We start from the raw sequence: 57,671 nt of genomic DNA, 5'->3' as shown, positions 1-57,671 counted from the left end.
AATTTGCTTTTGGTTGCATGACGCGTTCGAAAAAAGTGACTTTTGAAAACTTAATGATGCGCGACAAATCGTTTACCGATAAGGTTTTGGCCGAATTTAATGGCAATCAGGAAGCCAAACCCGCTGCTTTTCACGACTTCAAACTCCGTGATTTAGTACTCCCAAATCGAATTGTCATGGCGCCCATGGGACAATATCGCGCTGAAAATGGTGAAGTTAATGATTGGCATTTTCAACATTATACCTCGCGCGCTGTAGGCGGAGTCGGACTTCTATTAACCGAAATGACAGCGGTTTCAGAAACAGGTCGTATCACTTTAGGTTGTGCAGGATTATATTCTCAAAATCATATAGATAAATGGAAACGAATTACAGCTTTTATCCATCAAAATACCGCTGCCAAAATTGGAATTCAATTGGGGCACTCTGGACCCAAAGGCGCGACCAAACGACCAAATGAAGGAGCAAACCAACCGCTTGAAAATCCCTGGGAATTGATCGCGGCTTCTGCTATTCCTTTTGCAGAAGGAATGCCTACCCCAAAAATCATGACTATCGCTGACATGGATACCGTTACTGCACAATTTGTGCAGGCTACCCAAAATGCTGAGGCGGCCGGATTTGATCTTGTCGAACTCCAAGCCCATCATGGATTTTTGTTAGCTTCTTTCCTTTCACCCTTAACCAATCAACGAACCGATGAGTTTGGTGGCAGTATAGAAAACCGCTTAAAATTCCCACTTCACGTATTTAAAGCCATGCGTGCTGTTTTTCCAAATGAAAAACCCATGTCGGTTCGCATCTCCGCTTGCGATTGGGCCAAAGGTGGAATCACCGAAAATGAGGTGCTTACTATCGCTAATGCCTTTAAAGAAGCAGGCGCCGATTGCATCAATGTTTCTACCGGAAATACCGTAAGTCATCAAAAACCACTGGTCGGACGCATGTGGCAAACTCCATTTTCGGATGCCATTCGCAATACCGTTCACATTCCGACCATCACCGCAGGATACATCCAAAATATTGACCAAATCAATACCATTTTATTGAATGGGCGTGCTGACATGGTGGCGTTGGGCCGACCTTTATTGTTGGATCCGTATTTTGTGCGTAATGCACAAGCGTATGAAAATTATCGTCCCACCGATATTCCCGATTCCTATTTTGCTGGAACCTCGCATTTGTATCCGTATCTAGCGGCCGAACGCAAACAAATGGAATCGATGAAGAAAGTTTTAAAACCGAAGAGTAATAAAAAATAAACTGTCATGAAACATTACACCGATACGTTTGCTCATGATCATTTGCCCGAACTCTCGGCACAACCGGGCTATTCCTTTTTGGATTTACCCCAGTTTCAACGTCCCGAAATGCTCAACTGTGTCGATCGATTGCTGGACCAACACATTCGAGAAGGACGCGGAGAACAACCGTGTTTGCATACGTTTGAAACCACTTGGACTTATCAAGAATTGTTCGAAAAGAGCAATCAAATTGCGCAAGTGTTGGTGCATGATCTCAAACTCCAGTCTGGAAATCGGGTGTTGATTCGTTCCGCCAATTCGCCCATGATGGTCGCTTGTTGGTTCGCTATTCTCAAAGCCGGCGGAATTGTAGTAGCCACAATGCCTTTGCTACGCTCCAAAGAACTCACCACGATTATCGATTGTGCCGAAATTTCCCATGCCTTTTGTGCCGCCGATCTGGAAGAAGAAATGCATTTGGTGAAAAGTGATAACCTACAGTCGGTGTGCTATTTTGGAAACGGCCAATTGGAAGCCTTAATGGCAAAATACGAACCCGTTTTTGACAATTACCACACGCATTCTGAAAGTGTAGCATTAATCGGGTTTACCTCAGGAACCACAGGTTTGCCCAAAATGACGGCGCATTATCACAGAGATATCCTCAATATCTGTGAGGCTTTTCCCGCCTATTCGCTCCAACCCACTGCTGATGATATTTTCATTGGTAGTCCGCCAATCGGATTTACCTTCGGTCTCGGCGGATTGGTGCTGTTCCCACTTTATTACGGCGCTTCCACTTTTTTAATCGAAAAACCAAGTCCGGACCTGCTTCTGCAAGCGATTCAAGACCATAAAATCACCATTTGTTTTACAGCACCTACCGCTTGGCGGGTCATTACAACCAAAGTAAACGATTACGATATTTCCAGTTTGCGCAAATGCGTATCTGCTGGAGAAACGCTTCCGTTGAAAGTTTGGCAAGACTGGTTTGACGTGACCGGACTTAAAATTATAGACGGTATTGGAGCCACTGAAATGTTGCACATTTTCATTTCTTCTAACGAAACAAACATGAAACCTGGCGCAACAGGATTACCCATAACCGGTTATGAAGCCAAGATTGTGGATGCATCGGGTACCGAAATCACGGATGGAACTCCCGGCCGTTTGGCTGTTCGCGGTATCACAGGCTGCAAATACCTTAACCGTCCCGAAAAACAAGCGGAATATGTGCAATACGGTTGGAATCTTACGGGCGATGTTTTCCGAAAAGACGAAGACGGCTACTATTGGTTTGTGGCGCGTGGCGACGACATGATTATTTCCTCGGGCTACAATATTGCGGCCATTGAGGTTGAAAGTGTGTTGATTGGCCATGAAGATGTGGCGGAATGTGCGGTGGTGGGACTCCCCGACGACGAACGTGGAATGTTGGTTTGTGCCTATATTGTATTGAATGATACAACTAAAGCATCGGATGTATTGAAAAACCGTATTCAGCACTGGTTCAAAGAAGTAGCGGCTCCCTATAAATACCCACGTGTGATTCATTTTGTGGAAGCGCTGCCCAAAACCGAAACGGGAAAAATTCAACGTTTCAAACTTAAAAATCAAGATTAATGTATATTTGAATAGCTTTTATTTTTGGAGCTATTTCCTGCTTTCCGCTGTATCTCTCCGCTACGCTACGAGGATGCCGCTTCAATCAGGGCTAAAACAAGTACTACCAATGAACTATTTTACTAAAGAAGAAAAAATTCGTTTCCAACATATTGACTACGCCGGGATTGTTTTTTATCCCCGTTTTCTCGAAATGCTCAATGCCCTTGTCGAAGACTGGTTTGAAGAAGCGCTCGATCGCCCCTTTCATTTGATGCATGAAACCAATGGCATCCCCACGGTCGATTTAAAAGTTCAATTCAAGAGTCCGGCCCGCCTCGGAGAAACCATTACCAAGCATTTATGGGTCAAAGAATTGCGTAATTCGTCTATGCTTTGTGGTTTTAAATTTGAAAACGCCCAACAAAAAACGGTACTCGAAGGTGAAGTCACCTTAGTGAATGTGAAAATCGCCCACGACCGAAACAGTATCAGTTCGGAAGCTTTTAATGAAACAATGAAGTTAAAAATCCAACCCTTTTTGCAATAAAACTATGGAATTTAAAAAATTTAAAGCCGCCACCGTACAAACGTCGCCTGTTTTTCTCAATGTTCCTGCAACAGTAGAAAAAGCCATTCGTTTTATCAAAGAAGCGCATGACAACGGTGCTACATTGATTGCATTTCCCGAAGTTTTTATTGCAGGCTATCCCTATTGGAATTGGGTAATGACGCCGGTGCAAGGCAGCGCATGGTACGAAAAGTTGTACCGAAATTCGGTAGCTGTTAACGATGCCGAAATGCAGCCGTTGTACCAAGCAGCTCGCGACTACAACATGCATATCGTCATCGGTATCAATGAACGCGGTACAAGTTTTGGCGAAATTTACAATACCAACTTAATTATCAACAACCAAGGGGAAATCATTGGAAAACACCGAAAATTAGTCCCTACTTGGGCTGAAAAATTAACGTGGACCTCAGGTGACGGTTCATCGTTAAAAGTATATGACACCGAAGTGGGTCCGCTAGGAACCCTCGCCTGTGGTGAAAACACCAATACTTTGGCGCGTTTCACTTTATTATCACAAGGCGAATTGGTGCATATTGCCAATTACATTTCACTTCCCGTTGCTCCACCCGATTACGATATGGCTGAAGCGATTAAAATTCGGGCGGCTGCCCATTCTTTCGAAGGGAAATTGTTCACCATCGTTTCCTGTTCGACCATATCTCAAGAAATTAAAGAGGCTTTACGAGCGGATGTGCCTACTATCGATGCTTTATTGGATCGTAAAAGTTCGGCCTTCTCGGGATTCATCGGACCCAATGGTGCAGTAATCGGCACCCCCTTAATTGACGATGAAGGCATTGTATATGCCGAAATCGATTTGGCAAAATGCATCCAACCCAAGCAAATGCACGATATTTTAGGGCATTACAACCGCTTTGATATTTTTGATTTGCGGGTGAATGTGGCGCCTACAAGAAAGATAACTTTTGTGGAGGGGGAGGATGATAAATAATATTATTAATTATTAATATAGACCTAACAGGTTTTAAAAACCTGTTAGGTCTCCGAAATAAAAAACCATGGAAGAGCAACACTATTCCGATGATGTATACGGTAGAGCGCGCGTGAATGATACGCCCGAACTCGAAGCGTATTACAAAGAATTAGAAACCTTAGGCGCCGGTGCTTTATGGACCGTTGCCAATGATATCGAACCTTGGGAGCCGCGACCCAATTCCGTTCCCATGTTATGGAAATACGACGATTTACGAGCGCTGGTGCTCAAATCGAGCGAACTCGTCACGCCCGAACAAGCTGGGCGACGTGTAGTCTATCTGGTCAATGACAAACGCAAAGACGTTTCGGCCGCTGTGGGTTGGTTGTATACCGGAATTCAGGTTACCCGCCCGGGTGAATCGACATCGGCACACCGTCATCGCGCTTCTGCGTTGCGTTTTATCATGGAGGGTAGTAAAGGATATACGGTAGTCGACGGTAATAAAATCATGTTGGAAGTCAACGATTTTGTGATCACACCCAACTCCACTTGGCACGAACACGGCGTAGAAGCCGACGGTCAAACCTGTATTTGGCAAGACGGTTTGGATATTCCGCTTGTGAATGCTTTAGAAGCCAATGATTATGCGGTATTTGATGGCAAGCAACCCTTGGACGTGCCGCTGAATTATTCGCCGAAAACCTATAGTGGTGTCGGACTCATTCCTGCCGATGTGCAGTGGGATAAGCCCTATTCTCCCCTATTTAAATATTCCTGGAGCAAAGTCTATCCTGCTTTGTTAGAAGCATTGGAAGTAAATCCAATCGATCCTTTTGATGGCATTCACCTGCGCTACAGCAATCCGCTAACGGGCGGACATGTGATGCAAACCATGAGTGCTTCCATGCAATTATTACCCAAAGGATTCAAAGGAAAAGCCCACAAACATACGGGGTCGTTTGTGTACCAATGCGCCAAAGGAAGCGGCTATTCTATTATTAATGGGAAACGCTTCGATTGGAAAGAACGCGATATTTTCTGTGTGCCCTCATGGGCATGGCACGAACATCACAATGCCTCTGAAACGGAAGATGCCTGTTTATTCCACTTCAATGATTTACCTGTAATTGAAGGCTTAGGCTTATATCAAGACCGCATTTTAACCGAAAATAACGGACATCAAATCATTAGTTAAAAAGTAGCTATGAAAAAGTGGATTGTTGTATGTTGGATGTTTCTGGGAATAGGATATATTTGGGCTCAAGATTTTAAACTTGATGCTGGAAAAATATCCCAAAAAGAGTTTCTGGAGGAAGTCGATTTTGAGTTAGAGCACGGTAAAATTATCATTCCAGTGAGTTTGGCAGGGCAAACCTATCGGTTTCTACTAGATACAGGCGCACCCAATATCATTTCGAAGCGAGTGGCCAACATCCTTAATCCTGCCTCCAAAAGAGACGTCAATGTGGTGGACGCCAATAATACAACGCAAAACATGGAAATGGTTCCCTTACCTGAAATGCGTTTGGGTTCCTTGCAATTTGAGAATGGTGTTGCCATAGTGGTCGATTTAGACAATCATCCGGTATTAAAATGTTACCGTTTGGATGGCTTTGTGGGTAGTAACTTCTTTAAAAATGCGGTTTTACAGGTAGATTATGCAGCCAAAAAAATAAAAATATCACATACGATTAAGTCGTTTTCTCCACAAACTAAAGGTTTTCCAATGCAATTAGTTGGCCAACAATTGGCTCCCTATGTCGCATTAGAACATCAAAGTGAAGGTTGTAAAGAAGGCAGCGAATTTGCTTTACTCGATACAGGAATGGATGGTTTTTACGATTTGTCAAATCGAGTGTATGCAGATTTCAAAAAGGGAGAAGTCGTAAAAACACTTGGAGAATCAACTGGCGTAGTTTCATTGGGACTTTTTGAAAAGTTGGAACCAAGCCCCCACCGTTTGGTTCAAATTCAAAAAATGAAAATCAACGGGATAACGTTTTCCAATATTATTACAGAAACCACAGATGATGATAACTCACGTATGGGACTCGATGTATTCAAATTGGGAAAAGTAACGTTGGATTTTCAGAAGAAAAAGTGGTATTTTGAAGCACCCTCCCAAAATGATTTATCCCAAAAAACACCCCAATTTACGCCAACCCTAATCGATCAAAAATTGGTCGTAGGCATTGTATGGGATGAAGCACTCAAGGCAAAAATTCAATTTGGAAACCCGATTGTTCGAATTGACCAACTTAGTTTAGAAAAACTATCTGTTTGTGATATTGTTCGTCTCAAAGAACGTATCACAACACAATCTGCGGAAATAGAAATAATAAACAACAACGGTGAAACGGTCACCATTAAAAAATAAAAAAATGAAATTAGTTACGTATACCTATCAAAATGAAGAAGCCCGGTTAGGATTTTTATTTAACGATTTAGTGATAGATATGGAAGATTTTGGCGAAGTGGCCAATTTTCCTTTGCCCGATGATATGCTCGATTTGATTGATATGGGAATTGAAATCATCGATGAAATCAACGATTTGATTGCAGATACGCCCGAAGAATATATTACAAAAATCGGGGTGCCATTTGATAAAGTCACCTTACTCGCTCCCATTCCGAGGCCTCGAAAAAATATTATTGGCATTGGGTTAAATTATACCGAACATGTAGCGGAGAGCGCAAGAACGTTGGACACTACAGGTAAACTTCCACAAAAACCCATCATCTTTTCGAAACCACCCACGACAGTGACAGCAACAAACACCGAGGTGATTAAAAATACAAAACTCACTTCACAGTTGGACTGGGAAGTCGAGTTAGCCGTAGTTATCGGAAAAACAGGGAAATATGTACCGAAGTCGGAAGCAATGGATTATGTATTTGGGTATACTGTGATCAACGATATTTCCGCCCGGGATTGCCGTCGTGAAGGACAGTGGATTGTATCCAAAGGACAAGATACTTTTGCTCCGATGGGCCCCTATTTGGTGACCAAAGATGAAATCGAGAATCCGCATCACTTAAGCCTGAGTTTGAAAGTCAATGGAATAGAAAAACAACATTCTAACACAAAATTTATGTTGTTCAACATCAATGACTTAATCGAAGACTTAAGTACCGTTTTTACCATTGAGCCCGGCGACATTATTGCAACGGGAACCCCAGCAGGTGTGGGTGCTGGTCGCGATCCGCAAGAATGGTTGTATGATGGCGATGTAATGGAAGCCACCGTGGAAGGCATTGGAACAATCGTTAATACGGTGAAAGAAATTTAATTTTAAGAAAATAGGTGTTGTGCATGGCTTAATTTTTCAATCCGTTATATCGGTTTTATTATTAGGAGTCATCCTACTCGCTTTTGTATACCACATAGTTCTCTATTATTACAATCGGGACAGGTTGTTTTTACATTATCTTGTTTATCTAACCTTTACTGGACTATTTGTTTTTCAACGTTCAGGTTTTTTGTTTTATTGGTTAGAACCCGAAATCGAATTAAAACTATATGATTTTCTTAATGAACCAATACAAATTCTATATTTAGCTACTTATTTTAATTTCATTCTCCAGTCGCTAGATATTACAAAATCCACGCATCGTTTTTTGTACTGGTCCAAAGCATTTATTAGGATAATACTTGTGGGGTATGCTTTGGGATTTATCTTGATCAAAACGTTCTTTCCATTTGAAGATTATGCCCTTGCATTTACGCTTATTCGTATCTTCATTTTTTTACTCACATTTATAATGTTGTGGGAATGCTTTAAATTACGCCACATTACTTTTCAACTATTTATTTTGATTGGAAGCGCCTGTTATTTTGTTTTTGGAATTGTAAGTTTTATATCCAATTTAAATGCGTCTGATACACAATGGATTTATCCTCCCGAATGGTTAATGATTGGAAGCTTCACGGATATCGTTTTCTTTTCAATTGCCTTAAGCCATCGAAACAAACAACAATGGGAGAAAATGAATTTAGCGCTCCTTGAAGATGCTAATGAAATTATCGCCATGCAAAAATTAGTTCTCGAAAAACAAGCTGCCCTTGAGAATGAGCGAAATCGCATCGCTTTAGATATGCATGATGATTTGGGTAGTGGACTCACAAAAATAAATTACTTAAGTCAAATGGCCTTAATGAAGATGGACTATGAAGAATCCTTGAAAAAAATTCACCAAACGTCTTCCGACTTGGTCAAAAATATGAGCGAGATTATTTGGGCATTGAATGAAGATAATGATCGTCTTGAGGACTTGTGCTCCTTTATCAAAAACTATTCAAATGACTATCTCGAAAATAATTCAATCGATTTGACAATCCAAATTGACATTAATAATCCAACATTAAATGTAATTGGCAATCATCGAAGAAGCATTTTTTTGCTTGTTAAAGAAGCCCTCCACAATGTCGTTAAACATGCCCAAGCGTCATCCGTTATAATTTATATCCATCAATCCGAAAGTCTTTTACTAACTATTCATGATAATGGAATTGGATTTCAAGTTCCCAAATCTTCCATTTTGAATAATGGATTGCGAAATATGGAAAAAAGAGTTCAAAAATTGAATGGAACTTTCCAAATTGAAAATGATCAAGGCACAAAAATTACCCTCTGCATTCCCGTTGCGCATTTAAATTAATATCAACCGAAAGGTTTATTGTTTTTTGACCAAAATCCGTTTCCTTTGTATAAAATGTTGAATAATGATCACCATTTGTATAATTGAAGATATTATAGAAATTCAAAAAGGACTTCAAAATATTATTGAAAGTGATCCGCAATTACGCCTTTTAGCCAGCTTTACCAATGCAGAAGAAGCTATTGAAACCATCCCTAAATTACTTCCTGATGTAGTAATAACTGACATTAATTTACCCCAAAAATCAGGAATTGACTGTGTCAGTGAGTTAAAATTACAACATCCTGATATTCAGTTCATCATGTTTACCATTTATGAAGACAATGATCAAGTATTTGATGCACTAAAAGCAGGGGCTAGCGGTTATATTTTGAAAAATACACCTCCCGAAAAAATACTTTCCTCGATCATCGAACTCTATGATGGAGGTAGTCCGATGTCACCCAAAATTGCACGAAAAGTTTTATCAACATTTAATGCCGTTTCAGAATCTCATGTTCAAAATCTTCTTTCAAAACGTGAATATGAAGTACTTGAACTTTTAAGCAAAGGGCATTTATATAAAGAAATAGCCGATCAACTTTTTATCTCATTAAGTACTGTCAAACGCCACTTGAATCATATTTATATGAAGTTACAAGTTCAAAATAAAACCGAAGCCGTAAATAAATTATATGGAAAGCAGTAAAATGATACAAAAGGTTGATTGATTCGCTTTAAAGCACATTGTAGCTTTACTCAAAAAAAGTGATGAAAAAAATTCTCACATTCTTCCTTCTAGTCTTTGTTTTTGAAACAATTGAAGCTCAAATTGGTATTGGTACTACTAACCCTGATCCCTCCGCTAGCCTAGATATTACTGCCACCAATTCAGGACTATTAATTCCTCGTTTGGATTTATGGGATGTGTATGATGGTACAACACCCATTGCCTCCCCCGCAATAAGTTTGTTGGTTTACAACACGAATCCTTTTGTGGTAGGTGGAGAAGGAACGGGATATTATTACTGGAATGGTAGTCAATATGTAAAACTCATGGTGGCTTCAGATGATAAATGGACACGAACCATTTTTGGCCAATTACACCCCACTAATCTTTTTGAAAATGTGGGTATTGGAACAAATAATCCAGTTACTACGCTTCATGTTCGCTCCTCTAACAGCAATCCCATGATTATCGATGGAGGTGATAATCTCTTTATTTCTTTTGCCGAAAATGGGAATTATCGGGGCTATTTTGGAAGCTACTCAGGGAATTCAAATGATATAGAGTTGGGTACCTATGCAGGAAACCTAGGTGCTGTTCATTTAACGACAAACAATTCACCAAAACTAACCGTCTTAAACGGGGGTAATGTCGGAATTGGTACGACAACCCCAGCGCAGCGATTGGACGTAAATGGAAAAATACGAATCAATGATGGGACGCAAGCTGCAGGTCGTATTCTAGCCTCTGATGCAAACGGAGTGGGGACTTGGGTGAATACTAGCGCAATAACTCCCGCAGTCATTGGTGTATTTGCTGGTGGTGGCGCAAGTTTTGGTAACGGTACCCCTGTAGGTGTTCAATCGGCTATGAACTATTGCAATGTGTATATCGATTTACCTCCAGGGAAATGGATTGTATTTGGTACCTACCTTTTGGCGGGTGCTACGACCTTAACCACAGGACAAAGCATCTTTGTGCGAACTACGCTCTCAACAAGTAATACAGTTGTTGTTAACACGGACATTATCTCAGGTGGATTGGTCTCGGGAATATTAGCGGGTCCCAGTGATTTTGGATTAGCCAATGGACAAACCGTTATTAACAACACAAGTGGCGCCGTAAAACGCTATTACTTATGGGCCAATATTCAAAAATATGGTACAACACCTACCAATTATAACATGGCAGGAATTGGAAGCAATTTTTGGTCAGAAAATCAGCTTTCAGCAATACCTACGAACTGAGTTTTAACTTGTTTATGTGTCGCCGCTTCAAATAATTTTCGTTATTTTTGAGATTTATTTTTGAAGAAAAAACGCATGAAAAAATTCCGTATTGGGCAAATTGTCCCCTCCTCCAATGTAACCATGGAAACCGAAATTCCGGCGATTTTTAGAGCACGCGAGACCGTTTTACCCGAACGCTTCACTTTTCACAGCAGTCGGATGCGCATGAAAAAAGTCACTCAAGAAGAACTCGCGGCTATGGATGCCATGAGTTTGAAATGTGCCATCGAACTTTCGGATGCACACGTGGATGTGATGGGCTATGCGTGTTTAGTGGCGATTATGAGTATGGGACGTGGCTATCATTGTGTATCGGAAGTCAATTTGCACCAAGAAACCATCGCCAACGGCTTCCCTACTCCTATTGTGACTTCGGCGGGTGCGTTGATTAACGGACTAAAGGTTTTGGGAGCCAAACAAATATCAATCATCACGCCTTATATGCGACCACTGACCGATAAAGTGGTGGATTATATTGAACACCAAGGGATTAAAGTAAAAGAAAGTATTGCTTTGGAAATTCCCGATAATTTGGAAGTTGCCGCACAAAATCCGTTGAATTTGCTAGAAATCTACAAGCAATTGGATTTGACCGATGTCGATGTTTTAGTAGCATCGGCTTGTGTGCAAATGCCCTCGTTGGAAGCGATTGATTTAATTCAAGCCGAATGTGGCATTCCGGTAACCTCCGCTGCGGTTTGTACAACCTATGAAATGATGAAGAAATTAGGTATCGAAGCGAAATCGACGATTGGTGGGGAATTGTTGAATGGCAGTTATTAATAGTTATGAATTATAAATTATAAATGAAAGCCTGAAGAGATTCAGGCTTTTACTTTTAAGGCTATTTGCTTTTTGCATTCCCCACACAAAAACAACGATTCCTGATCAATGGTACTTATTTTCTCATTGGCGGCCGTCATCACACAATGGGAATTCGGACAATGTGGGATACCGAGGTTGTGTCCAAATTCATGAATAGCTACTTTTTTGGCTCTTTCGATCACAACATTTGAAGACGAATGGTGTAAACGAAAAGTGGAAACAATGGCTGATTTGCCGGGTCGATACGCCAATCCCATAATACCAAAATCAGTATACTTCCATTCCGGTTTTAAAACACGACCTTTTTCATCGCGTTTTGTGATACAAATGTCTTTCGTGGTCAAGCCGAGAATGTAATCTATAGTGTCTGGGCGATGTGTAAGCTGAAATTTGATCACATCTTGCGCTTTATACCGAGGCGATTTTTTTAAACTTAAGGCCGAAGAAGGCAATTCAATCGCGGGGAGCACAACCGTTTTGATGCCATAATACTCTTCCAGTGCACTCCGGATTGTATCCCGTAAATACGCAGGGAAATCATCATAGCATTGAACGCCCATGCGTTTTGGTTTTGGATCAGAAGTACAAGCCAAACATAATAAAATGCATACTACAAGCGTTACTCCTTTTTTCATGAACAAAATCTAGCAAAAGTCGCGCCAGAAAAAAGGTTCAATTTTGTTCAATAAATTCCCCCTATCAATTAAAGTGCTTGTTGTGCTTGTCCTGCAAGATTGCGGTAAACGGCCGCTGAAATTTGTTTTAAAACCTCAGGCAACGTTTTAAAATCATTACCTTTAGTCATAATAGTGAGTAGATAAGCCCTGTTTTGGGTGTAAACGACCACGGTTTCATGCAGCTGTTTTTCCACGGCATCACCCGCTTCTCCAAATTTGTGAAAAAAATCATTGTTGGAAGGAATCCCTGCCAAAACCCCTTGCTTGAAATTGGATTTACTCAATAAAGAAGCCGCGTATTCAGAGTCTTTTACCGTGAGATAGGAGGCATTATACAAAGCTCGCATGAACAAAGAAATCTCGTAGGAAGTGATAAAATAATCAGTAGCATTCCAATCAGGGGCAGCCAACCCTAAATCGGTAAAAACATTTTTAAATACTTCAACATCGATATTTTCATTCAAAAGATACGTGGCATTGTTATCAGAATAAACAATCATGTAGTACAACAATTCCCGAATCGAATAGGATTGACCAAACGCAATCGATTTGGAGGTAAATAAAGGTTTTTTGTCAGCTTTATATATTTTGTTGAAAAGTATTTTTTTGTCCAATAGTCCCGGATTTTTTTCATTCATCTTCAAAAAAGCTATCAACTCAGGAACTTTCAAAAGCGAACCAGGTTTGAACTTTTCCTCCAAATTGATGCCCATCCAATCATTGGTATTGTAATCTTTGAGATATACGGAAGCGGACTTAATTACATTCTTTTGTTGAAATGCCTGAATAATATTTTGAACCTCCGCCTTCATAGAAGTCAGGTCCGATGATTCATCTTGATCAACATACAACAAGGGCTTCACATAACGATAACCCTCTAATCGCTTTACTTGTAAGGTATTCGCTACACTGGTTGAAGTTTCACTGGTTTTGTCGACAAAAAAATGCTGTGTAATAAAGTAAGTGGCTATAACAGAGATAAATACTAAAACAGAAACGTATTTAAAGTTGATTTTAAAGTTTAAGATTCGAGTCATTCTTACTATTTGAATTCTAATAACGCAAAAATAGTGTATTAATTATGAAGAAAACAACACAATTCTCAGTCAAAATTGTTAATTTCTCAATGTAACGAATGAATCTAGTTTTAAAGGAGTTAGGCCAATACCCTTCAAATTCACTCTTTTTTTTATACAATTTTTACGAGATTTATCGTTTAAGGAATAGTAACTTGCACCAAAATACGACCAGATGAATTCGATTAAAATACTTTGGGTTGACGACGAAATCGATTTGCTTAAACCCCATATCCTTTTTCTTGAACAAAAAAACTACCATGTAACGACCTGCAACAACGGTCGTGATGCCTTGGATATTTTTCAAGATGAAAATTTTGACGTGGTTTTTCTGGATGAAAACATGCCTGGATTATCGGGATTGGAAGTGCTTTCTGAAATGAAAGAGAAAAAATCATCCACTCCAATCATCATGATCACCAAGAGCGAAGAGGAATTTATCATGGAAGAAGCCATTGGATCCAAAATCGCCGATTATCTTATTAAACCCGTCAATCCCAATCAGATTCTTTTGAGTTTGAAGAAAAACTTGGACCATTCACGTCTTATTTCTGAGAAAACAACCCTTGACTATCAAAAAGAATTTCGCAAAATCGCGATGGATATGGGAATGGCGCGTTCCTATACCGATTGGGTTGAAGTCTATAAAAAGTTATTGTTTTGGGAATTGGAATTGGAACATACCGAAGATTCCAATTTAATCAATATCCTTGAATCGCAAAAGCAAGAGGCTAATTTCCAATTTGGAAAATTCATCGAACGGAATTACGAAGATTGGTTTGATCCCAAAGCCGAAAAACCAATACTCTCGCATACGGTGTTTAGAGAATGGGTGGTTCCCGAACTGGTAAAAAAGGAGAAGCCGATTCTGTTTATAGTGGTCGATAATATGCGCTATGACCAGTGGAAAGCAATGGAGTCTTCGGTAAATACCTATTATAAAGTCGAAAAAGAACTCCCCTATTTTGCCATGTTACCCACAGCTACACAGTATGCGCGTAATGCTCTATTTTCGGGACTATTACCCGCTGACATGGAAAAACAGTTTCCTCAGTATTGGAAAAACGACACCTATGAAGGGGGGAAAAATAATTTTGAAGCCGAATTTTTAACCGCCCATTTGAAACGCTTGGGGTTAAACATAAAACACGATTATTTTAAGATTACAAATTTTCAAACGGGAAAAAAATTAGCCGAAAATTTCCGTGGCTTAAAAGACAATCAATTGGTCGCAGTTGTTTACAATTTTGTGGACATGTTGTCGCATGCCAAAACTGAAATGGAAGTAGTCAAAGAACTCGCCTCCGACGATAAAGCATACCGTTCACTCACCTTGAGCTGGTTTAAAAATTCCCCCCTTTTGGAAATCATTCAACAAGCCCAAAAGTTAGGTTTCAAACTAATCATTACCACCGATCACGGCACCATCAATGTGAAAAATCCTTCGAAAGTGATTGGCGATAAAAACACGAGTCTCAACTTACGCTATAAAACCGGAAGAAGTCTCACTTACGAAGATAAAGATGTCTACGTTGTTAAAGACCCCAAAAAAGTAGGATTACCCGCGATTAATATGAGTAGCTCCTTTATTTTTGCAAAAAACGACTTATTTTTGGCCTATGTTAATAACTATAATCATTATGTAAGTTATTACCGAAATACGTACCAACACGGTGGTATTTCGTTGGAAGAGATGATTATTCCCTTTATTGTTTTAAATCCGAGATAACCTATGGAAATTCTTTTTTCATTGGATGAAATTACTCAAGTGGCCCAAAAAATTCTCCACGAAAACCCAGCAAAGGTTATGGTGTTTAATGGCCCAATGGGAGCCGGTAAAACCACACTTATCAAGGTTTTGTCACAAACGTTGGGTGTCAATGAGGCCACAAGCAGTCCCACTTTTTCCCTAGTCAATGAATACGAAAATCAACAAGGCGAAAAGATTTATCATTTTGATATGTATCGCTTAAAATCGGAAATGGAAGCGCTCGACTTTGGGATTGAAGATTACTTGTATTCGGGACATTGGTGTTTTATCGAATGGGCTGAAAAAATCCCCAACCTTTTGCCCGATCAGTATGCTCGAGTTGACTTGAGCGTACTCCCCGATGGAAAAAGAAAATTGGCATTGCAGGTCTCATAGATTTTTTATACTTTAGAAGAAAATATAGTACGGTATGCCACTGACCCCTTTCAGTCCGGAACAATTAATTCCTCAAGAAGAAAAATTAGAAATTGCCCGCCATAAATCGGAATTGTTTATTGGAATTCCTAAAGAGACGAGTTATCAAGAACGTCGTATCTGTCTCACCCCTGACGCCGTTAATTCTCTTACTTCCCACGGACATCGAGTGATGATGGAGGCTGGCGCGGGTTTAAGTTCAAGTTACACCGACAACGAATACCGTGATGCCGGCGCAGAAATCACCAACGACACCCAAAAAGTGTTCAGTTGTCCCATGCTCTTAAAAGTGGAACCGCCCACCATGGCTGAGATTGAAATGATGCAAGCAGGAACAATTCTAATTTCTGCCTTGCAAATTAAAACGCGAAAAAAAGAGTACTTCGAGGCTTTGTCCAAGAAAAAAATAACGGCCCTAGCGTTTGAATACATCAAAGATGAAGACGGTTCATATCCTGCCGTAAAATCGCTGAGTGAAATAGCAGGCACGGCTTCGATACTTATTGCAGCCGAATTAATGATCAACAACAGCTTTGGGAAAGGACTTTTGTTTGGAAATATCAATGGTGTCCCCCCTACCGATGTTGTAATTATTGGCGCGGGAACGGTAGGCGAATTTGCGGCTCGAACCGCAATTGGATTGGGTGCCAATGTCAAAGTGTTTGATAATTCTATCACCAAATTACGCCGATTACAAAACAACCTTAGTCAGCGGGTTTTTACCTCCACTATCGAACCCAAAGCATTGCAAAAAGCGCTACGCCGCTGTGATGTAGCGATAGGTGCAATGCGAGGTAAAGATCGTTGCCCAGTTGTGGTTACCGAAGGGATGGTCGATTTGATGAAAAAAGGAGCTGTTATCGTGGATGTGAGTATCGATACTGGAGGCTGTTTTGAAACCTCAGAGATAACGACCCATGAAAAGCCAACCTTTATTAAAAATGACGTTATCCATTATTGCGTTCCCAATATACCATCGCGCTATTCCAAAACGGCTTCGCTCTCCATCAGCAATATTATCATGCCTTATTTGTTGCAAATCGCCGAAGATGGCGGTATGGAAAATGCATTGCGATTGAGCAAAGGATTGAAAAATGGGGTTTATTATTACCATGGAATTTTAACCAATAAATCAATTGGCGATTGGTTCCATTTGCCCGATAGCGACATTAATTTAATTGTATTTTAATACCGAAACGGCACGAGATTCTTTACTTTTGCAAAAAATATGCTATGAAATTTTATCAACGCCTCGCCTACTACAGCTTTGGAGTTTTACTGGGAGCCTTATTTGTTGCTTTTGTCTTGACCGGAAAAGACACCCGTTGCAGTTACTTTCCCAATGAACGGGTACTCAATAACATTCGAACAAAACCCCTAAAATATAGTTTAGAAGCGTCACGAAAACTCGCCGAAGACTGGATTGATACCATTGACATCAAAAATACGTTAACCTACGGCGATGTCGATTTTGATAAAAGCAATGTAAAATACGAGGATGGTAAATTGTATTGGATTGAAGGCTACACGACACTAAAGGATACCATTCAATTGAAAATTGTCAATTATGAAACCCGAGCGGTTTTGGAAGATATTGTTCGAGTAAAAACGAAAAAGAATGTACCATAAAAAAATCCGGCTTACCACCGGATTTTTATTTACTTTATAAATTCAATTTTTTGAACTTCTTCTGCATTGACACTGTCAAAGAATCCTTGTTCACTCATCCACTCGTCACTGAATACCTTACTCATGTAGCGTGAACCGTGATCGGGGAATACAATTACCACATTGCTTTCGGCTGTAAATTCACCTTCTTCAGCAAATTGTTTTACCGCTTGAAAGGCAGCACCACTTGTGTACCCCACAAATAAACCTTCTTTCTTTGCAATTTCTCGTGCAGTATGCGCACTTTCTTCATCGCTTACTTTCATGAATTTATCAATTACATCAAAGTCTGTAGCGGTAGGAATCAAATTTTTACCCAAACCTTCTATGCGATATGGATAAATCTCTGCCGTATCGAATTCCTTGGTTTCGTGGTATTTTTTTAATACGGAACCAAAAGCATCAACGCCTAAAATTCGAATCGCAGGATTTTTCTCTTTTAAGAAACGTGCAGTACCTGATATCGTACCTCCTGTTCCACTACAAGCAACTAAGTGGGTTATTTGTCCCCCCGTTTGCTCCCATATCTCAGGTCCTGTTGTGTTATAATGTGCATCAACATTTAAATCGTTGAAATACTGATTGATATAGACAGATCCCTTTGTCTCTTCGTGTAATCGTTTGGCAACAGAATAATACGATCGCTCATCGTCAGCAGAAACGTGTGCGGGACAAACATATACTTTAGCGCCCATTGAACGCAACATATCAATCTTATCCTTTGAGGATTTGGAACTTACCGCCAAGATGCAATCATACCCTTTGATGATGCTCACCATGGCTAAACTGAAGCCCGTATTTCCCGAAGTAGTTTCAATAATGGTATCGCCTGGTTTAAGTATTCCACGACGTTCGGCTTCTTCAATAATGTATAAGGCAATTCGGTCTTTGGTGGAATGGCCTGGATTGAATGCTTCAACCTTAGCAAAGAAATTTCCTGAAAGATGCTCCGCAATCCTATTGAGTCGAATAATCGGTGTATTCCCTATTAATTCGAGTACATTATTGTAGGCTTTTATTGTTTCTTTCATAAAAAACAGATTAGCGTCAGGGGGATCGATTAACGAACTTGGAATGCCCCCAAACCTTGCAAATTTAGTAAATTATTTTAAACTAACTTTTAATTTTTTCTAAATCCAATAAAAAGGCAAACTCTTTAGCCACCTCTTTTAGCGCCTCAAATCGGCCCGAAGCACCTCCGTGTCCCGTCTCCATATTGGTATCCAAAAACAATAGATTGGTATCGGTTTTGAGCTCCCTTAATTTTGCGACCCATTTGGCGGGTTCCCAGTATTGTACTTGTGAATCGTGCAACCCAGTCGAAATGTACATATGCGGGTAATCCTGTGCACGAACATTGTCATAGGGGGAATATGACAACATGTAATCGTAATAAACTTTGTCGTTGGGATTACCCCATTCGTCATATTCACCGGTTGTCAATGGAATCGTGTCGTCCAACATCGTAGTAACTACATCCACAAAAGGTACTTGAGCAATAATCCCATGAAATAAATCGGGCCGCATGTTGGCCACAGCTCCAACCAACAAGCCACCCGCCGATCCGCCTTCAGCGTACAAATGCGAGGCGCTGGTATACCCTTCTTGGATTAAAAATTCTGCACAATTGATGAAATCGGTAAACGTATTTTGTTTCTCCAATAACTTCCCAGTTTCATACCAACGCCGGCCTAAATCCTCCCCTCCTCGTACATGCGCCATAGCATAGACAAACCCGCGGTCTAAAAGACTTAACCGAGTGGTAGAAAAATAGGGCTCAAGCGTAACACCATACGAACCATAACCGTAGAGTAAGAGTGGATTGGATTGGTTTTTTTGAAGTCCTTTTCTATACACCAAAGAAATGGGCACTTGAACACCATCGGCAGCAGTGGCCCAAATACGCTCTTCAATATAGTTATTCTTGTCAAAATTTCCACCCAACACTTCTTGTTCCTTCAAAATACGTTGTTCACGAGTAACCATGTTAAATTCAATCACCGATGCAGGAGTCGCCAACGATTGATAGGCATAGCGAAGCCAAGGTGTATCAAAATCAACATTAGTCGTTGTGTAGGCCGTGTAGGTCTCTGAGGCAAACGGAAGGTATTCATCCATGGTACCATCCCAACGTATTATTCGCAGGGCATTTAATCCGTTGTAACGCTCAGACACCACCAAAAATTCTCTAAAAATATCAATGCCTTCCAACAAAACATCTTCCCGATGCGGCACTACTTCCGTCCAATGCGGCATTGCAGTGTGGGCGACATCGGTTTTCATCAATTTAAAATTGGTCGCTTCGTCTTTATTCGTAAGAATATAAAAATGGGAACCGTAATGCGATACCGAGTACTCTAATCCCCGAACGCGCGGTTGAAAAAGTTGGAAATCTGCTGAGGGTTGTGATGCCTTTATAAATCTATACTCTGAAGTAAGCGTGCTCTCGGAGGCAATCATGATGTATTCGCGTGACTTGGACTTGAATACCGAAACGTCAAACGTGGCATCGGCTTCAAAATACACCTTAATATCTTGGCTTGGATCTGTGCCTAAAGCATGTCGATAAATACTGTCTGAACGCAATGTTTTTGGGTCTTTTCGACTGTAAAATAAGTACTTTCCATCCGCCGACCAAACCGCGCCACCGGTAGTATTTTGAATTGTATACGGTAAAATTTCACCGGTTTCAAGATTTTTTATTTGAATACTGTACTGACGTCGGGAAACCGTATCAACGCCAAACGACACCCAACCATTATCATCACTGATCGATAATCCCGTTAAATGAAAATAGGAATGCCCTTTTGCCATTTCGTTACCATCAAAAAGGAGGCACTCTGGAGCTTCCATGCTTCCCTTTCGTCGTGTGTAAATTGGATAATCACCCCCTTTTTCAAAACGTGTGATGTAGTAATATCCATTGTAAAAATAAGGGACCGAACTGTCGTCTTCTTTAATGCGACTTTTCATTTCCACAAACAAAGCCTCTTGCAATTCTTTAGTGGGCGCCGTTACCGCTTGATAATACGCATTTTCTTGTTCCAAATAGGCAATAACTTCCGGATTTTCGCGGTCATTCAACCAAAAATAATCATCAATACGTTCATGATTGTGGTGAATCAAACGATGGGGATTTTTTTTCGCTTTGGGCGTTTGAGGAGTAGACATATATACTAAACTTATTTTTGCAAAGATACACCGCGATTACGGGCGGTGTTGCATGAAAAACTTAAATTTTCAACCAATTCTTTAACAAGATTATTATGTACATTTGTGTAAAATAAAGTAAAAAAATATGTTTGGCGATTTAATGGGAATGATGGGTAAATTACAAGAAACCCAGCAAAAAATAGAAGAAACAAAACAACGATTAGACACTGTTTTGGTCGATGAAAAAAGTACGGATGGTTTATTAGCCGTTACAATTACGGCCAACCGTACTATTCGTTCTATTCAGATTGATGATTCGTTATTGAACGATAAAGAAATGTTGGAAGATTACTTAGTTAACGTTCTTAACAAAGCTATTGCCAAAGCTACGCAAGTAAATGAAACAGAATTAGGCGCTGTAGCCAAAGAAGGACTTCCGAATATTCCCGGTATGAATTTATTCCGATAGTATGCGTTGGGACATTGGTTTTTTGTTTCTCACCTTACTGGCTGAAATTGTGGGTACTGTGGGAGGCTTCGGCTCTTCGGTGTTCTTTGTCCCTATTGCTAATTTTTACTTTGACTTTCACCATGTGTTGGGACTCACCGCTGTTCTACACCTAGCGAGTAACGTGACCAAAATTGCACTCTTCAGAAAAGGGTTCCATCGGCAACTTTTACTCACCATGGGGATTCCTTCAGTGGTATTTGTTTTACTCGGAGGCCTCCTTACGCCTTACCTGTCGTCTCAACTTTTGGAACTATTTCTAGGAATATTCTTGACTATTTTCAGTTTGTTTTTCATTCGTAATCCCCAAAGAGCGCTGTTGCCAACAACCAAAAATGCTGTGCTAGGGGGAGTGCTTTCGGGATTTTCAGCGGGATTAATGGGAACTGGTGGTGCCATTCGCGGATTGACGATGGCAGCATTTAATCTTGAAAAAAATGTATTTATTGCTACTTCTGCCGCTATTGATTTACTCATTGATGCCTCACGCACAGTAATTTATGCAAAAAATGGGTTTGTAACCCAAGATATTATCTATGCGATTCCCGTTTTAATTGGGATTAGCCTTATCGGTTCGGGTATTGGCAAATGGATATTGCGCTATGTAGACCAAAATCGCTTTAAACAAATTACGTTGTTTTTGATTTTAGGTATTGGACTACTGACTTTAGGAAAAATAATATTTGCTAAAATATGAGTTTCCCCAAATGCTCCATTACATAGCTATGCATCACTTGTTTATAGTCCAAATGGGTCACTATTCGCAGTTTTCCTGGCCCCATTGAACTGATATGGATATTTTTCTGTTTGAGTTTATCAATTACCCATTGCTCATCCAATGTGGGACGAACGGAAAAGATAATTATATTGGTTTCAATAGGTTCCACTTTGGCTACCCAAGGTAATGTGGCCAACAAAGCACCCAGTTCTTGCGCGCGTTTGTGGTCTTCTTCCAATCGCAAAATATGATTTTGTAGGGCATACATGCCGGCGGCAGCTAAGTATCCTGCTTGACGCATTCCACCCCCAAAAATTTTACGAATACGAAGCGCTCTTTTCATATCGGCCTTGGTTCCCAACAATAGGGATCCTACCGGTGCACCTAACCCTTTTGACAAACAGACCGAGATAGTATCAAATAACTCCCCAAACTGTTTGGGATGTTGTTTCTTGGCCACCAACGCATTCCAAAGACGTGCCCCATCCAAATGGTATTTCAAGTTATACTCAACACAAACTTGTTTAATACGCTTTAATTCAAGTACTTCATAACAAGCTCCACCGCCTTTATTGGTCGTGTTTTCGATACTTACTAGAGCCGTTTTTGGGGCGTGATAAAACTCGGGGTCATTGATTGAAGCGCGAACTTGCTCGGCGGTAATCATTCCGCGGGTTCCGTCGACAAGACAGCAAGAAACCCCACTATTAAAGGAAGCTCCTCCGCCCTCGTAATGATAAATGTGTGAATACTTATCGCAAATGACTTGCTCACCCGGTTGGGTATGCAATTTAATTGCAGTTTGATTGGCCATGGTGCCACTCGGAAAAAACAAAGCCGCTTCCATACCAAACAGATGGGCTACCGCTTCCTCCAATTCATTAACTGAAGGGTCTTGTTTATAGACATCATCCCCTACTTTGGCCCGAAACATAAATTGCAACATTTCTTGGGTGGGTTTGGTAACGGTATCGCTGACTAAATTAATTTCCATATCCGACAACAATGCTTTACTTTTGCGGCTACAAAACTACATTAATTTATGACAAATACCGAACAAATCAAAGGTATTGTAGAACGCCTAGGTGCGTTGAGGAGGTATCTTTGACATTGATGCCAAATTGATCGAAATCTCCAACGAGGAAGAGAAAACCTTTGCACCCGACTTTTGGAATAATGCCAAACAAGCCGAACTAATCGTTCGCAATTTGCGCTCCAAGAAAAAGTGGGTAGAAGATTTTACCAAAGCAGAAAATTATGCGGAGGAACTTCAAATCACCTATGAATTCTTTAAAGAGGGCGATGCTAGCGAGGAAGAATTAGATACGCAGTATGCGTTGACGTTACATCAGATTGAGGACTTAGAATTCCGAAACATGCTTTCGGATGAAGGGGATTCAATGAGTGCCGTGTTGCAAATTACCGCGGGCGCTGGTGGTACAGAAAGTTGTGATTGGGCTTCATTGTTGATGCGTATGTACCTGATGTGGGGCGAAAAGCAAGGCTATAAAATCAAAGAATTGAATTTTCAAGAAGGCGACGTTGCAGGAATAAAAACAGTGACCCTTGAATTTGAAGGCGATTTTGCTTTTGGTTATTTAAAAGGTGAAAATGGAGTGCATCGATTGGTGCGGATTTCTCCTTTTGATAGTAATGCCAAACGCCATACCTCGTTTGCCTCAGTGTATGTGTACCCTTTGGTTGACGATACCATTGAGATCGCCATTAGTCCTGCCGATATAGAAATTACTACCGCACGATCAAGTGGAGCCGGAGGACAAAATGTCAATAAAGTGGAAACCAAAGTTCAATTACTTCACAAACCTACAGGAATTCAAATTCAGTGTTCTGAGACGCGTTCACAACACGACAACCGGGAACGTGCCATGCAAATGTTACGCTCGCAATTGTATGAAATCGAGTTGAAAAAACGCATGGAACAACGGGCCGATATTGAAGCAGGAAAAATGAAAATCGAGTGGGGTTCACAAATTCGTAATTATGTGATGCATCCCTACAAATTGGTGAAAGACGTGCGCACTGGGCAAGAAACAAGTGATGTCGATGCCGTCATGAATGGAGAAATCGATGCGTTCTTAAAAGCGTATTTGATGATGATGGGACAAAAAGAAACGTAAGGAAATAACGGTCTAGCGATAGGCCGTTTTTTTATTCAAAAACTTCCCGGAGAAATTGTACCATCCGATTCCAAGAGCGTATGGCAGCCTTTTCGTTATAGGCCGCTCCCCTTTTGTTATCAGTTCCTGCTCCTTTATCCGTAAACGAGTGCACTGCGTTGGCATAATAAATCATTTCCCAGTCAGCTTTGGCGATGCGCATTTCCTCCTGAAAAGTTTTGATTTCTTCTTGCGAAACGTAAGGATCATCAGCGCCATGCAGGACTAAAACACGAGTATTAATGTTTTCAGTGGGACGTGTGGCATCGTGTCCTAACCCGCCATGAAAACTAACAACGCCTCTAACGGGTAAATTCATTCGAGCGGCTTCCAAAGCCCCAGTTCCTCCAAAACAATACCCCATTACCACAATATTTTTCGAAGGCACACCCAATTGTACCAATTGATTGTAAGCGAGTTGAATTCGTTTTTGATAAGCCAAAAAATTCTTCTTATAGTACCCTGCCTTTTCTGAGGCTTCTTTAAAATTTTTAGGGCGTTGGTCGACCCCATAAATATCGGCAACGAAGGTATAAAATCCCATTTTCTGGAGTTTCTCAGCACTTTCTTGTGCATGTGAATCAATTCCCATCCATGCGGGAAGAATCAAGACTCCGCGTTTTTCAGCGACCTCTTTTTGAGGAATTCCCGCCAAACCCTCTAATGCTTGCGCTTCATCAACATAAGAGACCGACTTGAGTTGGGCGTTACTTACAAGAGTAAAAAAGCAGAAAAGAGAAAGCCATTTTTGAATCATAGTGGCGTATTTTAAATAAAACTATATCCCCATTTCGATTTGAAATCGAACATACCAGTTGTTTTGCTCACTGCCTTGTGAAAACTGAAGGCGGTCATAGGTAACTTCAGCCTGAATTTTGAAGGCATGTTCCCAAACATACTTTGTGAGACCTAAGGTGTATTCTTGCGTATCGGGTGCTAAATTGACGATATCAGCACCGACTTTTTGGGTTGAATAACGGGCTATAAACTCGTAATTTGACGGTGTTAAATAACTGCATTGATAATCAAATCCACTGCCCACATAGACAAAACGCGTTTGGGTAGGATCGAGCGGATTGACGGTTATAGCATTTCGCGTTGTAGTTCGCGACATGTACGTTGCCATCGCTGCAAATCCTTTGTATTTAAACATACCGTCTAGCAAAACCGACTTTAACGTTCGCGCTTGAAACAAATCGTCACCGAGTTGCCCTTGCGTACGTTGGGCATTGTTATTTTGCTGAAAGGCAGCAGAGAAAAAAAGTTTGGGTTTGGCTTCCCGAATTAAATCTCCTTCAAAATAGACGCCATCTTTGGTAAATGCACCCAGCGGCATCAATTCGACTTTACCGGTTAACGCCAGTCCACTATCGGGGCCGTTGGTAGTATTTCGCCCTTCTCCTGTCGACAAAGCTCCCTTTATATTATAAGAAAACTGATTACTTCGTTGTTTTAAATGATGGACTTGAAATCCGAAATCACGGTCAATATTAAAACGCGCATTATTGATCGATCGATCGGTAAGTTGCAAGGCCCCCGAGGAATTAATACGTTGCCGATTCCCAGGTAATTTGGTTTGTCCGAAACTAAAATTCCATTGCGGATTGGGACGATAGGTAATCACCGCATCCCGAATGATATTATAATTATCCCCTTCACGAATTTCGCCGGTATCACCTGGGGCAAACGACAATTGAATGACGTATAAAAATTTTGGACTACCTACAAAACCATCAAAACGAAGACGTAATCGACGAATTTGCCAATCATAGCCCCCGTCTTCAAACTCATTTTTAACATAGGACGCCCGATTTTGAATCCGGAAACGCAAATTCATTTGAAATAAACTATCGGGTGCTGTTAGTCCCAATCCTTTACCAAAACTATAATACGGCAACGTGGATAATTTCAGGTCGTTATCACTCTTATTTTTTTCCAAAACGGGTTGGGCCCAACTCTTGGTAAAAATCAAAATAAAAAGAAGAAAAAAATACGGTCTGAATTGCATTCCCATAAAACAATCTATTGGCGTACAAGTTAGAAAGAAAATTAAACATAAAGCAAAAAAAAGTCACCGCATTGGGTGACTTATTTATTTACAAAATCAAATTAACTAAATAATAGAAAAGCGCAGCCATAAGGGCCGATACAGGTATGGTTAATATCCAGGCCCAGAGTAAATTAACCGTAACACCCCAGCGAACAGCTGAGATACGTTTGGTTACTCCTACCCCAATAATCGAACCGGTGATGGTGTGCGTTGTAGAAACTGGTATTTTAAAATGCTCCGTAGAAAATAAGGTCAACGCCCCTGCAGATTCTGCCACTACGCCTTCAAATGCATTTACTTTGGTGATTTTGGATCCCATGGTTTTCACAATTTTCCACCCCCCACTTAAAGTTCCTAACGCAATTACGGTATAACAGGTAAGTGGAATCCATTCGGGCATCTGACTTTTGATTCCCTCTTCTTCATTGGGTAAAACTACACGCAACCACTCGGGCATCGTCATTACTTCTTGGTGGGTGGTATTTAAATAAACCGCCACCGCAGCAGCAATAATTCCCATCACTTTTTGTGAGTCATTCCCGCCGTGCCCCAAACTAAAAGCAGCCGAGGACAACAACTGCATTTTTTTCAATACGGACTCCGCTTTGGCCGCAGAATACGAGCTAAAAATAAGGTTGAAAATGGCTAAACTATAAAAAATAACAGCTACCAATAACCATTTGATGTTGTGTGGTTCGGTTACCACCGACCAAAAATGACTTTCAAAACGAGGCTTTTCAATCGACTCATACCCAATCATTACCGTTGATAAAAACCAAAAAACCAAAAGCATTAAGGCTACCGTAAATACTTTAGGACCAATGGCTTTGCGCGAAGAGTACATCATCCACAACGACAGGCAGTAGGAAATAAACATTCCGACGAGGGGTGCTAAGACAATAAAACAAATAACAATCAAAACACCACTGGGCAACAGATCTCCTTCTTTGTATTTATACCAAGAAACAATATTCCAACCGGCATGTTCTAAATCAGTTACTTTGCCCGAAAACCCATGGGCAATGGCAGCGCCTGCAAACCCACCAATTAAGGTATGTGATGATGAGGAAGGAATTCCCTTCCACCAGGTTAATAAGTTCCAAACGATAGCGGCTAAAATTCCGGCTAATAGTACCGTTAAGTCTAAACTACTGGTTTTAGCGGTTTTGGCCACCGTATCGGCCACTCCAAAACCAAAGACCCAGTAGGCTAAAAAATTAAAAAACGCTGCCCAGAGTACTGCTTGAAAGGGAGTCAACACTTTCGTAGCAACAATGGTAGCTATCGAATTGGCGGCATCGTGGAATCCATTGATATAATCGAAGGCAAGCGCCAAAAAGATAATGAGAATTAATAAGGTAAATTCCATGAATCCTATTGATTAAGAGTGTTTCACAGAAATTTGTTCCATCACATTGGAAACGCTTTTGCACTTGTCAGAAGCCATTTCTAGAGAGGATAATACTTCTTTGTATTTGATGATGTTTTTGGCATCGGTTTCATTTTCAAAAATATCAGCCACCGCTTTATCAAAAACTGCATCTGCTTTGCTTTCCAAACGATTGATTTTTTTACAGGTATCTTTAATGGCTTTTGGGTTTTTTAGGTCTTTTAATTCTTTAATCCCGACTTCAATTAACTGACAAGCTTCCAAATTGATTTCGGTTAACTTCCGAATGGATTTGGTGATTTTATCTACTTGATACAAACGAATACGACTGGCGCCACCGTGCATATTATCGGCTACGTTGTCGATGGATTTAATTAACGAATGGATATCTTCACGGTCAAATGGCGTGATAAAATTGCGACTTAACTCTAAGTGTGTTTTATGAGCAATATCTTCAATTATAGCTTCCAATTCCTCAACCTTGCGAAATAATTCTTCACGCTCCGCCTTTGGAGCATTGACGGCATCATGCAATGTACTTGCCATCAATGTCAAGTTTTTTGAGGCTTGTTCGAATAATGGAAAGAATTTTTTATCTTTAGGAACTAAGAATTGAAATATGCTGTTAAGTGTCATGTTTTGTTGATTTTTATGTCGCAAAATTAGAGCCGTAATGTTAAATTAACATTAACAAAAAAACAAGTCCCCGTTATTTTTTTACAATAAGTTAATATAGAACATTTTTGGTGATTAGTCCAATTTCAATCGTTTTCGTACTTTAGCGACGCAAAAAAATAACCCCATGGACCTGAATTTTAATAAAAACGAAGACCACAATAAATTACTGCTTTCCGAACTTAAACAGCGCTTTGCAAAAGTTAGATTGGGCGGTGGCGAAAAACGCATTGAAAAATTGCATGCAGAAGGCAAAATGACCGCGCGTGAACGTATCGATTACCTGTTAGATAAAGATGCGCAAAGCATTGAAATTGGTGCTTTTGCAGGGGACGGTATGTATGCCGAACATGGCGGATGTCCCTCGGGAGGTGTCGTGGTCAAAATTGGATACATACACGGAAAACAATGCATGGTTGTAGCCAATGATGCTACCGTAAAAGCGGGTGCTTGGTTTCCCATTACCGGAAAGAAAAACTTACGTGCCCAAGAAATTGCGATAGAAAATCGATTACCCATCATTTATCTAGTAGATTCGGCCGGTGTTTATTTACCCATGCAGGATGAAATCTTTCCCGATAAAGAACATTTTGGTCGTATTTTCCGTAACAATGCCATCATGAGCAGCATGGGAATTACCCAAATTGCAGCCGTTATGGGAAGTTGTGTGGCGGGAGGAGCCTACCTTCCGATCATGAGTGATGAAGCGCTTATTGTAGATAAAACAGGAAGTATCTTCTTGGCAGGAAGCTATTTGGTCAAAGCTGCCATTGGGGAAAATATTGATAATGAAACTTTAGGCGGCGCCACAACGCACTGTGAAATATCGGGGGTAACCGATTATAAAGCCAAAGACGACAAAGATGCTTTGGACCGAATTCGACGTGTGGTTCAAAAAATAGGCGCTTACGAAAAAGCCGGTTTCGATCGTATTAAAGCGGAGAAACCAGCTTTGGAACCGAGTGATATTTATGGGATTTTACCCAGATCACGCGCTGATCAGTACAACATGATGGAAATCATTAAGCGTTTGGTCGATCAATCGGAGTTTGATGAATATAAAGCGGGGTACGGTCAATCCATCATTACGGGGTATGCGCGTATTGACGGCTGGGCTGTGGGCATTGTAGCCAATCAACGCACGGTTTCTAAAACGAAGAAAGGCGAACTTCAATTTGGAGGCGTGATCTATTCGGATAGCGCCGATAAAGCCACTCGATTTATCGCCAATTGTAACCAAAAGAAAATTCCGTTGGTGTTTTTACAGGATGTTACCGGATTCATGGTGGGCTCCAAAAGTGAACACGGCGGTATCATTAAAGACGGCGCTAAGATGGTAAATGCCGTATCCAACTCCGTGGTACCTAAGTTTACTATAGTCATCGGAAATTCATACGGTGCAGGTAATTACGCTATGTGTGGTAAAGCGTACGACCCACGACTTATTGTGGCTTGGCCTAGTGCCGAATTGGCCGTAATGGGAGGTGCTCAAGCGGCTAAAGTCTTGATGCAAATTGAAGCAGCATCCCTCAAAGCAAAGGGAGAGGTTGTTGATGAAGTGAAAGAACAAGAATTGTTTGACCGCATCAAAGCGCGCTACGACGCCCAAGTTTCCCCCTACTACGCTGCTGCGCGATTATGGACCGATGCCATTATTGATCCGTTGGAAACACGTACCTGGATTTCTATGGGAATTGAAGCGGCCAATCACGCTCCCATTGAAAAGAAATTCAACTTAGGTGTAATTCAGGTTTAAGATTCTATTTTTACATAAAAAAATGCCCCGAGCAAAAAACTACGGGGCATTTCCATATATATAGAAACCTAACAAATTTAGGGCTTTTCCTCACCTCCTACCAAAAACGGTGCTTTGCCGTCGGTAATGATGATTTTACTGTTGTTGGATTTTGCCAATTCCAAGAACGCTTCAATACTGCGCAACTTTATGATTTCTTGCGATAATCCTTCGGCGAGAATTTTCTGCGCATCTCGGGTACCTTTTGCCTGAATAATCACGCGGTCGGCTTCCAATTTTTCCTGTTGCAATACAAATTCCATACGCATGGCTTCTTGCTCAGCTTGCAATTTTCGTTCTATCGACTTGGCCAAGCCATCAGGAAGTTGAATACTTTTTAACAATACCGATTCAATACGAATACCTTGTGGCCCAAGAATGAGATCCATTTGTTTACGAATTTCTTCCTCAATATTCGAACGCATTCCCGAGTGCATGTCTTTGGCAAAAAAACGGGCACAAACATCGGCTGAAGCAGAACGAAAAACATTGGAAATAATTCCTTCATAGCCTAAGCCTAAATTGCGAATAATACTAGGCACTTTATCTTGATCCAAACGATATAAGATAGAGATTTGAGAACTGATGCTAAGTCCTTCTTTACTAGGTAAACTCAAGGTCAATTCTAAATCATTAGTTTGAATAGATGTCTTCACCACTTTGGAGGTAAACGGATTGAAAAAAACAGCGCCTTGGGTGTGAATTTTATCGGATAATTTTCCCATTTTCTGACGAATGCCGACCTCGCCGGGACGGACTACCGCACAACTTGCTGAAAGTAAAGCGAGACCTGAGAGTAAAAGTAATTTTTTCATAGTCAAAAGTTTTTATTTCAAATTTAAAAGTATTACTTTCAAATAGCTCCCAACAAAATCCCAATTTTTTATAAAAAAAACTTAATTTTTTCCATCGTAATACACTTCCTTTCTACAGGAATGACTAGTTTTAGCCCATGGAACGGCCTACGCATTTTATTCCTTTTTCCACTTCCCTCGAAGGCATTGTATTGCCTGAAAAATTTACCTTTCCCTTTTTCTATGAACCCCATACTTTGAGTCGTATTGCGGCAAAAGAACTTCAAACCTATTTGGAGCATCAAACGGATTTTGACCATAATTTTGGTTTGGATGAACATCAAAAAGGACCTGTTATTGGAAAAATGTTTGGCGTTTTGGTGGTGCAAACCGCATCCGGAGAACTTGGACAACTGTGGGCTTTTTCAGGAAAATTAGCCGATCAAAACCATTGGCCCAAATTTGTTCCCACGGTATACGACATGCTTACGGAGAAAGGGTATTTTAAAACAGAAGAGCGTGTTTTGAATGCCTTAAACGAAAAAATTGCCCAAAAAGAAACCGCTCCCGAAGGACTGGAAGCGCAAACAAATGTAACGGTATTAAGCAACCAAGCCGCCAAAGCAATTGCCGAGTATAAAAAACTGCAAAAGCAAAATAAGCAGCGAAGAGCCGACTTCCGAACAAACAATCCCAATGCATCAGAAGAAGTATTGCAGCAATTGATTCAGGAAAGTCAGTTGGAAAACATTCGACTTCGTCATTTGCAACTCGAATGGAAAGAAAAAATAGAGTCGGCACAAGCCACTTTACATCAATGGGAACAAGAAATTGAATCGCTTAAAGAGGAACGTCGGCAACGCTCAGCCCAATTGCAGAATCAACTGTTTTGTGAGTATGCGTTTCTCAATCGCTATGGTGTTACCAAGAATTTATTGGACTTGTTTGAAGGGAATCCACCGGCTGGAGCGGGCGAATGTGCTGCTCCCAAATTGTTGCATTACGCCTTTCAACACCAGTTGACTCCCATAGCGATGGCTGAATTTTGGTGGGGACAATCACCAAAGTCGGAAATCAGAAAGCACCAACAGTTTTATCCCGCTTGTACAGGCAAATGTGCCCCGATTCTGTCCCACATGCTCGAAGGCATCCCGATGGAAGACAATCCATTTTTGGTGAATGAAAGCCAATCAAAAACCTTAGAGATCGTTTATGAAGATGCCTATCTTTTGGTTATCAACAAACCCGAATCGTTATTATCAACACCGGGAAAAAACATTTCCGATTCGGTATATACCCGAATAAAAGCTCAATATCCTGATGCAACCGGTCCTTTATTGGTACATCGTTTGGATCAAGCAACTTCGGGATTGCTGTTGATTGCAAAGACGCAAGCCATACATAAAAAATTGCAGTATCAATTCATATCTAGAAAAATTGAAAAAAAATATATCGCTCTTTTAGAAGGGATTCCTCAACAACATTCGGGAACCATTGACTTACCACTCCGGGTGGATTTGGACAACCGCCCCCAACAAATCGTTTGTGAAACCTATGGAAAACCCGCCACTACGCTATGGAAAGTATTGCGGAAAAACTCCAATACTGTCCTAGTCGAATTTCAACCCATCACTGGAAGAACACATCAATTACGGGTACATGCGGCGCACTCAAGGGGACTAAATTGCCCGATTAAAGGCGATGATCTGTATGGAACAAAAGCAGACCGTCTTCACTTACACGCAGCAACTTTGCGTTTTTGGCATCCTATCGAAAAAAAGTTTATGGTATTGGAAAGTCCTGTGCCATTTGATTAGACATAAAAAAACCTTACGGTAAGTTTATATTAATTGTTATTTTTACCTAAAAATTAATTACGATGAAAAAATTATTTGCTTTAGCGATTGTTTGTACCCTTTTGGGTTGTTCTAATGATGATAACGTTACACCGACACCCCCGAACACAACGATTGCATTCATGGATTATCGCGTTGATAATACCAATAAAAGTACTACTAGCGTAAGTTACATCTATAGTAGTGCCAATACATTAAAAGCTACAGGAACGCATGACGGGGCTAATAATTGTGTGATTTTTGTCAATGACTCAGGTACGGGTTCTAACATTATTCAAACCATCGAAATTAAGCATCAAGCTTTAAATTATTTGCCTGGAACCAATTTTACTACCAATATTTCAGTAAATGATGCAGAGCGAATCGAAGGGACTTTTAGTGGTGTTTTCCGAAAAGATAGTGACCCTAATATTCAAATTTCTATCACCAATGGTTTTTTCCGCATTATGAAATAATTTATTTATGCGCTTTTTCATTCTCCTGCTTATTGGATTTACACAGGTTGTCATTGCACAACCTTTCTCGCGAAAAGACTCGCTCATGGGTGGATTTCCCAAAGAACGCCTGTGTTTTGATGTGAAGCGCTATGAAATTGATATACGCGTAAATCCTGAGAAAAAGTACATATCGGGTCACAATTCCATTCGATTTGAAGTGGTAGAAGCTACCAAGCGCATACAATTGGACTTGTTTTCCAACATGCAAGTGGATTCCATCATTTGGCAAACAAAAAAGCTACCGTATACCCGCGAATTCAATGCGGTTTTTATTGATTTTCCCGAATTGTTAGTCCCAGGCGCTTCTGAAAAACTCACTTTTTATTACTCAGGAAACCCGATTATTGCACGTCAAGCGCCTTGGGACGGCGGTTTTGTTTTTTCGAAAGACAAATTAAATCGTCCTTGGATTGGAGTCGCAGTGCAAGGTACAGGTGCCTCTGTTTGGTATCCCGTTAAAGATGGGCAAAGCGACGAACCCGAACAAGGAGTGCTCCTAAAGGTGGCCGTTCCCAACGAACTGATGAATGTCTCCAACGGTCGATGTAAAGGATCGACGCCAATGAATGACGGTTATACCCGCTGGGATTGGGAAGTATTAAATCCGATCAACACCTACAATGTGACCCTAAACATTGGACACTACACGCGAATTACTGACCGTTTGGAGGACTTAGATATTGACTATTACGTTTTGGATTACAACCGTGAAAAAGCCATCAAACACTTTGAAGAAGTCAAACCCATGTTGACCTGCTTTCAATCTAAATTTGGTCCGTATCCCTTTAAAGAAGATGGGTATAAATTGGTCGAGACACCTTATTTAGGCATGGAACACCAAAGTGCTGTAGCCTATGGTAACAATTACCTCAAAGGATATCGCGGTATGGATTTATCGGGCAGTGGTGTTGGACTCACTTTTGATTATATCACCATTCACGAAAGCGGTCATGAATGGTTTGGAAATAGTATTACTTCGCGCGATATAGCCGATATGTGGATTCATGAAGGCTTTACCCAGTACAGCGAATTAGTATTTATCGAATGTCAGTCAGGTTATGAAAAAATGTTGAAATATGCCTTTGGATTACGTCGCAATGTTACCCACAACCGTCCCATTATCGGTCCCTACGGTGTAAATCAAGAAGGTTCAGGCGATATGTATCCCAAGGGAGCGTTATTACTCCATACCATCAGACATGCGCTTAATAACGACACCCTTTGGTGGAAACTAATTTGGGACTATTGCCATACGTTTAAACATAAAATTATTGACACCGAAACGGTTGTGCAATTTTTTAACGAAACTACAGCGATGGATTGGACACCCGTTTTCAATCAATATTTACGTCATACACGCCTACCCATTTTACATGTACGTGCGCGCGGCAAACGCTTAGAAGCACGTTGGGAAGCCGATGCAACTTCATTTGCCATGCCTATAACGTTAACCGTCGACGGCACGCCATATCAAATCACTCCCCAATCGGATTGGACCCGAACGAAAGTGAAAATGAAGAAAAATGCGATTGTAACGGTAGATCAACAGAAGTTTTTTATCAAATTCAATCTCGAAAAAAACGAGGCGAAGTAATACGTTACTTTAGCAAACTTGCTTTACGAATAATCTTTCCGTTTTCAGTTTCTGTAAAATGAGGAATGAAATGAATCGCTTTGGGACGTTCGTATTTATCTAACCGCTTAAAAGTTTCGGGAGAAATTTCAAAAGGTTCACCTTCTACAATTAAAACGACCTTTTCCCCTAATTCAGGATCTTCCTCGCTTGAAATAAAAAAACGTCGATTGAACTTACCATCGAGCTTTTGCTCAACTTGTTCGGGTAGAATTTTTACAGCACCACTGTTGATGATGTTGTCAATTCGGCCCAAAAAAACAAATTGGTTTTCATTTACTAATTCCACCAAATCGTTGGTTACAACCGTTTCTTCCGCGATGATGTGCGGTGCATGTATCACCAAACAATTTCTCTCATCGTAAGAAATGGTTACGTGAGGCAAAACCGTAAAAGCCTTTTCCCCTACCCGCTTGGCGGCGATATGCGTGATGGTTTCCGTCATGCCATAGGTTTCAAAAACCTGCGTAGGCAACTGCATTAATTGTTGTTCCAACACAGCGTTAATTCGCGCACCACCCACAATTAACTTTTTGATTTGTCCTAATTTCGGTATCGAACATTGGGCTTGTAGAGGAACCATCGCTGCAAAATCATATTTGTCCTCCAAGCGCTCCATAGGATGCGATGTTGGTGCAACATAATCCAAATCAAGCCCCAATACAATCGAGCGGATAAGCATCATTTTACCCGCGACATATTTTACGGGTAAGCATTGCAAGGCACGATCGCCGGGTTTTAAATCAAAAAAATCGCCTGTCGCTAAGGCGGAGTGCACCATAGCTTGTTTGTCTACTTGAATACTTTTTGGCAAACCTGTCGAACCCGAAGTTTGCATTTCCATATACGGTTTTTCATCAAACCAATCCAATAGAAATTCGCCTACGGGCTTTTCAAAATCCTCGCCCTCTTTGATAAAACTATAGGCTACACGACATAAATCATCGCGATCTAAATGGAAACCGTTTAACTTGAATTGATTGTGGACGTTGGTAAAATGAGGTGTCATAACGTTGAGTTGTTTATTGGGTCAGGGATTACAATAGGACCGGTTAAGCGCTGTTTCCAGTCGGTCCAACGGTATAGTTTTGAAAAAATAAAAATCAATGAAGGATACAATACCAATAAAGGTAAAAAGAGTTCCAAGCTCAATTGCGGTTTTTCGGTGTCTTTAAAAATGGCATAGGTTTGAAAAATTGAGCTGTCAGAAGTGATTAATAGCGCTGCCATAAGATTGTTGGCCGCATGAAATCCAAGGGCCAATTCCATTCCCTCATCCATTAAGGTAATGATTCCCAGAAATAAACCCGTTCCCACATAATAAAAAAGGACGACATACCCCAAAGCTTCTACCTCTGGGTTGGATATATGTAAGAGTCCAAAAATGAGTGAGGTCAAAAACAAGGGAAACCAACGATGCGGATGCAATTGCGCAAATCCTTGCATAAGGTAACCGCGGAATAAAAATTCTTCCAAGGAAGTTTGAATTGGAATCAATGCCACTGCGATAAGGGCTAGGACCAAAAACCGCCCGGGCTGAAAGTTCCACACTAAAGTAGTATCAGAAGCTTTATAGGAGACAATGGTAATGATTAATGTTAGCATCGCCCAGATGGAAAACGCTGTAATCACCCGCTTCCAATCCAATTGCGTTCGTGAGGTAGCGATACGCCGTAAGGTTTGCTTGTGCATAAAACGGATCACAATATAAAAACCAGCAAAGGCAACAACAAAAGTGAGTAGCAATAAAAACAAGGACAGATTTAGGTCCATCACTTGCAACATTTCTTTCATCGTTTTGGGCAATCCCTTGCCTGAAGCCATTGTTTTAAAGGCTATGGCTACTGTAAATGGAATTTGTCCAATCACTGAAGCAACAATAACAATAACAGAACCCAACAAATACCAACCGAAATTCAGTGGCCGTTCCAACCCAAAAAGTGGTGTCATACAACTTTATTTTATTGTAGCAATTTAGTTATTTTAGCCATATAAAAAACATGACAATGATCACAATTTATCACAATCCTCGTTGTGGGAAGTCCCGCGATTGTGTGCGCCATTTTGAAGCAGAAAATTCAGAAATCAAGGTGGTTCACTACCTGCAATCGCCTTTGGACCGAGAAGCAATTACCACCTTACTGCAACAATTGAATTGTCCCGCATTGCAATTAGTGCGTACCAAAGAACCGATTTGGATAGCAAACTACAAAGGGAAAGAACTTTCTGAAAATGAAATTATTGAGGCTTTGGTGCAACATCCTATTTTAATGGAAAGACCTGTAGTGGTAAAAGGCAACAAGGCTGTTATTGCCCGTCCCTTGGAACGCATTGTCGAATTATTTTAACGATTGCTGAAGCCCAAGATTAACAAAACTTTGGCAACCATGCCCTCAAGTTCTTCTAATTTTGCACCCAACAGGAAAGCAAAAAAATAATACATGAAATTAGCAAAAGTTCTACTCACTACTTTTGCACTCATCGCCGGATTATACGCTACCGCTCAAGAGCGTCCCGGAGGAGGCAAAAAAGTAAAAGTAACAGGGACCGTCGTGGCCCAAACTACCAAACAACCTTTAGAGTATACCGAAGTTCGCTTCGTTAGTGCTCAAACCAACAAAGTGGTAACCGGAGGATTAACCGATGCCAAAGGGGCCTTCGCTATTGAAGTTCCGCAAGGCACGTATGCCGTAAACATTGAATTTCTCTCGTTCAAACCCAAAGTACTGCCCAACAAAACCCTTCAAGCCGATACGGATTTGGGAACCATTGCGTTGGAAGATGCTGCTACTCAATTGGATGAAGTGGTGGTTCGTAAAGAAAAAACTACTGTAGAAATTAAATTGGATAAAAAAGTCTACAATGTAGGGCAAGACCTCATGGTTAAAGGCGGTACAGTTAGTGATGTTCTGGATAACATCCCCTCGGTGGCAGTTGATGCCGAAGGGAATGTGAGTCTCCGTGGAAATGAAAATGTTCGTATTCTTATTGATGGTCGTCCCTCTAATGCCATCAGCATGACCGATGCTTTGCGAATGATTCCCGCCGATGCGATCGACAAAGTGGAAGTCATTACCAATCCTTCTGCGCGCTATGATGCTGAGGGAGGTGGTGGTATTTTGAATATCATCCTCAAGAAAGGAAAAACCAACGGAATCAACGGCACCCTCATGGCAACTACAGGGGTTCCTGATAACCACGGTCTAACTGCTGCGATAAATTTTAAATCTAAAGAATTTAACTTTTTTACCAATCAAGGATACAACTACCGCAACAATCCTGGGAAGTTCCGCATGGACAGCCGTTATTTGACATCTACCAATGAAACTAGAGATTTCATTGACGAATCACGCGATACCGATCGTTTCAGCAAAGGATATAATGGGAACTTTGGTTTTGATTGGTTTTTGGACAAACAAACCACGTGGACCAATAGTGTGAATTATCGTCGTAATACAGGAACCACTGAAGATGATGTGGATCAAGTAACTTACGATGCAAATCGGGTGTTTACGGGGACGTTATTCCGTGATAATTTTGAGGATACGCGCAGTGAAAATATTGAATTTGCGTCCAACTTGATTCGCAATTTCAAAGGCGATGGTCATAAATTGACGGTTGATTTTTCTATTTCAAAAAATAAAGACGACAATACGGCTGATATCAAGAATTTCTCAACTTTTAATCCCAATGTCTTTTTGGATCAATCGTTCAATATTCAACGTCAAAATCGTTTATTATTGCAGGCCGACTATGTATTGCCTTTTGGAAAAAATAAAGAAAGTCAATTTGAAGCTGGATACCGTGGAAACTTTTTAGATTTAGCCACCGACTATACTGTGTTGAATGATGGGGTATTGAATACCTTCTTTACAAATTTTCTTAATTATATTGAAAATGTAAATGCGGTATACACGCAATTTGGTACCAAATGGAAGAAATTCTCGTTCTTGGCGGGATTGCGTTACGAACATTCAGACATTGTGGTGGATCAAGTAACCTCCAATATCTACGCCAACAAAGTGTATGGGAACTTTTTCCCCTCGGGAACGATTGCTTACGAATTTAATACAACTTCCAATATTTCGGTAAACTACAGCAAACGAATCAACCGTCCGCGGGGTCGTGAAATCAATCCATTTAGCAGCTATTCCAGTAACATTAATTTGTTTCAAGGAAATCCCGATTTGGACCCATCACGTACCGATGCCTATGACTTAGGTTTCTTAAAACGTTGGAGCAAATTGACCTTCAACACTTCGGTTTATTTCAATAGAACGGTTGACAATGTACAATATGTTCGCCGTGAAAGTGGAGAATTTGTTGGGACTACCCCCGTAATTGTAACGACTCCTGTGAACTTATCTACCGAGTACCGCGCTGGTTTTGAATTCAACTTCAATTATACCCCTTACAAATGGTGGCGAGTAAATACCAACTTTAACTTTTTCCGTTTGGAAACCGTGGGTGTATATCGTTATCTAACTTCTACCAATATCGAGCGGGTCATTGATTTTGCCAACGTTGCCAATACTTGGTCGGCACGTGTTAATTCTAAACTTACCTTACCTGGAAAAGTTGATTGGCAAACAAACATCAACTACAATGGTCCCCAAACCACAGCCCAAGGGTTAAACAAAGGAATTTTTGCGATGAATTTAGGTTTTAGCAAAGATGTACTTAAAGACAAAGCGACTGTAGCCTTAAATATTAATGACGTATTTAACTCCCGCGTGCGTCGCTACGAGAACTTCATTGACGGTCAAGTAGAAACCGATGGAGCTATGCAATGGCGTGTGCGTCAAATTACCTTGTCATTCACGTATCGCTTCAATAAAACCAAAAACGAACGGGAGAATAACCGTCCTCGTCGCGGTGGTGAAGATGGAGATGGTGGTGAATACGCCGGATAAACCCACAAAAAAAGTCCCGATAAATCGGGACTTTTTTTTTAGAATAAAACGATTACGCTTGTTCTAATGCTTTTTTCTCTTTTCGCTCTTGAAGCAACTCTTTTGTGACTCCAAACACCCAGTAAAATACAAAGTGAATTAAGAAAATCATCAACCAGAAACCGGCTGTGAGAATCGTTAGGAAAAGAAGAAAACCGAGGTACTGTTGAAATTCAAACATTGTTTTCCGGAATAATTTGTGAATTCTCTCCAAAATTACGCCTTAATATTCAAATGACCAATAGTTACGCGGATTTTATTCACGAGGTTATGAACATTAGAACCATTTGCGCTTTTTGAAATAAATAATCATTCCCAAAAGCAACACAAACATCACGCCTAAAATGATGAAATACCCATACTTCCAATGCAATTCGGGCATGTGGTCAAAATTCATTCCGTAAACACCCACAATAAACGTTAGCGGCATAAAAAAGACCGACACCACGGTTAGCGTTTTCATCACCTCATTCATCTTGTTACTTTGCGAGGCAAAATAAAAATTGGACGCACTATCCAAAGTCGTCATATCATAATCGATTTGCTCCAATAATTCCTGGGCCTTTTGATACAAACGATCAAAAAAGCTATAATTTTCATGAGCAATGGCATTAAAAACATCGTCGTCTTTGATGGTTTTGATAGAATACAACGAATCGCGTAACGGAACAATCGATCGCTTTAAAAAATTAAAATTGTCGCGATGTTTCTCAATTTGCTCCAAGACAATGGGTCGGGAATGCGACTTCGATAAATTAATCAACTCCTCTACCTTATCTTCTTCATTTTCAATAGTGATGTAAAAATTTTCCATCACGGCATCCAACATCAAATACAGCAGATAGTCGGCTCCTTTTTCACGAACAATACCCGAATGCATACGCAATCGTTCCCGGATATGACTAAAGAAATCACTCCGCTTTTCTTGAAAGGAAGCCAAACAATCTTTTTTCAATAAAAAACTAATTTGCTCGACTTGAATATTATCGGAATGTTCAATGGGAAGTAACGATTTGATATTAAAAAAAAGTACCTCATGGTATTCATCCAGTTTGGTTCGTTTGGTGGTATTCAAAATATCCGACAACATAAAAGCGTCAACCTGTAAAAAATCGCCGATCCGTTGGATAATCCCAGTGTCATTCAATCCGTGTACATTCAACCAATTTACTTTTTGTGGGACAAATGAGGACTCAAGCGCGTCTACGTGAAACTTTTCAAACTCGGTTATTGTGTCTGTATCGTATACAAAAAGCTGCAATTCTGTTTTCACCGATTTGTGACAGCCTGTATATTCGAGCAAGGTGGGCTGAACTTTGCGCCCTTTTTTATAACTAATCTTTCGCACCGCAAGGAATTTGGACTAAAGTTAGAAATAAATCGTTTTTAAAAGTATTTTTACCAAAAATATCCGCATGCGAACATTAATTATTCACATAAAAACACTGCTACAAGTTAGAGAACCCGGAATTGACAAAGTTTCTGGAACTGCTATGGCCGAGTTGCCCTATCTCGAGGAGGCTTATTTGTTAGTAGAAAACGATATTATCTTGGATTATGGATTGATGCGCGATTGCCCAGTCCTCGAAGATGCCTTAATTATTGATGCGCAACAGGGTACGCTGCTTCCCTCGTGGATTGACAGCCATACGCATTTGGTTTATGCCGGCAATCGGGTGCAGGAATTTGTAGATCGGATTAACGGACTTTCCTATGCTGAAATTGCGCAACGAGGGGGTGGTATTTTAAATTCGGCCGCGCGACTTAATGCCATGGAGGAAGAACAATTGTATCGCGAATCGGCGGTTCGTTTGGAGGAAATTATACGACAAGGAACAGGAGCAGTTGAAATCAAATCAGGATATGGACTAACGGTCGAAGGGGAACTAAAAATGCTTCGCGTGATTCAACGCTTGCGCGAAAATTATCCGATGACCATAAAAGCCACTTTCCTTGGTGCACATGCTCTTCCCCATGTATATAAAGACAATCGTGAGGGCTATTTACAACTAATAGAAGCCCTTATCCCCCAAATCGCCGAGGAGAAATTGGCCGATTATCTCGATGTTTTTTGTGAAACGGATTATTTTACGGTGGCCGAGACGGAACGGTTGATGGCTATGGGAAATCATTATGGATTGCAGCCTAAAATTCATGTCAATCAATTTACAGCCATTGGTGGAATTGCTGCTGCTGTGCGCCACAACGCCTTGTCGGTAGACCATTTGGAACTTGTAACCGAGGAAGATCTTGCAGCTTTGCAAGGAGCCGTCACCATGCCGGTAGCGCTCCCCTCCTGTTCCTATTTCATCAGTATCCCCTATACACCCGCCCGTCAAATGCTTCAAGCGGGACTCCCCTTGGCCTTAGCTTCCGATTTTAATCCAGGTACGTCTCCCAGTGGTAATATGAATTTTGTCGTGGCTACCGCCTGCATCAAAATGAAAATGACCCCCGAAGAAGCCATCAATGCAGCCACTATCAATGCCGCGTATGCTATGGGTATTAGCGCCACTCATGGAAGCATCACGCGCGGAAAGAAAGCCAATTTTATACTTACACAACCCAATATTCATTACCATGAATTGCCCTATGCTTTTGGTTCCAATCGCATAGCCAAGGTATTTTTAAACGGTGCGTTAATTCCATAAAAAAAGTCCGAACAAAAATTCGGACTTTTTAGTATCTATTGTAAAAGATTAACGAAGGGTAAAACTCGATTTAGAAACCAATTCGCCTTTGTCAAAAATATTTACAAAATAGGTTCCTTTTTCAAAACTTTTTCCGGGTAAATCCTGACTCACGTCTACCGTTTTATTTTCATATTTCACTTTGGCAATAAAACTATAGGTTAGCGATTGTGACCCGAAAGTAACTGTTTCTTTATCGCCTAAAACATTGCTCTTAGCGTCAATAATTTGCACATAATAATTTTTATCCCCAGACTTAGCCACCGCATTTTCGGCAATGGTGAAGCTAATTTTCAAAATATCGGCACGACTTGCTTTATCAGTCTCAATTTGTTTTCCAGAACTTTTTTGTTTGTAAGCAGCTGTTTTTAAATTCAATACCGACAATTTAGACGCTTTTTCAACGGTTTTTGACAATTGCTCGTTTTGACCCACCAAAACTTGGTTGTAATTTTTAGAATCTTGTAAAACAACCGAGGTACTGTCTAAATTTTTAGCCAATTTCTGATTCTCGCCTTTCAACGTTTCGACTTCTACCATCAAGGTTTTCATCTTCGCTTCGAGCGCTTTGTATTGATCTCTGTACTTTTTAAGTGCTCCAGCATCGCCTTTGGCTTTTTCCAATTGTGCCATCAGTTGTACCACCTTTTCACGCTCGGCAATCAATTCGTCTGACATAGAGGTGTTTTCGGCAATCGCGGCATCATAGGTCGCTTTGAGCGCTTGAAGATCTTTAAGTACATTGTCCTTTTCTGTTGTAACAGCTGTAACCTTAGTTTCCAAATTCTGCGTATCGGTTGTGAGTTTGAAAATGTAAAACAAACTACCCAACAACAAGAGGGCAAGAATTAAAATAATCGCTTTTAACGAAGAGTTGCTTTTCTGATTTTCCATATCAAAAGATTTAGTAGTGAGGCAAATTTAATAATTAATACGAGGATAACGTTGGTTTTGGGAATTATATTATTTTTGGACGATAACTTTTTGTATGGAACATTTAATTCGATTTACCGCCGCCGATTTATCTAAAATTACCAACCATCGAAGTGGAGAGGTAAAATTTGGGGAACGCATGCAAGTTATTCCCGAAAACGAACCGATTGTTGAGTACTTGAAAAAGACGGATGCCCAGTTTGTATTGTTTGGCATACCCGAAGACATTGGTGTTCGCGCCAATTCAGGTCGCCCAGGTGCCGCCACCGCTTGGGAGAGTGCCATTAAAAGCATTGCCAACATTCAACACAATCGTTTTTGCAAAGGGTCGCAAATCCTTATTTTAGGGACACTCGATGTTACGGCTCTAAATCAACAAGCCAATTCCCTACAATTCTCCGAAACTGCCGATCGAAAGACGTTCCATACCTTGGTGAGTGAAATTGATAAAGAAGTTTCACACATCCTCAGCCTCATAGTTAAAAGTGGTAAAATTCCAATTGTAATAGGCGGTGGACACAACAATGCCTATGGCAACATCAAAGGGACAGCTCTAGCCAAGGGAAAACCCATTAATGCCATCAACCTCGATGCGCATTCAGATTTTCGAATTCTTGAAGGGCGTCACAGTGGAAACGGTTTTTCGTATGCGTTTGAGGAAGGATTTTTAAAAAAATATTTCATCTTCGGATTGCATGAAAGTTATACCTCCAAAAATGTATTAGACAAATTAAAGTCGCTCAAGGAACGTGTGTTGTACAATACCTATGACGCGCTGAATATTCGTCGGGAGAAAGAGTTTCGCTTGGAAATGCAAATTGCGATTGATTTTATCAAATCGGATGCTTACGGTGTTGAAATTGATCTTGATTCCTTACCCATGGTGCCTACGAGTGCCATGACACCCAGTGGATTTTCGGTGGAGGAAGTTCGCCAATTCGTCTATTTTTTCGGAAAACATCCCCAGGCCGCTTACTTGCATATTTGTGAAGGCGCACCGGCTTTGGACTTTGAAACCAACAAGCATATGGTGGGAAAATTGATTGGATATTTGGTGACGGATTTTATCAAAGCCAAAAACAGTTTGGATTAATCCCTATCTTTGCGGCCATGCTGTGCTAATGCAGCTTATTGTATGACATTTCAAGATCTTCATTTATTACGCAATATTCAAGAAGCCCTCGCGGAAGAAGGCTACACGCAACCCACTCCTATTCAAGAAAAAGCTATACCTGTTATTTTAAAGGGTGATGATTTGGTCGGCTGTGCGCAAACGGGCACCGGTAAAACAGCCGCCTTTGCGATTCCAATCATTCACCAAATTCATCCCATTGTAGGTTCGGCAAAAAAACGGAAACTAATTCGTGCGTTAATCATTACCCCTACGCGGGAGTTGGCTATTCAAATTCAAGAGAGTTTTGCCACCTATGGACGCTATACCAACATCGTGTCGTCCGTATTATTTGGGGGTGTAAATCAAGTTCCGCAGGTTGACCAACTCAAACGCGGGGTGGATGTGTTGATTGCTACGCCAGGACGATTATTGGATTTGCATAAACAAGGGCATGTCAATTTAGATCATTTGCATCATTTGGTGTTGGATGAAGCCGACTTAATGCTGGATATGGGTTTTATCAACGACGTAAAAAAGATTGTCAAGTTAACTCCCGACAACCGCCAAACGCTACTCTTTTCAGCGACAATGCCTTTGCCAATACGCGAGTTGGCAGAACAGTTTTTGACCCAACCCCAATATGTGACCGTGACCCCAATAGCCTCAACGGCAGAGAAAATCACGCAACATGTTTATCAAGTGGAAAAAGAGGATAAACGTAAGTTGCTCCATGATATCCTGCAAGCGCATCCCGAGGAGCAGATTCTTATTTTCACGCGAACCAAACACGGAGCTGATAATGTGGTAAAGTTTTTGAAAAAACAACATTACAAAGCCGAAGCCATTCACGGCGATAAGTCGCAATCGGCACGGCAGCGGGTGTTGGAACAGTTCAAAAACAAAGAAATTCAACTCCTCGCCGCGACCGATATTGCAGCACGAGGACTCGATATTGAGAATTTACCTTTTGTCATCAACTTTGATATTCCAAACATCCCCGACACCTATGTACATCGGATAGGGCGAACAGGTCGGGCAGGAAAAGAAGGCAAAGCGATTTCTTTGTGCGGCAAAGACGAATGGGTGTATTGGCAGGCGATTGAAAAACTAATTCGTTTAAAAATTAAAGTTGTCGAAAACCATGCTTTTCCCTGGAAAGATGCGGCTACCGCAAAGTCCAATGAAAGCAAAGAAAATGCAGAAGCGCCCAAAAAAGATTTTAGAAACAAGAAAAAGTTTTCATTCCGTGGAAAAAAATCGGGAGGAAAACGATAAGCCTACCGTTCAATCAAGGTACTGATCACTTGAAACAACTTCGAAGGTTCGAAAGGTTTGATGATAATATCATTTATGCCACTTGACAGCGCTTGTTCGGTGATTTCTTGTTTGTCAAAGGCCGTTAACGCGACAACAGGAGTTTCTATGCCCTTTTTACGAATCAATTTTGTAGTTTCAAAACCATTGATAATGGGCATATTGATATCCATGAGTACCAAATCAAAGTGTTCTTTTTCTAACAAATCAATCGCCGCATAGCCGTCATCAAGAATCGTGCATTTAAAATGGTGGCTTTCCAAGATTTTTTTGGTAACGATTTGATTGATTTTATTGTCTTCAACCACTAAAATTCGATACACTTGCACCGTAGATAGGTCGACATCAATATTGTTGATAATTTCGATGCGTTTTTTCTCATCAGCATCAAAGGCAAGGGTAAACGAGAAAGTCGTCCCTTTTCCGATTTCACTCTCCAACTGAATGGTGCTACCGAAGAGCTCTACCAACTTTTGCACGATCGAAAGTCCGAGCCCTGTTCCTTGATAATCACCTTCTTTGCGCTCAATTTGCACAAATTTTTCAAATATTTTTTTCTGGTCTTCAGGCGCTATACCTACCCCTGTATCGGCGATTGAAAAATGAATGAAATAGCGGGATTCGACAACCTCTTGCAATTGCGCCGTTACGGTTACTGTGCCGTCTTTGGTGAACTTCAATGCGTTGCTGACCAAATTCATAAAAACTTGCGACAAGCGTAATTTGTCTCCAATTAAAAATTCAGGAATGGCGGGATCGATATTTTTGACTAAGGTATTGTTGTTTTTCTTGGCGATAAAATCCAATGAATCAACTATAGTATTGATTTCATCGGGAATATTAAAAATCATATTCTCCAAGACAATCTTGTTTTCTTCAATTTTGTTGATTTGCAGTAAATCATTGACCAAGGACAGTAAATAGCGTGCTGAGAACTTTAAGGAATTCAAATGTGGACTGTGCGCCAATTCCTTATGTTCATCCAAAATGATGTTGGTAATTCCCACAACCCCATAGAGCGGAGTCCGCAATTCGTGACTGATGGTAGATACAAACTGTGTCTTTAATTGCGAGGCTTCATCGGCCTTTTCTTTAGCTTCTTGTAATTCGGCATAGGCTTGTTGCAATTCACGATAGGTTTTATCACGAAACATGGAATTACGATACAATGAAAAGAGCAATAACAGGAGGATGAAAAGTATAATCACAAACAACAACACAATAAGCTTCGACTCTTTTAAGTCTTTGCTTTGTTGCGATTTCTCGTCTTCAATTTTATCGATTTGTCGTTGATAGTCTTCAATTTCCAACTGACTCCCCGCCAACTTTACTTTGCGCGTGCGTTCCTCATTGTAGACTTTTTCTTTTAACGACTTATGTAAATCGGCATAAAAAAGAGCATTTTTAAAATCTTTTTTTCGTTTGAAGTGGCTTGAATAATCGCTGTAAACATCAATCATGTAGGCATCGAGTAAACTCCCCGATTCTTTTTTCCCCAATTGAATTGCTTGGTCAAAAAAAGATTCTGCTTTTGTGTAATTACCAAGATGGCTGTAATAGTCGCCATACATGGAATAAAAGTGTATTTTGGCTTCAATATCGTCTTTTTTAATCACAAAATTGGAAATGCCCCGCATGTAGGTTTCGCCTTGACGGTATTTGTTTGCCCCAAAATATGCACCGGCAATACTCAACTTGGCATACATTATTTCGGACGAATCTTTAATTTTCTCTGCATAATACAATCCCCGTTTGTAATAGTCAATACTGTTTTTTAAATCATTCTTACGGTATGAATAAAAATTTCCAATATTGTTGCAAAGCCAAATTTGCACCGTATCATTTTTGGATTTTTCGGCATATTTTAAACCGCGTAGGTAGTATTTTAATCCTTTGACCGGGTCGTAGAATTCATCAAAATTCAACCCAATCATGTTGTAGGCTTGTGCGACTAGCGCTTTATTGTTGATGGCTTTGGCTTGATCAAGCGCTTTTTTAGAGAGTTCCAACGACTTAACCCCATCCAATTGGTAAAAGGCATTTCCCGCTTTTTGAAGTAAATCATTCACTGATTTTTCAGTGGGTTGCGCAAAGCCCCATCCAAAGGATATAAAAAATACTATGAGCCAAATACGTTTCAAAGCCATCGAATTAAAAAACAAAGTCCCAACATCATTGGGACTTTAACAAATATATTTAATTTCTGATTAACTTTTTATATTTAATTCGCGTTGGTGTAATTTCAGTGCCCAATCGCTTGCGACGGTTTTCTTCGTAATCTGAAAAACCTCCTTCAAAGAAGTACACTTGCGAATCGCCTTCAAAAGCCAAAATGTGGGTACAAACGCGGTCAAGAAACCAGCGGTCGTGGGAAATAATTACGGCACAACCCGCAAAGTTTTCTAACCCTTCTTCTAAGGCGCGCAGGGTGTTGATATCCAAGTCGTTGGTAGGCTCATCCAACAACAAGACATTGCCTTCCTCTTTTAACGTCATGGCCAAATGCAAACGGTTGCGCTCTCCACCCGAGAGGGTAGCCACTTTTTTATTTTGATCACTGCCGCCAAAATTGAAGCGCGATAAATAAGCCCGCGAATTCACTTGACGTCCGCCCATCATAATTAATTCTTGCCCATCACAAAAATTTTCCCAAATCGTTTTATTGGGATCGATATTGGAATGGTTTTGATCTACATAAGCAATTTTAACTGTATCACCTGTTGAAAATTCACCACCATCGGGTTGTTCCTCGCCCATGATCATTCGGAAAATTGTGGATTTCCCTGCACCGTTGGGACCGATAATTCCGACAATTCCTGCTTGGGGTAAGGTGAAATTCAAGTCCTCGTAAAGAATTTTATCCCCAAACGCTTTGGAAACATGATGCGCGTTGATCACATTGGTTCCTAAACGTGGGCCATTTGGAATGTAAATTTCTAATTTTTCTTCCAAAGCTTTTTGATCTTCATTCAAAAGTTTGTCGTAATTCTGTAAACGCGCTTTTTGCTTGGTTTGGCGTCCTTTGGCACCTTGGCGAACCCATTCCAACTCGCGTTCCAACGTTTTACGACGCTTGGACGCTACTTTTTCTTCTTGGTCCAAACGCTTTCCTTTTTGGTCCAACCATGAGGAATAGTTTCCTTTCCAGGGAATCCCTTCGCCGCGATCAAGTTCCAAGATCCAGCCGGCTACATTGTCTAAGAAATAACGGTCGTGGGTTACGGCAATTACTGTTCCGGCATATTGTTGCAAATGTTGCTCCAACCACAATACCGACTCAGCATCCAAGTGGTTGGTAGGCTCGTCCAATAACAATACATCGGGCTGTTGCAATAACAAACGACACAGGGCCACACGGCGTTTTTCACCCCCTGACAAAACCTTAATTGGCGTATCACCTTCGGGCGTTCGCAAGGCATCCATAGCGATTTCCAACTTGGTGTCTAATTCCCAACCGCCTACAGCATCGATTTTATCTTGCAATTCCGCTTGTCGGTCCATGAGTTTTTGCATTTTATCAGCATCTTCATAGACTTCGGGCAAACCAAACATATCGTTGATTTTGTTGAATTCGTCCAAAACGGCTACAATTTCAGCTACTCCTTCACGAACCACTTCAATCACCGTTTTCGTTTCATCGAGTTGGGGTTCTTGTTCCAAATAGCCAACGGTATAGCCTGGAGCAAAAACCACATCGCCTTGATAGTTTTTCTCAACCCCTGCGATGATTTTTAATAAAGTGGATTTCCCCGATCCGTTAAGACCCAGAATTCCAATTTTGGCACCATAAAAGAAACTTAAGTATATGTCTTTTAACACCTGTTTGTTGGTACTCGAGTAAGTTTTATTAACTCGAGACATGGAAAATATGACTTTCTTATCGTCTGACATATGCGTTTAGATTTTAGATATTAGTTGTTAGTTTTTGGTCGTTAGACGTTAGTAGTTAGATATTGGAATTTAAATCCCCCTATACTCTTCCTTTCAACGAGCTGAACACCCATGCATTGGCTAAAAATCCAACCCCGACAGCGCCAAAGCCCCAACCTGCGATTTCATTGTAGCGAAAAACGCCCAAACCGATGAGCAATAATCCCATGATAATCATAATGAGTGTTGCCCAACCGAGTACTGTATTTTTATTCATTGCCATCGTTTTCATTTTTTTAATCGGAAGGCAAATATCGGAAAAAAACTCAATTGAAAATTGTCACTAACAATTCCTTTAACAAATCGGCATGCGAAATGGAATTGGCTCCTACCCCTTTTCCTTTGGCATCCACTTCACGGAGTTTGGCAACAATAGCCGATACTTTTTTCATCGGGTAATGACGGGCGGCCAGTTCGTAATCTTTTACAAAAAATGGACTAATTCGCAACACCTTAGCGACATTGGCCTGACTTTTATCTTTTAATCCATGGTATTGCAATACTTGGGTGAAATAGGAGAAAACCATGGCGGTAGTAACCACTAACGGATTGTCCTTCGAATTTTGAGCAAAATACTGGGCAATGCGATAGGCTTTTTTCTCATTCCGCTCCCCTATGGCTGTTCGAAGTTCAAAATTGTTGTAATCCTTGCTAAACCCAATATTCACCTCTATATCATTGGCCGTCACCGTATGTCCTGGCGGAAAAATGATTTTCAATTTATCGAGTTCATTACTGATACGACTTAAATCGTTTCCTAAAAACTCCACCAACATCGCCGCCGCTTTGGGTTCGATACCCAATCCTTTGCCCTTAATCACGCGGGTTATCCATGTAGCGACATGATTTTCGTAGAGTTTTTTACTTTCAAACACTACCCCGTTTTTTTCTAAGGCTTTGGTAACTTTTTTGCGTTTATCTAAGGTTTTGTATTTGTAGGCTAAAACCAATACCGTGGTGGGCTGGGGATTTTCGGCGTAGGATTCTAATTTATCGATAGTCCGCACCAATTCTTGAGCTTCCTTGACTATCACTACTTGGCGTTCGGCCATCATGGGATACCTTTTGGCTTGTGCAATAACATCTTCAATGGTGGTATCCCGTCCGTACAACACCATCTGATTGAAACCCTTTTCATCCTCAGTGAGCAAGTGATCTTCAATGTAATCTGTAATAATATCAATGTAATACGATTCTTCCCCCATTAAAAAATAAATTGGGGCTATCGTTCCACTTTTTATCGCATTGATGATATTTACCGCTTCCTCCATAGTTTTTGTTTCCTTGGCTTGCGATGAAAAAAGTGTACTTTTGCTCCATGCAAGCACTCAATTTTCCACCGTTTTCCTTTCGCCTCAAAAATAGTGAAAATAAAACGGCAATATTTGACGCTATCCGGAAAAAATTTGTAGTCTTAACCCCCGAAGAATGGGTTCGACAACATACCGTTCGGTATTTACAGGAGGTAAAAAAAATTCCGATTTCCTATATTAATGTTGAAAAATCTATTGCACAAAATGGTTTAACTAAACGATACGATGTAGTTGTTTTTCAGCGGGATGGAGGTATTTCCGTTTTAGTCGAATGCAAAGCGCCTGAGGTAAAAATTACCCAAGCAGTTTTTGATCAAATTGCGCGGTACAATTTGGTGCTACGTGCCAAGTATTTGATGGTCACCAACGGATTGGAGCATTATTTTTGTCAAATGGATTTTGAGGCGCAGACGTATGTTTTTTTACCTGATTTACCTGAATTTAAAACTTTATAGTCCGTGAAACCTATAGCTGTCGTTGTTTTAAATTGGAATGGAAAAGCGTTACTCGAGACGTTCTTACCTTCTGTGGTACAACATTCCGATGAGGCGCAAGTATATCTCGTCGACAATGCCTCTACCGATGATTCTGTGCCCTTTGTGAAGGCAACATTTCCATCTATAAAAATCATACAAAACGCGGGTAATTATGGATTTGCTCAAGGTTACAATGAGGCCTTGCTGCAGTTGGAAGAACCTATTTATGCCTTAGTCAATTCGGATATTGAAGTAACCGAAAATTGGTTGCACCCGATACTTTCCCATTTTGAATCGCATCCCCATACCGCGATTGCGCAACCCAAGTTATTGGATTATAAAAACAAAAGTTATTTTGAATACGCAGGGGCGGCAGGCGGATTCATCGATCGTTTTGGCTATGCGTATTGCCGGGGCCGTGTTTTTGAAACCCTAGAAAAAGATGAACATCAATACCCGCATCCGGCAAAAATCTTCTGGGCTACGGGTGCTTGTTTTTTCATTCGGCGCGACGTCTATCATCAGTTGGGCGGCTTGGATGCGTCGTTTTTTGCCCATCAAGAGGAAATCGATTTATGTTGGCGCGCTTTCAATCAAGGGTATGATTGTTATTACCTTCCCGATTCGGTCGTGTACCATGTGGGTGGCGCTACCTTAAAAACAGGAACCACACGTAAAACCTTTTTGAATTTCCGGAACTCGCTCTCGATGATGCTCAAAAATTTGCCTGCCAAAGCTTTGGTTCCCATTCTTTTTGCACGCTTGGTGTTGGACGGCATTGCGGGTATTCAGTTTTTACTACAAGGAAAAGGGGCGCACACGTGGGCTATTGTACAAGCGCATTTTTCATTTTACGGAAAAATTAGGGCTACCCTCGCCTTGCGAAAAGCGCCACAACGCAAGGACTATTATACTTTGAACAGTATTGTTTGGAATTATTTTGTTAAAGGAAAGAAGTATTTCGAACGATAATTAACAAATCTTAACCTTTTTGTAGTTCTATTTCACTTTACAAGCGTTAATTTTGTAAAAAACAAAAAAAGATATCCCATGAGAAAAGTATTGTTTCTTTCTTTAGCAACGTTAACTTTAGCTTCTTGCGGCAGTAAAAAGAAAATTGCCGAATTGGAACAAAAAAACAAAGAATGTCAGGATTTGTTGAATTCAACGACCATGAAATTGAATCTTTGTTTGACTGAAAAAGAAGCCTTGAGTCAGCAGAATGAATATTTGAAAAAGAACAACAGCGACTTGATCAACAGCTCCAAAGAACTTACGATGTTGACCACCAAAGGCGCTGAGAATTTACAGCGTTCTTTAGAAAGCTTGAAAGAAAAAGACTTAAAAATCAATCGTTTACAAGACGCTTTGACCAAGAAAGACTCCGTGACTTTGGCTTTAGTGACAAGTTTGAAGAAAAATGTAGGTCTTGACGATCAAGATGTTAACATCAGTGTAGAAAAAGGGGTTGTCTTTATCAACATCTCCGATAAAATGTTATTCAAAAGCGGTAGTTATGTGGTGACCGACAAGGCCAAATCGGTGTTGGACAAAGTAGCCAAGGTGATCAACGACAAACCTGATTTTGAATGTATGGTGGAGGGACACACCGACAATGTTCCTTTTACTGGAAATGCCATATTGCTTGACAACTGGGATTTGAGTGTGAAACGCGCTACGGCCATTGTTCGCGTATTGACCAAAGATTTGGGCGTAAATCCGAAGCAAATTATTGCCGCAGGACGCAGTGAATTTATTCCTTTAGTGGATAATAATACCGCTGAGAATCGTGCGACCAACCGCAGAACCCGTATTGTGATTTTACCTAAAATCGATCAGTTTTACGATATGATTGAAAAAGAAATGAAAAACCTAAGCAAGTAATCGCTTACGCCACAATCAAGCGTCTCTTTATGAGGCGCTTTTTTTTATAAAATATCGAGCGAACCCTTGCCTTCACGCACCACAACCGGTTCGTAGCCCGACAAATCAATCACCGTAGAAGGCATATTGTCGCCATACCCGCCATCGATGACCAAGTCGACAAGATTTTGCCATTTTTCAAAAATCAACTCTGGATCGGTAGAATATTCCAATACTTCATCTTCATCGTGGATGGACGTCGAAATAATAGGATTTCCCAAAGTATTGACAATGGAGCGAATGATGTTGTTATCGGGGACGCGAATTCCGACCGTTTTTTTGTTTTTAAAAACTTTAGGCAAGTCATTATTTCCGGGTAAAATAAACGTGTAGGGTCCAGGTAAGGCACGTTTTAACAACTTAAACGTCGACGTGTCTATTTGCTTCACATAATCAGAAATGTGACTTAAATCGTAACAAATAAACGACAAATTGGCTTTTTCCAACTTAATCCCTTTGAGTTTGGCCACCCGTTCTAGGGCTTTGGTATTGGTAATATCGCAGCCCAAACCATAAACGGTATCCGTGGGATAAATGATGATTCCGCCGTTGCGCAATACCTCGACGACCTTTTTGAGGGCCGCTTCGTTGGGATTGTCGTTGTAGATTTTTACAAATTGTGCCATCGCTTGAAAATTAGGAAGTTAAGTTAGCCAATTACATCCAGTTTGGCAAAACGCAATAGCAGTTTTTTAATACCCCCTACGTCAAATTTGATTTCCGCTTTACGATCGCCGCCGATTCCTTCTAGGTTGAGCACCTCCCCTTTCCCGAAGCGTTCGTGGAGTACGATATTTCCGATGGCGAGTTTACCATCCCCGAGACCAGTTGAAGAAGAAGGTGCACTAGTATTTACCGGCTTCAAACGACGGATGTTGGCACTTGGGGCGGGTTCGTCTTCCTGCATACGACGGGGCGGCGTTCCAGAAACAGGTTTTTGTAACCGCAATTTGGTTTTATCCACATCGCCAAAAATATCCATATCAATCATGGGTTTGTAGCGGTAGCCTGTTGTTTCGGCTGGATTGACAAATTCAAGGTATTGCGGATCGATTTCTTCAATAAAACGCGAAGGTTCGGCATCGGTGAGTTTCCCCCAACGGTACCGTGATTGGGCATAGGTAAGATAGGCTTGGTGTTCGGCGCGGGTCAACGCCACATAAAACAAGCGGCGCTCTTCTTCGAGTTCACTGCGTGTATTCAAACTCAATGCACTGGGAAACAAATCTTCCTCCAATCCCACAATGAAAACGTAGGGGAATTCCAAACCTTTTGCCAAGTGGATGGTCATCAATGCCACGCGATCGTCGTCGCCGGTATCGTTGTCCAAATCGGTGGCGAGAGCAACATCTTCAAGAAATTCGGCCAAGGCACCGCGGGCCCCATCGACTTCTTTTTGCCCTTCGGTAAAATCTTTAATCCCGTTGAGCAATTCCTCGATATTTTCAACACGGGCGACACCTTCAGGGGTACCGTCTTTCTTCAATTCTTGGATTAAGCCCGTTTTTTTGGTCACATGTTCGGCCAAATAGAACGCGTCTTGATTTTCATTAATAATTTGGAAACTCTTGATCATGTTCACAAAATCGTGAAGCTTGTTTTTGGTTCCCGAATTCAATTTCAAATCAATTTTATCGATATGCTCCATCACTTCAAAAATGGAACGCTTGTAATGGTTGGCTGCAATGGTTAATTTTTCAACGGTTGTATCGCCAATACCGCGGTGGGGATAATTGATGACCCGAATCAACGCTTCTTCGTCTTTGGGATTGATAATCAAGCGTAAGTAACACAATACGTCTTTGATTTCTTTACGTTGGTAAAACGATAAACCGCCATAAATACGGTAGGGAATATCGCGTTTGCGCAACGCATCTTCGATAGCGCGAGATTGCGCATTGGTACGGTATAACACGGCGAACTTTCCATTGGTGAGTTGCTCGCGCATTTTCATTTCAAAAATTTCTCCGGCCACATAACGTCCTTCTTCACTATCGGTTAAACTGCGGTGTACCTTAATTTTGGGTCCGAGTTCATTGGCTGTCCAAACGACTTTATCCAACTTGGTTTTATTTTTATCGATAATGGTGTTGGCTGCCTCTACGATATTTTTGGTCGAACGGTAATTTTGCTCCAAACGGTAGGTTTGCACCCGATCGTAATCCTTTTGGAAATTGAGAATGTTGTTGATGTTGGCACCGCGGAAGGCATAGATACTTTGGGCATCATCGCCTACCACACAGATGTTTTGGAATCGATCGGATAAGGCCCGAACAATCAAGTATTGCGAATGGTTGGTATCTTGGTACTCATCGACCATGATGTAGCGAAAACGGTCTTGGTATTTGGCTAGCACATCGGGAAAACGGTTCAGCAATTCGTTGGTTTTTAACAACAAATCATCAAAATCCATGGCTCCTGCTTTGAAACAACGGTCGACATAGTTTTGATAAATTTCCCCCATTCGCGGCCTTTTGCTCATGGCATCGGCTTCTTGGAGTTCGGGGTTGTTGAAATACGCTTTAACGGTAATGAGTGAGTTTTTGTACGACGAAATGCGACCCAAAATTTGCTTGGGTTTGTAAATATCCTTGTCCAACTGCATCTCTTTGATGATGGCCGAAATCAACCGCACGGCATCTTGGGTATCATAGATCGTGAAGTTGGAAGGGTATCCCAATTTATCGGCTTCGATACGAAGAATTTTGGCAAAAACCGAATGAAATGTTCCCATCCAGAGGTTTTTCGCTTCGTTACTCCCTACTATGGCTGCGATACGCGACTTCATTTCACGGGCGGCTTTGTTGGTAAAAGTGAGAGCCAAAATATTGAAGGCATCCACCCCGTGGTGCATAAGGTAGGCGATACGCATGGTCAGCACGCGTGTTTTCCCCGAACCGGCACCCGCAATCACCATCATGGGACCGTCTTTTTGCAGTACGGGCGCCCGTTGCGCTTCATTCAATTGGTTGAGATATTGTTCAAGCATTTTTTTATTAGCTTCTAAGCTTTTGAGACGCTAAGCTATTGTGCTGCGGCCCATTGAAATTTATAATTTAGAATTATCAAATAAAGTCTTTGATTTCGCTTTTCAAAAACTCCAACGCCAGTTGCGAAGCAGATTCGGTTTCCATTAACGAGCTCAAGACTTTCATACGGTATTGGTCGGCGTCTTTGATTTCGCTATCGGTGGCTAGGTTGCGAAGGTTTTGGATAATCGCATTTTTGGCATTGACTACCATCACCCAGGCTTCATCCGAAAGGTAGATTTGTTGGGTGACATTGTGTTCGTATTCTTGTTCGATATTCTGAATCAAAAGGTTCATATAATCGGTGGTGTCGTTGCTAAAAGGCGCCACGCGAATCATGAGTTTGAGCGGATTGATCCGTTCGAGAAACAGGGCCATTCGTTCGTAGGCTTGGAGACGAATGGGCAAGGCTTGTTTTTGGTTGTCGCGAAGCAATTGGAATTTGCGGCGATTTTCGTCAAGGTTTACAAATTTTTGCATCATCAGGTAGGCCACTCCGCCAGTCACGACGGCGGGTAACGTATACAAAGCCAATTCCATCCACTTTTCGGTTTCCATAACGCATTTGGGTTATTTTAGTTTCTACAAAGAAAACGAAATTCTTAGGTTTGGGCAAGGGGTTTTGGGTTTCAAGTTTCAAGTTTCAGGTTTCAGGTTTAAAGTTTCAGGTTTCAGGTTTAAAGTTTCAGGTTTAAAGTTTCAGGTTTATTTCGCTTCGCTACATCAGTCGGCTAAAGCTTCGTGTCAAGTATCAGGTTTCATGTTTCAAGTTTAAGGTTTAAGGTTTAAGGTTTAAGGTTTCAACCGAGATTTAGGGGGAATACATAAGAGGTGTTGGGTGGGGAATGGTAGTGTACTAGTGTCATATCAGTGCTATATCAGTGCTATAACTATGAGAATGATCGTGGTATGGCTCGTTCTGAAACTGCGTGGAGATAGGAAAATCGTTAATCCTTACTGGAAAGTTTGTGGCGCGTTAAAAGGACATCAATACCATATGCGGTCAATTTTGAGCAATCTCTTCGGGTAATTTAGGATCATCAGAGCGATACAACCACGGAGATTTACATGCCTGTAAGTACCAAAAGCCTCCAAAAAATCAAAAGTCCGTTTGATGATTTATAAAAAAGTACTACTTTTATACAACCCTATGAAATCAGACTTATACACCCAAATGGTTTGTTTAGGTCTGATTTTTTCGGGGGTATAAACGAGTTACCAGCAATATTAACGAAACTCCTTAAAAAATTGACTCTTTCAAAAAGACATCACTATATCCCAGAATTTTATATAAAAGGATTCGTTGGAA

Annotated in this window: 52 protein-coding genes (1 of these 52 running past the window's edge); 30 read left to right on the top strand and 22 right to left on the bottom strand. The window is 40.8% G+C overall.

What is annotated here, in order from left to right; translation table 11 throughout:
• The 11 genes from BUC17_RS04820 to BUC17_RS04770 form a co-directional block, all read left to right on the top strand.
• Positions 1–1,262, top strand: the 3' portion of a protein-coding gene (locus tag BUC17_RS04820; protein WP_073362191.1) for an oxidoreductase. It extends 1,024 nt beyond the left edge of the window; 1,262 of the gene's 2,286 nt are visible here — the last part of the coding sequence; its start codon lies beyond the left edge, outside the window; the stop codon is at positions 1,260–1,262.
• 6 nt (positions 1,263–1,268) lie between these two features.
• Complete coding sequence (locus tag BUC17_RS04815; protein WP_073362189.1) at positions 1,269–2,867, top strand: AMP-binding protein; 1,599 nt, start codon at positions 1,269–1,271, stop codon at positions 2,865–2,867.
• A 109-nt stretch (positions 2,868–2,976) separates the two neighbouring features.
• Entirely contained in the window at positions 2,977–3,396 is a 420-nt protein-coding gene (locus BUC17_RS04810) for an acyl-CoA thioesterase (RefSeq protein ID WP_073362447.1), read from the top strand.
• 4 nt (positions 3,397–3,400) lie between these two features.
• The gene (locus BUC17_RS04805; RefSeq protein ID WP_073362187.1) at positions 3,401–4,372 is read left to right on the top strand and encodes a carbon-nitrogen hydrolase family protein; all 972 of its coding nucleotides are present in this window, start codon (positions 3,401–3,403) and stop codon (positions 4,370–4,372) included.
• Positions 4,373–4,439: 67 nt separating this feature from the next.
• Positions 4,440–5,552: a cupin domain-containing protein gene (locus tag BUC17_RS04800; RefSeq protein WP_073362185.1), complete on the top strand. Its 1,113-nt coding sequence runs from the start codon at positions 4,440–4,442 to the stop codon at positions 5,550–5,552.
• A 9-nt stretch (positions 5,553–5,561) separates the two neighbouring features.
• Positions 5,562–6,734, top strand: coding sequence for a retropepsin-like aspartic protease (locus BUC17_RS04795; protein ID WP_083544743.1), 1,173 nt, complete (start codon positions 5,562–5,564; stop codon positions 6,732–6,734).
• A gap of 4 nt (positions 6,735–6,738) precedes the next feature.
• Complete coding sequence (locus BUC17_RS04790) at positions 6,739–7,647, top strand: fumarylacetoacetate hydrolase family protein (protein WP_073362181.1); 909 nt, start codon at positions 6,739–6,741, stop codon at positions 7,645–7,647.
• Between the two features lie 19 nt (positions 7,648–7,666).
• A complete protein-coding gene (locus BUC17_RS04785) occupies positions 7,667–9,016 on the top strand; it encodes a sensor histidine kinase (RefSeq protein WP_073362179.1) in 1,350 nt (449 codons plus the stop codon).
• Positions 9,017–9,080: 64 nt separating this feature from the next.
• Complete coding sequence (locus BUC17_RS04780) at positions 9,081–9,704, top strand: response regulator (RefSeq protein WP_073362176.1); 624 nt, start codon at positions 9,081–9,083, stop codon at positions 9,702–9,704.
• A gap of 62 nt (positions 9,705–9,766) precedes the next feature.
• Positions 9,767–10,969: a hypothetical protein gene (locus BUC17_RS04775; RefSeq protein WP_073362174.1), complete on the top strand. Its 1,203-nt coding sequence runs from the start codon at positions 9,767–9,769 to the stop codon at positions 10,967–10,969.
• Positions 10,970–11,044: 75 nt separating this feature from the next.
• Positions 11,045–11,794 carry a maleate cis-trans isomerase family protein gene (locus BUC17_RS04770; protein ID WP_073362172.1) on the top strand — a complete coding sequence of 250 codons (750 nt, stop codon included), beginning with the start codon at positions 11,045–11,047 and terminating at the stop codon, positions 11,792–11,794.
• A gap of 41 nt (positions 11,795–11,835) precedes the next feature.
• Here BUC17_RS04770 and BUC17_RS04765 read toward each other — a convergent pair whose 3' ends face one another.
• Positions 11,836–12,471: a hypothetical protein gene (locus BUC17_RS04765; protein WP_073362170.1), complete on the bottom strand. Its 636-nt coding sequence runs from the start codon at positions 12,469–12,471 to the stop codon at positions 11,836–11,838.
• 68 nt (positions 12,472–12,539) lie between these two features.
• Complete coding sequence (locus tag BUC17_RS04760) at positions 12,540–13,550, bottom strand: serine hydrolase (protein WP_073362168.1); 1,011 nt, start codon at positions 13,548–13,550, stop codon at positions 12,540–12,542.
• 214 nt (positions 13,551–13,764) lie between these two features.
• On the opposite strand from BUC17_RS04760, the gene porX reads away from it, so the two are divergent.
• Genes porX through BUC17_RS04740 form a run of 4 tightly spaced genes read left to right on the top strand, consistent with a single transcriptional unit; the run spans position 13,765 to position 17,403 of the window.
• The gene (gene porX, locus BUC17_RS04755) at positions 13,765–15,318 is read left to right on the top strand and encodes a T9SS response regulator signal transducer PorX (RefSeq protein ID WP_073362166.1); all 1,554 of its coding nucleotides are present in this window, start codon (positions 13,765–13,767) and stop codon (positions 15,316–15,318) included.
• A gap of 3 nt (positions 15,319–15,321) precedes the next feature.
• Positions 15,322–15,735 carry a tRNA (adenosine(37)-N6)-threonylcarbamoyltransferase complex ATPase subunit type 1 TsaE gene (gene tsaE / locus BUC17_RS04750; protein WP_073362164.1) on the top strand — a complete coding sequence of 138 codons (414 nt, stop codon included), beginning with the start codon at positions 15,322–15,324 and terminating at the stop codon, positions 15,733–15,735.
• Between the two features lie 34 nt (positions 15,736–15,769).
• Entirely contained in the window at positions 15,770–16,963 is a 1,194-nt protein-coding gene (locus tag BUC17_RS04745; RefSeq protein ID WP_073362162.1) for an alanine dehydrogenase, read from the top strand.
• A 44-nt stretch (positions 16,964–17,007) separates the two neighbouring features.
• Positions 17,008–17,403, top strand: coding sequence for a DUF4258 domain-containing protein (locus BUC17_RS04740; RefSeq protein ID WP_073362159.1), 396 nt, complete (start codon positions 17,008–17,010; stop codon positions 17,401–17,403).
• A gap of 29 nt (positions 17,404–17,432) precedes the next feature.
• Here BUC17_RS04740 and BUC17_RS04735 read toward each other — a convergent pair whose 3' ends face one another.
• Entirely contained in the window at positions 17,433–18,473 is a 1,041-nt protein-coding gene (locus BUC17_RS04735; RefSeq protein ID WP_073362158.1) for a cysteate synthase, read from the bottom strand.
• Between the two features lie 82 nt (positions 18,474–18,555).
• Positions 18,556–20,613 (bottom strand): S9 family peptidase, encoded by a 2,058-nt coding sequence (locus tag BUC17_RS04730; protein WP_073362156.1) that lies wholly within the window; start codon positions 20,611–20,613, stop codon positions 18,556–18,558.
• 127 nt (positions 20,614–20,740) lie between these two features.
• Between BUC17_RS04730 and BUC17_RS04725 the strand changes: the two genes are divergently transcribed.
• Together BUC17_RS04725 and BUC17_RS04720 are read left to right on the top strand one after the other, a co-directional pair.
• Entirely contained in the window at positions 20,741–21,064 is a 324-nt protein-coding gene (locus BUC17_RS04725) for a YbaB/EbfC family nucleoid-associated protein (protein ID WP_073362154.1), read from the top strand.
• Position 21,065: 1 nt separating this feature from the next.
• Entirely contained in the window at positions 21,066–21,800 is a 735-nt protein-coding gene (locus BUC17_RS04720; RefSeq protein ID WP_073362151.1) for a sulfite exporter TauE/SafE family protein, read from the top strand.
• Here the strand turns inward: BUC17_RS04720 and BUC17_RS04715 are convergent.
• Positions 21,790–22,815: a threonine aldolase family protein gene (locus tag BUC17_RS04715; protein WP_073362149.1), complete on the bottom strand. Its 1,026-nt coding sequence runs from the start codon at positions 22,813–22,815 to the stop codon at positions 21,790–21,792. The genes BUC17_RS04720 and BUC17_RS04715 overlap by 11 nt on opposite strands.
• Before the next feature lie 48 nt (positions 22,816–22,863).
• On the opposite strand from BUC17_RS04715, the gene prfB reads away from it, so the two are divergent.
• Positions 22,864–23,959 (top strand): peptide chain release factor 2 gene (gene prfB, locus BUC17_RS04710; RefSeq protein ID WP_143161714.1). Its coding sequence is split into 2 segments (ribosomal slippage): positions 22,864–22,926 and positions 22,928–23,959, totalling 1,095 coding nucleotides; the frame shifts between segments, so codons are not numbered across the junction.
• Positions 23,960–23,990: 31 nt separating this feature from the next.
• Here the strand turns inward: prfB and BUC17_RS04705 are convergent.
• The 4 genes from BUC17_RS04705 to BUC17_RS04690 form a co-directional block, all read right to left on the bottom strand.
• Positions 23,991–24,755, bottom strand: a complete 765-nt coding sequence (locus tag BUC17_RS04705; RefSeq protein ID WP_073362145.1) for a dienelactone hydrolase family protein — start codon at positions 24,753–24,755, stop codon at positions 23,991–23,993.
• A 21-nt stretch (positions 24,756–24,776) separates the two neighbouring features.
• Positions 24,777–26,012: a porin gene (locus tag BUC17_RS04700; RefSeq protein WP_234977688.1), complete on the bottom strand. Its 1,236-nt coding sequence runs from the start codon at positions 26,010–26,012 to the stop codon at positions 24,777–24,779.
• 82 nt (positions 26,013–26,094) lie between these two features.
• A complete protein-coding gene (locus BUC17_RS04695; protein WP_073362143.1) occupies positions 26,095–27,417 on the bottom strand; it encodes an inorganic phosphate transporter in 1,323 nt (440 codons plus the stop codon).
• A gap of 12 nt (positions 27,418–27,429) precedes the next feature.
• Positions 27,430–28,074: a DUF47 domain-containing protein gene (locus BUC17_RS04690; RefSeq protein WP_073362141.1), complete on the bottom strand. Its 645-nt coding sequence runs from the start codon at positions 28,072–28,074 to the stop codon at positions 27,430–27,432.
• A gap of 166 nt (positions 28,075–28,240) precedes the next feature.
• Here BUC17_RS04690 and BUC17_RS04685 point away from each other — a divergent pair, with 166 nt between their 5' ends.
• On the top strand, positions 28,241–29,869 hold the full coding sequence (locus BUC17_RS04685; RefSeq protein WP_073362139.1) for an acyl-CoA carboxylase subunit beta: 1,629 nt from the start codon (positions 28,241–28,243) through the stop codon (positions 29,867–29,869).
• Positions 29,870–29,946: 77 nt separating this feature from the next.
• On the opposite strand, the gene BUC17_RS04680 is transcribed toward BUC17_RS04685, so the two are convergent.
• Positions 29,947–30,723 (bottom strand): prohibitin family protein, encoded by a 777-nt coding sequence (locus tag BUC17_RS04680; protein WP_073362137.1) that lies wholly within the window; start codon positions 30,721–30,723, stop codon positions 29,947–29,949.
• A gap of 137 nt (positions 30,724–30,860) precedes the next feature.
• Here BUC17_RS04680 and BUC17_RS04675 point away from each other — a divergent pair, with 137 nt between their 5' ends.
• The 3 genes from BUC17_RS04675 (at position 30,861) to BUC17_RS04665 (ending at position 34,649) form a co-directional block, all read left to right on the top strand.
• Positions 30,861–32,519 carry an RluA family pseudouridine synthase gene (locus BUC17_RS04675; protein ID WP_073362136.1) on the top strand — a complete coding sequence of 553 codons (1,659 nt, stop codon included), beginning with the start codon at positions 30,861–30,863 and terminating at the stop codon, positions 32,517–32,519.
• A gap of 62 nt (positions 32,520–32,581) precedes the next feature.
• Positions 32,582–33,013: a hypothetical protein gene (locus tag BUC17_RS04670; protein WP_073362134.1), complete on the top strand. Its 432-nt coding sequence runs from the start codon at positions 32,582–32,584 to the stop codon at positions 33,011–33,013.
• 7 nt (positions 33,014–33,020) lie between these two features.
• The gene (locus tag BUC17_RS04665) at positions 33,021–34,649 is read left to right on the top strand and encodes a M1 family metallopeptidase (protein WP_073362132.1); all 1,629 of its coding nucleotides are present in this window, start codon (positions 33,021–33,023) and stop codon (positions 34,647–34,649) included.
• 4 nt (positions 34,650–34,653) lie between these two features.
• On the opposite strand, the gene BUC17_RS04660 is transcribed toward BUC17_RS04665, so the two are convergent.
• Positions 34,654–35,697, bottom strand: coding sequence for an AMP-binding protein (locus BUC17_RS04660; RefSeq protein ID WP_073362130.1), 1,044 nt, complete (start codon positions 35,695–35,697; stop codon positions 34,654–34,656).
• On the bottom strand, positions 35,694–36,638 hold the full coding sequence (locus tag BUC17_RS04655; RefSeq protein ID WP_073362128.1) for a CPBP family intramembrane glutamic endopeptidase: 945 nt from the start codon (positions 36,636–36,638) through the stop codon (positions 35,694–35,696). Before BUC17_RS04655 ends, BUC17_RS04660 begins: the two co-directional genes overlap by 4 nt.
• A 56-nt stretch (positions 36,639–36,694) precedes the next feature.
• On the opposite strand from BUC17_RS04655, the gene arsC reads away from it, so the two are divergent.
• Both arsC and BUC17_RS04645 read left to right on the top strand, forming a co-directional pair.
• Positions 36,695–37,036: an arsenate reductase (glutaredoxin) gene (gene arsC, locus BUC17_RS04650; RefSeq protein ID WP_073362126.1), complete on the top strand. Its 342-nt coding sequence runs from the start codon at positions 36,695–36,697 to the stop codon at positions 37,034–37,036.
• A gap of 93 nt (positions 37,037–37,129) precedes the next feature.
• Complete coding sequence (locus BUC17_RS04645) at positions 37,130–39,601, top strand: TonB-dependent receptor (RefSeq protein ID WP_073362124.1); 2,472 nt, start codon at positions 37,130–37,132, stop codon at positions 39,599–39,601.
• 52 nt (positions 39,602–39,653) lie between these two features.
• Here the strand turns inward: BUC17_RS04645 and BUC17_RS14145 are convergent, their stop codons facing one another.
• Both BUC17_RS14145 and corA read right to left on the bottom strand, forming a co-directional pair.
• A complete protein-coding gene (locus BUC17_RS14145) occupies positions 39,654–39,821 on the bottom strand; it encodes a hypothetical protein (RefSeq protein ID WP_200798319.1) in 168 nt (55 codons plus the stop codon).
• Between the two features lie 96 nt (positions 39,822–39,917).
• Complete coding sequence (gene corA, locus BUC17_RS04640) at positions 39,918–40,988, bottom strand: magnesium/cobalt transporter CorA (RefSeq protein ID WP_073362122.1); 1,071 nt, start codon at positions 40,986–40,988, stop codon at positions 39,918–39,920.
• 67 nt (positions 40,989–41,055) lie between these two features.
• On the opposite strand from corA, the gene hutI reads away from it, so the two are divergent.
• Complete coding sequence (gene hutI, locus BUC17_RS04635; RefSeq protein ID WP_073362120.1) at positions 41,056–42,291, top strand: imidazolonepropionase; 1,236 nt, start codon at positions 41,056–41,058, stop codon at positions 42,289–42,291.
• Positions 42,292–42,339: 48 nt separating this feature from the next.
• Here the strand turns inward: hutI and BUC17_RS04630 are convergent, their stop codons facing one another.
• Positions 42,340–43,224, bottom strand: coding sequence for a hypothetical protein (locus tag BUC17_RS04630; protein WP_073362118.1), 885 nt, complete (start codon positions 43,222–43,224; stop codon positions 42,340–42,342).
• A gap of 94 nt (positions 43,225–43,318) precedes the next feature.
• Between BUC17_RS04630 and BUC17_RS04625 the strand changes: the two genes are divergently transcribed.
• Both BUC17_RS04625 and BUC17_RS04620 read left to right on the top strand, forming a co-directional pair.
• On the top strand, positions 43,319–44,356 hold the full coding sequence (locus BUC17_RS04625; RefSeq protein ID WP_073362116.1) for a formimidoylglutamase: 1,038 nt from the start codon (positions 43,319–43,321) through the stop codon (positions 44,354–44,356).
• A 42-nt stretch (positions 44,357–44,398) separates the two neighbouring features.
• On the top strand, positions 44,399–45,652 hold the full coding sequence (locus BUC17_RS04620) for a DEAD/DEAH box helicase (RefSeq protein ID WP_073362114.1): 1,254 nt from the start codon (positions 44,399–44,401) through the stop codon (positions 45,650–45,652).
• A gap of 2 nt (positions 45,653–45,654) precedes the next feature.
• Here BUC17_RS04620 and BUC17_RS04615 read toward each other — a convergent pair whose 3' ends face one another.
• The 4 genes from BUC17_RS04615 to holA form a co-directional block, all read right to left on the bottom strand.
• Positions 45,655–47,832 carry an ATP-binding protein gene (locus BUC17_RS04615; protein ID WP_394334044.1) on the bottom strand — a complete coding sequence of 726 codons (2,178 nt, stop codon included), beginning with the start codon at positions 47,830–47,832 and terminating at the stop codon, positions 45,655–45,657.
• Between the two features lie 55 nt (positions 47,833–47,887).
• Complete coding sequence (ettA, locus tag BUC17_RS04610; protein ID WP_073362110.1) at positions 47,888–49,582, bottom strand: energy-dependent translational throttle protein EttA; 1,695 nt, start codon at positions 49,580–49,582, stop codon at positions 47,888–47,890.
• 79 nt (positions 49,583–49,661) lie between these two features.
• On the bottom strand, positions 49,662–49,844 hold the full coding sequence (locus BUC17_RS04605; protein ID WP_073362443.1) for a CAL67264 family membrane protein: 183 nt from the start codon (positions 49,842–49,844) through the stop codon (positions 49,662–49,664).
• 43 nt (positions 49,845–49,887) lie between these two features.
• Entirely contained in the window at positions 49,888–50,892 is a 1,005-nt protein-coding gene (holA, locus tag BUC17_RS04600) for a DNA polymerase III subunit delta (RefSeq protein WP_073362108.1), read from the bottom strand.
• 47 nt (positions 50,893–50,939) lie between these two features.
• Between holA and BUC17_RS04595 the strand changes: the two genes are divergently transcribed.
• From BUC17_RS04595 to BUC17_RS04585, 3 genes are all read left to right on the top strand, one after another.
• Positions 50,940–51,389, top strand: coding sequence for a type I restriction enzyme HsdR N-terminal domain-containing protein (locus tag BUC17_RS04595; RefSeq protein WP_073362442.1), 450 nt, complete (start codon positions 50,940–50,942; stop codon positions 51,387–51,389).
• Between the two features lie 3 nt (positions 51,390–51,392).
• Complete coding sequence (locus tag BUC17_RS04590; protein ID WP_073362106.1) at positions 51,393–52,382, top strand: glycosyltransferase family 2 protein; 990 nt, start codon at positions 51,393–51,395, stop codon at positions 52,380–52,382.
• A 78-nt stretch (positions 52,383–52,460) separates the two neighbouring features.
• The gene (locus tag BUC17_RS04585; protein ID WP_073362104.1) at positions 52,461–53,294 is read left to right on the top strand and encodes an OmpA/MotB family protein; all 834 of its coding nucleotides are present in this window, start codon (positions 52,461–52,463) and stop codon (positions 53,292–53,294) included.
• A gap of 44 nt (positions 53,295–53,338) precedes the next feature.
• Here the strand turns inward: BUC17_RS04585 and BUC17_RS04580 are convergent, their stop codons facing one another.
• From BUC17_RS04580 to BUC17_RS04570, 3 genes are all read right to left on the bottom strand, one after another.
• Positions 53,339–53,959, bottom strand: a complete 621-nt coding sequence (locus BUC17_RS04580) for an L-threonylcarbamoyladenylate synthase (protein WP_073362102.1) — start codon at positions 53,957–53,959, stop codon at positions 53,339–53,341.
• Between the two features lie 23 nt (positions 53,960–53,982).
• The gene (locus BUC17_RS04575; protein ID WP_073362100.1) at positions 53,983–56,322 is read right to left on the bottom strand and encodes an ATP-dependent helicase; all 2,340 of its coding nucleotides are present in this window, start codon (positions 56,320–56,322) and stop codon (positions 53,983–53,985) included.
• A gap of 76 nt (positions 56,323–56,398) precedes the next feature.
• Positions 56,399–56,920, bottom strand: a complete 522-nt coding sequence (locus tag BUC17_RS04570) for a DUF7935 family protein (protein WP_073362098.1) — start codon at positions 56,918–56,920, stop codon at positions 56,399–56,401.
• Positions 56,921–57,671 lie beyond the last annotated feature (751 nt).

The organism is Flavobacterium fontis (assembly GCF_900129405.1).
GTDB classification, from domain to species: domain Bacteria; phylum Bacteroidota; class Bacteroidia; order Flavobacteriales; family Flavobacteriaceae; genus Flavobacterium; species Flavobacterium fontis.
This window is presented reverse-complemented; position numbering and strand designations above follow the sequence as displayed.

Bases quoted from the DNA above. Each gene is read 5' to 3' on its own strand.
- BUC17_RS04815 (WP_073362189.1), top strand. From the start codon at position 1,269: ATGAAACATTACACCGATACGTTTGCTCATGATCATTTGCCCGAACTC.
- BUC17_RS04810 (WP_073362447.1), top strand. From the start codon at position 2,977: ATGAACTATTTTACTAAAGAAGAAAAAATTCGTTTCCAACATATTGAC.
- BUC17_RS04805 (WP_073362187.1), top strand. From the start codon at position 3,401: ATGGAATTTAAAAAATTTAAAGCCGCCACCGTACAAACGTCGCCTGTT.
- BUC17_RS04800 (WP_073362185.1), top strand. From the start codon at position 4,440: ATGGAAGAGCAACACTATTCCGATGATGTATACGGTAGAGCGCGCGTG.
- BUC17_RS04795 (WP_083544743.1), top strand. From the start codon at position 5,562: ATGAAAAAGTGGATTGTTGTATGTTGGATGTTTCTGGGAATAGGATAT.
- BUC17_RS04790 (WP_073362181.1), top strand. From the start codon at position 6,739: ATGAAATTAGTTACGTATACCTATCAAAATGAAGAAGCCCGGTTAGGA.
- BUC17_RS04780 (WP_073362176.1), top strand. From the start codon at position 9,081: ATGATCACCATTTGTATAATTGAAGATATTATAGAAATTCAAAAAGGA.
- BUC17_RS04775 (WP_073362174.1), top strand. From the start codon at position 9,767: ATGAAAAAAATTCTCACATTCTTCCTTCTAGTCTTTGTTTTTGAAACA.
- BUC17_RS04770 (WP_073362172.1), top strand. From the start codon at position 11,045: ATGAAAAAATTCCGTATTGGGCAAATTGTCCCCTCCTCCAATGTAACC.
- BUC17_RS04765 (WP_073362170.1), bottom strand. From the start codon at position 12,471: ATGAAAAAAGGAGTAACGCTTGTAGTATGCATTTTATTATGTTTGGCT.
- BUC17_RS04760 (WP_073362168.1), bottom strand. From the start codon at position 13,550: ATGACTCGAATCTTAAACTTTAAAATCAACTTTAAATACGTTTCTGTT.
- porX (WP_073362166.1), top strand. From the start codon at position 13,765: ATGAATTCGATTAAAATACTTTGGGTTGACGACGAAATCGATTTGCTT.
- tsaE (WP_073362164.1), top strand. From the start codon at position 15,322: ATGGAAATTCTTTTTTCATTGGATGAAATTACTCAAGTGGCCCAAAAA.
- BUC17_RS04745 (WP_073362162.1), top strand. From the start codon at position 15,770: ATGCCACTGACCCCTTTCAGTCCGGAACAATTAATTCCTCAAGAAGAA.
- BUC17_RS04740 (WP_073362159.1), top strand. From the start codon at position 17,008: ATGAAATTTTATCAACGCCTCGCCTACTACAGCTTTGGAGTTTTACTG.
- BUC17_RS04735 (WP_073362158.1), bottom strand. From the start codon at position 18,473: ATGAAAGAAACAATAAAAGCCTACAATAATGTACTCGAATTAATAGGG.
- BUC17_RS04730 (WP_073362156.1), bottom strand. From the start codon at position 20,613: ATGTCTACTCCTCAAACGCCCAAAGCGAAAAAAAATCCCCATCGTTTG.
- BUC17_RS04725 (WP_073362154.1), top strand. From the start codon at position 20,741: ATGTTTGGCGATTTAATGGGAATGATGGGTAAATTACAAGAAACCCAG.
- BUC17_RS04720 (WP_073362151.1), top strand. From the start codon at position 21,066: ATGCGTTGGGACATTGGTTTTTTGTTTCTCACCTTACTGGCTGAAATT.
- BUC17_RS04715 (WP_073362149.1), bottom strand. From the start codon at position 22,815: ATGGAAATTAATTTAGTCAGCGATACCGTTACCAAACCCACCCAAGAA.
- BUC17_RS04705 (WP_073362145.1), bottom strand. From the start codon at position 24,755: ATGATTCAAAAATGGCTTTCTCTTTTCTGCTTTTTTACTCTTGTAAGT.
- BUC17_RS04700 (WP_234977688.1), bottom strand. From the start codon at position 26,012: ATGGGAATGCAATTCAGACCGTATTTTTTTCTTCTTTTTATTTTGATT.
- BUC17_RS04695 (WP_073362143.1), bottom strand. From the start codon at position 27,417: ATGGAATTTACCTTATTAATTCTCATTATCTTTTTGGCGCTTGCCTTC.
- BUC17_RS04690 (WP_073362141.1), bottom strand. From the start codon at position 28,074: ATGACACTTAACAGCATATTTCAATTCTTAGTTCCTAAAGATAAAAAA.
- BUC17_RS04685 (WP_073362139.1), top strand. From the start codon at position 28,241: ATGGACCTGAATTTTAATAAAAACGAAGACCACAATAAATTACTGCTT.
- BUC17_RS04680 (WP_073362137.1), bottom strand. From the start codon at position 30,723: ATGAAAAAATTACTTTTACTCTCAGGTCTCGCTTTACTTTCAGCAAGT.
- BUC17_RS04675 (WP_073362136.1), top strand. From the start codon at position 30,861: ATGGAACGGCCTACGCATTTTATTCCTTTTTCCACTTCCCTCGAAGGC.
- BUC17_RS04670 (WP_073362134.1), top strand. From the start codon at position 32,582: ATGAAAAAATTATTTGCTTTAGCGATTGTTTGTACCCTTTTGGGTTGT.
- BUC17_RS04665 (WP_073362132.1), top strand. From the start codon at position 33,021: ATGCGCTTTTTCATTCTCCTGCTTATTGGATTTACACAGGTTGTCATT.
- BUC17_RS04660 (WP_073362130.1), bottom strand. From the start codon at position 35,697: ATGACACCTCATTTTACCAACGTCCACAATCAATTCAAGTTAAACGGT.
- BUC17_RS04655 (WP_073362128.1), bottom strand. From the start codon at position 36,638: ATGACACCACTTTTTGGGTTGGAACGGCCACTGAATTTCGGTTGGTAT.
- arsC (WP_073362126.1), top strand. From the start codon at position 36,695: ATGATCACAATTTATCACAATCCTCGTTGTGGGAAGTCCCGCGATTGT.
- BUC17_RS04645 (WP_073362124.1), top strand. From the start codon at position 37,130: ATGAAATTAGCAAAAGTTCTACTCACTACTTTTGCACTCATCGCCGGA.
- BUC17_RS14145 (WP_200798319.1), bottom strand. From the start codon at position 39,821: ATGTTTGAATTTCAACAGTACCTCGGTTTTCTTCTTTTCCTAACGATT.
- hutI (WP_073362120.1), top strand. From the start codon at position 41,056: ATGCGAACATTAATTATTCACATAAAAACACTGCTACAAGTTAGAGAA.
- BUC17_RS04630 (WP_073362118.1), bottom strand. From the start codon at position 43,224: ATGGAAAATCAGAAAAGCAACTCTTCGTTAAAAGCGATTATTTTAATT.
- BUC17_RS04625 (WP_073362116.1), top strand. From the start codon at position 43,319: ATGGAACATTTAATTCGATTTACCGCCGCCGATTTATCTAAAATTACC.
- BUC17_RS04620 (WP_073362114.1), top strand. From the start codon at position 44,399: ATGACATTTCAAGATCTTCATTTATTACGCAATATTCAAGAAGCCCTC.
- ettA (WP_073362110.1), bottom strand. From the start codon at position 49,582: ATGTCAGACGATAAGAAAGTCATATTTTCCATGTCTCGAGTTAATAAA.
- BUC17_RS04605 (WP_073362443.1), bottom strand. From the start codon at position 49,844: ATGGCAATGAATAAAAATACAGTACTCGGTTGGGCAACACTCATTATG.
- holA (WP_073362108.1), bottom strand. From the start codon at position 50,892: ATGGAGGAAGCGGTAAATATCATCAATGCGATAAAAAGTGGAACGATA.
- BUC17_RS04595 (WP_073362442.1), top strand. From the start codon at position 50,940: ATGCAAGCACTCAATTTTCCACCGTTTTCCTTTCGCCTCAAAAATAGT.
- BUC17_RS04585 (WP_073362104.1), top strand. From the start codon at position 52,461: ATGAGAAAAGTATTGTTTCTTTCTTTAGCAACGTTAACTTTAGCTTCT.
- BUC17_RS04580 (WP_073362102.1), bottom strand. From the start codon at position 53,959: ATGGCACAATTTGTAAAAATCTACAACGACAATCCCAACGAAGCGGCC.
- BUC17_RS04575 (WP_073362100.1), bottom strand. From the start codon at position 56,322: ATGCTTGAACAATATCTCAACCAATTGAATGAAGCGCAACGGGCGCCC.
- BUC17_RS04570 (WP_073362098.1), bottom strand. From the start codon at position 56,920: ATGGAAACCGAAAAGTGGATGGAATTGGCTTTGTATACGTTACCCGCC.